Source organism: Tateyamaria sp. LSS28, from assembly GCF_059611725.1.
Genome location: NZ_JCAPFI010000002.1, coordinates 702,672 through 758,889, shown reverse-complemented (window position 1 = coordinate 758,889; position 56,218 = coordinate 702,672). Strand labels below are relative to the sequence as shown.

57 protein-coding genes (2 of these 57 only partly in view) are annotated in these 56,218 nt (G+C 59.8%); 26 read left to right on the top strand and 31 right to left on the bottom strand.

Annotation, left to right across the window (positions count from 1 at the left end):
• Nucleotides 1–113, bottom strand: the 5' portion of a protein-coding gene (locus AC53L6_RS08295; RefSeq protein WP_299208490.1) for an EamA family transporter. 226 nt of this gene lie to the left of the window's left edge; 113 of the gene's 339 nt are visible here — the first part of the coding sequence; its start codon is at nt 111–113; its stop codon lies off the left edge, out of view.
• A gap of 107 nt (nt 114–220) precedes the next feature.
• Nucleotides 221–640, bottom strand: coding sequence for a hypothetical protein (locus AC53L6_RS08290; RefSeq protein ID WP_496907504.1), 420 nt, complete (start codon nt 638–640; stop codon nt 221–223).
• A gap of 221 nt (nt 641–861) precedes the next feature.
• Here AC53L6_RS08290 and AC53L6_RS08285 point away from each other — a divergent pair, with 221 nt between their 5' ends.
• The 4 genes from AC53L6_RS08285 (at nt 862) to AC53L6_RS08270 (ending at nt 2,691) form a co-directional block, all read left to right on the top strand.
• Nucleotides 862–1,068, top strand: a complete 207-nt coding sequence (locus AC53L6_RS08285) for a cold-shock protein (RefSeq protein WP_299208486.1) — start codon at nt 862–864, stop codon at nt 1,066–1,068.
• A 121-nt stretch (nt 1,069–1,189) separates the two neighbouring features.
• Nucleotides 1,190–1,507, top strand: a complete 318-nt coding sequence (locus AC53L6_RS08280; RefSeq protein ID WP_496907503.1) for an antibiotic biosynthesis monooxygenase family protein — start codon at nt 1,190–1,192, stop codon at nt 1,505–1,507.
• A gap of 593 nt (nt 1,508–2,100) precedes the next feature.
• Nucleotides 2,101–2,382: a hypothetical protein gene (locus AC53L6_RS08275; protein ID WP_496907502.1), complete on the top strand. Its 282-nt coding sequence runs from the start codon at nt 2,101–2,103 to the stop codon at nt 2,380–2,382.
• Nucleotides 2,383–2,448: 66 nt separating this feature from the next.
• Complete coding sequence (locus AC53L6_RS08270; protein ID WP_496907501.1) at nt 2,449–2,691, top strand: hypothetical protein; 243 nt, start codon at nt 2,449–2,451, stop codon at nt 2,689–2,691.
• Between the two features lie 12 nt (nt 2,692–2,703).
• Here AC53L6_RS08270 and uvrB read toward each other — a convergent pair whose 3' ends face one another.
• Both uvrB and AC53L6_RS08260 read right to left on the bottom strand, forming a co-directional pair.
• Complete coding sequence (gene uvrB / locus AC53L6_RS08265; RefSeq protein WP_496907500.1) at nt 2,704–4,908, bottom strand: excinuclease ABC subunit UvrB; 2,205 nt, start codon at nt 4,906–4,908, stop codon at nt 2,704–2,706.
• Between the two features lie 159 nt (nt 4,909–5,067).
• Nucleotides 5,068–6,219 carry an adenylate/guanylate cyclase domain-containing protein gene (locus tag AC53L6_RS08260; RefSeq protein ID WP_496907499.1) on the bottom strand — a complete coding sequence of 384 codons (1,152 nt, stop codon included), beginning with the start codon at nt 6,217–6,219 and terminating at the stop codon, nt 5,068–5,070.
• 396 nt (nt 6,220–6,615) lie between these two features.
• On the opposite strand from AC53L6_RS08260, the gene AC53L6_RS08255 reads away from it, so the two are divergent.
• Nucleotides 6,616–6,927 carry an ETC complex I subunit gene (locus AC53L6_RS08255; protein WP_496907550.1) on the top strand — a complete coding sequence of 104 codons (312 nt, stop codon included), beginning with the start codon at nt 6,616–6,618 and terminating at the stop codon, nt 6,925–6,927.
• Nucleotides 6,928–6,970: 43 nt separating this feature from the next.
• Here the strand turns inward: AC53L6_RS08255 and AC53L6_RS08250 are convergent, their stop codons facing one another.
• The 10 genes from AC53L6_RS08250 to AC53L6_RS08205 form a co-directional block, all read right to left on the bottom strand.
• Entirely contained in the window at nt 6,971–7,234 is a 264-nt protein-coding gene (locus tag AC53L6_RS08250; protein WP_299745836.1) for a hypothetical protein, read from the bottom strand.
• A gap of 119 nt (nt 7,235–7,353) precedes the next feature.
• Nucleotides 7,354–7,554, bottom strand: coding sequence for a dodecin family protein (locus AC53L6_RS08245; protein WP_299208470.1), 201 nt, complete (start codon nt 7,552–7,554; stop codon nt 7,354–7,356).
• Nucleotides 7,555–7,686: 132 nt separating this feature from the next.
• Nucleotides 7,687–8,679, bottom strand: coding sequence for an ABC transporter substrate-binding protein (locus tag AC53L6_RS08240; protein ID WP_299601999.1), 993 nt, complete (start codon nt 8,677–8,679; stop codon nt 7,687–7,689).
• A 27-nt stretch (nt 8,680–8,706) separates the two neighbouring features.
• Nucleotides 8,707–9,546, bottom strand: coding sequence for an ABC transporter permease (locus tag AC53L6_RS08235; RefSeq protein ID WP_496907498.1), 840 nt, complete (start codon nt 9,544–9,546; stop codon nt 8,707–8,709).
• On the bottom strand, nt 9,543–10,475 hold the full coding sequence (locus AC53L6_RS08230; RefSeq protein ID WP_496907497.1) for an ABC transporter permease: 933 nt from the start codon (nt 10,473–10,475) through the stop codon (nt 9,543–9,545). Before AC53L6_RS08230 ends, AC53L6_RS08235 begins: the two co-directional genes overlap by 4 nt.
• A 69-nt stretch (nt 10,476–10,544) precedes the next feature.
• Nucleotides 10,545–11,327 carry an ABC transporter ATP-binding protein gene (locus AC53L6_RS08225; RefSeq protein WP_496907496.1) on the bottom strand — a complete coding sequence of 261 codons (783 nt, stop codon included), beginning with the start codon at nt 11,325–11,327 and terminating at the stop codon, nt 10,545–10,547.
• Nucleotides 11,324–11,968 (bottom strand): DUF2268 domain-containing putative Zn-dependent protease, encoded by a 645-nt coding sequence (locus AC53L6_RS08220; RefSeq protein WP_496907495.1) that lies wholly within the window; start codon nt 11,966–11,968, stop codon nt 11,324–11,326. Before AC53L6_RS08220 ends, AC53L6_RS08225 begins: the two co-directional genes overlap by 4 nt.
• On the bottom strand, nt 11,968–13,428 hold the full coding sequence (hydA, locus tag AC53L6_RS08215) for a dihydropyrimidinase (RefSeq protein WP_496907494.1): 1,461 nt from the start codon (nt 13,426–13,428) through the stop codon (nt 11,968–11,970). The genes AC53L6_RS08220 and hydA overlap by 1 nt, the downstream gene beginning before the upstream one ends.
• A gap of 67 nt (nt 13,429–13,495) precedes the next feature.
• Complete coding sequence (locus AC53L6_RS08210) at nt 13,496–13,816, bottom strand: hypothetical protein (RefSeq protein ID WP_496907493.1); 321 nt, start codon at nt 13,814–13,816, stop codon at nt 13,496–13,498.
• Complete coding sequence (locus AC53L6_RS08205; RefSeq protein ID WP_496907549.1) at nt 13,813–15,063, bottom strand: Zn-dependent hydrolase; 1,251 nt, start codon at nt 15,061–15,063, stop codon at nt 13,813–13,815. The genes AC53L6_RS08210 and AC53L6_RS08205 overlap by 4 nt, the downstream gene beginning before the upstream one ends.
• 159 nt (nt 15,064–15,222) lie before the next feature.
• Here AC53L6_RS08205 and AC53L6_RS08200 point away from each other — a divergent pair, with 159 nt between their 5' ends.
• Nucleotides 15,223–15,834 (top strand): TetR family transcriptional regulator C-terminal domain-containing protein, encoded by a 612-nt coding sequence (locus tag AC53L6_RS08200; RefSeq protein WP_496907492.1) that lies wholly within the window; start codon nt 15,223–15,225, stop codon nt 15,832–15,834.
• 45 nt (nt 15,835–15,879) lie between these two features.
• Here AC53L6_RS08200 and preA read toward each other — a convergent pair whose 3' ends face one another.
• Nucleotides 15,880–17,184 carry an NAD-dependent dihydropyrimidine dehydrogenase subunit PreA gene (preA, locus tag AC53L6_RS08195; RefSeq protein ID WP_496907491.1) on the bottom strand — a complete coding sequence of 435 codons (1,305 nt, stop codon included), beginning with the start codon at nt 17,182–17,184 and terminating at the stop codon, nt 15,880–15,882.
• A 15-nt stretch (nt 17,185–17,199) separates the two neighbouring features.
• A complete protein-coding gene (locus AC53L6_RS08190) occupies nt 17,200–18,522 on the bottom strand; it encodes an NAD(P)-dependent oxidoreductase (protein ID WP_496907490.1) in 1,323 nt (440 codons plus the stop codon).
• Between the two features lie 292 nt (nt 18,523–18,814).
• Here AC53L6_RS08190 and AC53L6_RS08185 point away from each other — a divergent pair, with 292 nt between their 5' ends.
• Entirely contained in the window at nt 18,815–19,021 is a 207-nt protein-coding gene (locus AC53L6_RS08185) for a cold-shock protein (protein WP_189367848.1), read from the top strand.
• Between the two features lie 208 nt (nt 19,022–19,229).
• Here the strand turns inward: AC53L6_RS08185 and AC53L6_RS08180 are convergent, their stop codons facing one another.
• Both AC53L6_RS08180 and AC53L6_RS08175 read right to left on the bottom strand, forming a co-directional pair.
• Nucleotides 19,230–19,844 (bottom strand): SOS response-associated peptidase, encoded by a 615-nt coding sequence (locus AC53L6_RS08180; protein WP_496907489.1) that lies wholly within the window; start codon nt 19,842–19,844, stop codon nt 19,230–19,232.
• A gap of 2 nt (nt 19,845–19,846) precedes the next feature.
• Complete coding sequence (locus AC53L6_RS08175) at nt 19,847–20,482, bottom strand: arylesterase (protein ID WP_496907488.1); 636 nt, start codon at nt 20,480–20,482, stop codon at nt 19,847–19,849.
• Between the two features lie 50 nt (nt 20,483–20,532).
• On the opposite strand from AC53L6_RS08175, the gene AC53L6_RS08170 reads away from it, so the two are divergent.
• From AC53L6_RS08170 to AC53L6_RS08155, 4 genes are all read left to right on the top strand, one after another.
• Nucleotides 20,533–21,225: an ABC transporter ATP-binding protein gene (locus AC53L6_RS08170; protein WP_496907487.1), complete on the top strand. Its 693-nt coding sequence runs from the start codon at nt 20,533–20,535 to the stop codon at nt 21,223–21,225.
• The gene (locus tag AC53L6_RS08165; RefSeq protein ID WP_496907486.1) at nt 21,222–23,750 is read left to right on the top strand and encodes an ABC transporter permease; all 2,529 of its coding nucleotides are present in this window, start codon (nt 21,222–21,224) and stop codon (nt 23,748–23,750) included. Before AC53L6_RS08170 ends, AC53L6_RS08165 begins: the two co-directional genes overlap by 4 nt.
• 67 nt (nt 23,751–23,817) lie before the next feature.
• Nucleotides 23,818–24,687 (top strand): inositol monophosphatase family protein, encoded by an 870-nt coding sequence (locus AC53L6_RS08160; protein ID WP_299208435.1) that lies wholly within the window; start codon nt 23,818–23,820, stop codon nt 24,685–24,687.
• Nucleotides 24,684–25,223: a gamma-glutamylcyclotransferase family protein gene (locus AC53L6_RS08155; RefSeq protein ID WP_496907485.1), complete on the top strand. Its 540-nt coding sequence runs from the start codon at nt 24,684–24,686 to the stop codon at nt 25,221–25,223. The genes AC53L6_RS08160 and AC53L6_RS08155 overlap by 4 nt, the downstream gene beginning before the upstream one ends.
• On the opposite strand, the gene AC53L6_RS08150 is transcribed toward AC53L6_RS08155, so the two are convergent.
• From AC53L6_RS08150 to AC53L6_RS08140, 3 genes are all read right to left on the bottom strand, one after another.
• Entirely contained in the window at nt 25,203–26,594 is a 1,392-nt protein-coding gene (locus AC53L6_RS08150; RefSeq protein ID WP_299208433.1) for an MATE family efflux transporter, read from the bottom strand. The two genes, AC53L6_RS08155 and AC53L6_RS08150, sit on opposite strands and share 21 nt — an antisense overlap.
• 72 nt (nt 26,595–26,666) lie before the next feature.
• A complete protein-coding gene (gene gltX, locus AC53L6_RS08145) occupies nt 26,667–27,992 on the bottom strand; it encodes a glutamate--tRNA ligase (RefSeq protein ID WP_496907484.1) in 1,326 nt (441 codons plus the stop codon).
• Nucleotides 27,993–28,023: 31 nt separating this feature from the next.
• The gene (locus tag AC53L6_RS08140; RefSeq protein WP_496907483.1) at nt 28,024–28,479 is read right to left on the bottom strand and encodes a DUF1801 domain-containing protein; all 456 of its coding nucleotides are present in this window, start codon (nt 28,477–28,479) and stop codon (nt 28,024–28,026) included.
• Nucleotides 28,480–28,579: 100 nt separating this feature from the next.
• On the opposite strand from AC53L6_RS08140, the gene AC53L6_RS08135 reads away from it, so the two are divergent.
• Nucleotides 28,580–29,509, top strand: a complete 930-nt coding sequence (locus AC53L6_RS08135) for an MBL fold metallo-hydrolase (protein WP_299208430.1) — start codon at nt 28,580–28,582, stop codon at nt 29,507–29,509.
• A gap of 67 nt (nt 29,510–29,576) precedes the next feature.
• Here AC53L6_RS08135 and AC53L6_RS08130 read toward each other — a convergent pair whose 3' ends face one another.
• The 3 genes from AC53L6_RS08130 to AC53L6_RS08120 form a co-directional block, all read right to left on the bottom strand.
• Nucleotides 29,577–30,386, bottom strand: a complete 810-nt coding sequence (locus tag AC53L6_RS08130; protein ID WP_496907482.1) for a CE1 family esterase — start codon at nt 30,384–30,386, stop codon at nt 29,577–29,579.
• 83 nt (nt 30,387–30,469) lie between these two features.
• On the bottom strand, nt 30,470–31,501 hold the full coding sequence (locus AC53L6_RS08125; RefSeq protein WP_496907481.1) for a Hint domain-containing protein: 1,032 nt from the start codon (nt 31,499–31,501) through the stop codon (nt 30,470–30,472).
• 101 nt (nt 31,502–31,602) lie between these two features.
• Nucleotides 31,603–33,261 (bottom strand): NAD+ synthase, encoded by a 1,659-nt coding sequence (locus AC53L6_RS08120; protein ID WP_496907480.1) that lies wholly within the window; start codon nt 33,259–33,261, stop codon nt 31,603–31,605.
• A gap of 222 nt (nt 33,262–33,483) precedes the next feature.
• Between AC53L6_RS08120 and AC53L6_RS08115 the strand changes: the two genes are divergently transcribed.
• Together AC53L6_RS08115 and AC53L6_RS08110 are read left to right on the top strand one after the other, a co-directional pair.
• A complete protein-coding gene (locus AC53L6_RS08115) occupies nt 33,484–34,878 on the top strand; it encodes an MORN repeat-containing protein (RefSeq protein WP_496907479.1) in 1,395 nt (464 codons plus the stop codon).
• On the top strand, nt 34,865–35,563 hold the full coding sequence (locus AC53L6_RS08110) for a hypothetical protein (RefSeq protein ID WP_496907478.1): 699 nt from the start codon (nt 34,865–34,867) through the stop codon (nt 35,561–35,563). Before AC53L6_RS08115 ends, AC53L6_RS08110 begins: the two co-directional genes overlap by 14 nt.
• A gap of 10 nt (nt 35,564–35,573) precedes the next feature.
• On the opposite strand, the gene AC53L6_RS08105 is transcribed toward AC53L6_RS08110, so the two are convergent.
• Genes AC53L6_RS08105 through AC53L6_RS08090 form a run of 4 tightly spaced genes read right to left on the bottom strand, consistent with a single transcriptional unit; the run spans nt 35,574 to nt 40,635 of the window.
• Nucleotides 35,574–37,757, bottom strand: a complete 2,184-nt coding sequence (locus AC53L6_RS08105; protein WP_496907477.1) for a S8/S53 family peptidase — start codon at nt 37,755–37,757, stop codon at nt 35,574–35,576.
• On the bottom strand, nt 37,754–38,737 hold the full coding sequence (locus AC53L6_RS08100; RefSeq protein WP_299208423.1) for a phosphatase PAP2 family protein: 984 nt from the start codon (nt 38,735–38,737) through the stop codon (nt 37,754–37,756). Before AC53L6_RS08100 ends, AC53L6_RS08105 begins: the two co-directional genes overlap by 4 nt.
• Nucleotides 38,677–38,946 (bottom strand): hypothetical protein, encoded by a 270-nt coding sequence (locus AC53L6_RS08095; protein WP_496907476.1) that lies wholly within the window; start codon nt 38,944–38,946, stop codon nt 38,677–38,679. Before AC53L6_RS08095 ends, AC53L6_RS08100 begins: the two co-directional genes overlap by 61 nt.
• Before the next feature lie 48 nt (nt 38,947–38,994).
• On the bottom strand, nt 38,995–40,635 hold the full coding sequence (locus tag AC53L6_RS08090; RefSeq protein WP_299208421.1) for a hypothetical protein: 1,641 nt from the start codon (nt 40,633–40,635) through the stop codon (nt 38,995–38,997).
• 158 nt (nt 40,636–40,793) lie between these two features.
• Here AC53L6_RS08090 and AC53L6_RS08085 point away from each other — a divergent pair, with 158 nt between their 5' ends.
• Nucleotides 40,794–41,003 carry a hypothetical protein gene (locus AC53L6_RS08085; RefSeq protein ID WP_299208420.1) on the top strand — a complete coding sequence of 70 codons (210 nt, stop codon included), beginning with the start codon at nt 40,794–40,796 and terminating at the stop codon, nt 41,001–41,003.
• Between the two features lie 266 nt (nt 41,004–41,269).
• On the opposite strand, the gene AC53L6_RS08080 is transcribed toward AC53L6_RS08085, so the two are convergent.
• Nucleotides 41,270–42,796: a cryptochrome/photolyase family protein gene (locus tag AC53L6_RS08080; RefSeq protein WP_496907475.1), complete on the bottom strand. Its 1,527-nt coding sequence runs from the start codon at nt 42,794–42,796 to the stop codon at nt 41,270–41,272.
• Nucleotides 42,793–43,455, bottom strand: a complete 663-nt coding sequence (locus AC53L6_RS08075; RefSeq protein WP_496907474.1) for an SDR family NAD(P)-dependent oxidoreductase — start codon at nt 43,453–43,455, stop codon at nt 42,793–42,795. The genes AC53L6_RS08080 and AC53L6_RS08075 overlap by 4 nt, the downstream gene beginning before the upstream one ends.
• A gap of 295 nt (nt 43,456–43,750) precedes the next feature.
• On the opposite strand from AC53L6_RS08075, the gene AC53L6_RS08070 reads away from it, so the two are divergent.
• Together AC53L6_RS08070 and AC53L6_RS08065 are read left to right on the top strand one after the other, a co-directional pair.
• Nucleotides 43,751–45,322 (top strand): 2-isopropylmalate synthase, encoded by a 1,572-nt coding sequence (locus AC53L6_RS08070; RefSeq protein ID WP_496907473.1) that lies wholly within the window; start codon nt 43,751–43,753, stop codon nt 45,320–45,322.
• A 95-nt stretch (nt 45,323–45,417) separates the two neighbouring features.
• Nucleotides 45,418–47,190 carry an FAD-dependent monooxygenase gene (locus AC53L6_RS08065; protein WP_496907472.1) on the top strand — a complete coding sequence of 591 codons (1,773 nt, stop codon included), beginning with the start codon at nt 45,418–45,420 and terminating at the stop codon, nt 47,188–47,190.
• Here the strand turns inward: AC53L6_RS08065 and AC53L6_RS08060 are convergent.
• Nucleotides 47,187–47,780, bottom strand: coding sequence for a YceI family protein (locus AC53L6_RS08060; protein WP_299704471.1), 594 nt, complete (start codon nt 47,778–47,780; stop codon nt 47,187–47,189). The two genes, AC53L6_RS08065 and AC53L6_RS08060, sit on opposite strands and share 4 nt — an antisense overlap.
• Before the next feature lie 257 nt (nt 47,781–48,037).
• Here AC53L6_RS08060 and AC53L6_RS08055 point away from each other — a divergent pair, with 257 nt between their 5' ends.
• The 9 genes from AC53L6_RS08055 to AC53L6_RS08015 form a co-directional block, all read left to right on the top strand.
• Nucleotides 48,038–49,084: a rod shape-determining protein gene (locus AC53L6_RS08055; RefSeq protein ID WP_076629964.1), complete on the top strand. Its 1,047-nt coding sequence runs from the start codon at nt 48,038–48,040 to the stop codon at nt 49,082–49,084.
• A 146-nt stretch (nt 49,085–49,230) separates the two neighbouring features.
• Nucleotides 49,231–50,121 (top strand): rod shape-determining protein MreC, encoded by an 891-nt coding sequence (mreC, locus tag AC53L6_RS08050; RefSeq protein WP_299771665.1) that lies wholly within the window; start codon nt 49,231–49,233, stop codon nt 50,119–50,121.
• On the top strand, nt 50,118–50,657 hold the full coding sequence (locus tag AC53L6_RS08045; protein WP_496907471.1) for a rod shape-determining protein MreD: 540 nt from the start codon (nt 50,118–50,120) through the stop codon (nt 50,655–50,657). The genes mreC and AC53L6_RS08045 overlap by 4 nt, the downstream gene beginning before the upstream one ends.
• On the top strand, nt 50,654–52,597 hold the full coding sequence (mrdA, locus tag AC53L6_RS08040) for a penicillin-binding protein 2 (protein WP_496907470.1): 1,944 nt from the start codon (nt 50,654–50,656) through the stop codon (nt 52,595–52,597). Before AC53L6_RS08045 ends, mrdA begins: the two co-directional genes overlap by 4 nt.
• Nucleotides 52,594–53,742, top strand: coding sequence for a rod shape-determining protein RodA (gene rodA / locus AC53L6_RS08035; RefSeq protein WP_299771669.1), 1,149 nt, complete (start codon nt 52,594–52,596; stop codon nt 53,740–53,742). Before mrdA ends, rodA begins: the two co-directional genes overlap by 4 nt.
• A 35-nt stretch (nt 53,743–53,777) precedes the next feature.
• Entirely contained in the window at nt 53,778–54,218 is a 441-nt protein-coding gene (locus AC53L6_RS08030) for a hypothetical protein (protein ID WP_496907469.1), read from the top strand.
• Between the two features lie 106 nt (nt 54,219–54,324).
• Entirely contained in the window at nt 54,325–54,735 is a 411-nt protein-coding gene (locus tag AC53L6_RS08025; protein WP_299208400.1) for a VOC family protein, read from the top strand.
• A complete protein-coding gene (locus tag AC53L6_RS08020) occupies nt 54,732–55,664 on the top strand; it encodes a 2-hydroxyacid dehydrogenase (RefSeq protein WP_496907468.1) in 933 nt (310 codons plus the stop codon). The genes AC53L6_RS08025 and AC53L6_RS08020 overlap by 4 nt, the downstream gene beginning before the upstream one ends.
• A gap of 196 nt (nt 55,665–55,860) precedes the next feature.
• Nucleotides 55,861–56,218 carry the 5' portion of a hypothetical protein gene (locus AC53L6_RS08015; protein ID WP_496907467.1) on the top strand. Its footprint extends 59 nt past the window's final position, so only the first 358 of its 417 coding nucleotides appear in the window; the start codon lies at nt 55,861–55,863; its stop codon lies off the right edge, out of view.

Sequence of the window (56,218 nt, the reverse complement as noted above, 5' to 3'; positions counted from 1 at the left end):
ACCGACCACACGGGTTGGTTCCCGTCGGCGGCCAGTTTCAGCACGTAGTCGCCTGCGATGACAACCAGTGCTGTCACGAAAGTAAAAGCAAATCCAAAAACAATATGGTCCATTTGAAAGCCCTTGAATGAGGGCCTCGCGATGGTCTGCGGGGCTATGAAAATATGAAGCTATCTTAGCACGTCGAAGGACTGCGCCGTAGTCGGGTATTCCTGACGTGTCAGGCGACGGGCGCAGTGGCGCAGGCGCGGAACTTCTGCACTTCGGGTGCCGCGCCCGTTAGCGAGACGGTGACGGCGGCGGTTTGAGTGAAAGCGGTGGCGGTTGCGTTGAATTCGAGCCCGTCCAGCACGTTGCGAAAGCCGACATCGGTGACAATGAGTGTATTCGCTTCTGTGCTGTGGCGCGTTGTCGAGATCGTGTTAGGCCGGGCGCCATCAAAGCGCATGGAGAAGGCGGCTGCGTCGGGCCAGCCGTCGGGGCTCGTGACCGCGATGGCATAGAGGCGGGTGGCGTGGTCGTAGGTGACCGCGATGTCAACCGTCGGTTCGGTGTGTGAGAGAGTGCAGATGGGGGTTGGTGTGAACTCCCATGCGAGGGCTGGTGTGGTGAGAAAGATAAGAGGAAAAATAATACGCATGGCATGATGGTAGCGCAGTTTTGGGCCTGGTACACACCTGGACACGTCGGTCAGGTACAATCGAAAATGCTTGTGCTTTGGCTCCGAAGCTGTCAGGGCGGGCGCGCATAGCTATTCTACTCGATGTTCTGTTTTTCCTCACGGCACGCAGTCTCTCGATCATGACGACTACGCCGGACCGCTGCATCCTGTGAGCGGTATCAATTGAAGGAAGATATCACATGGCCACTGGCACAGTGAAATGGTTCAACACCACCAAAGGTTTCGGTTTCATCGCTCCTGATGGCGGCGACAAGGACGTGTTCGTCCACATCTCGTCCGTCGAGCGTTCCGGTCTGACCGGTCTGGCAGACAACCAGAAGGTCACTTTTGACCTGGAATCCGGCCGTGACGGCCGCGAGAGCGCAGTGAACATCGCTCTGGTGTAAGGGGCTGGTGGGATAAAGCCCCACCCTACCCGTTTGAGATTTGGCGCGGCGTCCGAAAGGGGGCCGCGTTTTTTTTGTGCGGCACCAATTTCTGCTATGATGGATGTGTAGGAGAAGACAGATGCTCAAAATTGATCCCGCCGCCAATTGCCAGACCGTCATCACCACGTTCGAATGTTCCCCTGGCACCTGTGCCGACCTGCTGGACAAGCTACAGGGGGCATACGCTGACTTCATCTCGCACCAGCCGGGGTTCATTGCAGCCGGATTGCATGTGAACGACGCGCAGACGCGGATCGCCAATTACTCGCAGTGGGCGCGGCGCGAGGATTTTCAGGCGATGCTGCGGACGGACGAGATGCGGGACCGCAACCGCGAGATAGCGGGGCTGTGCACGCGGTTTGAACCGGTGATGTATGAGGTGGCGGGGGTGTTTTGAGAGCGGTTAGTCTGAGGAGATGAGGAGCGGTCTACCTGACGGGCGCTTTGACCGGTTTGGGGTGCGCGATTGCCTCAGAGCATGGATGTCGGTGTAATGCGCGTGTTTTCGCCAAGAGCGCTTTCCGGTGGGAAGTCGGCCTCTGCCTAGAGATGCCGCTAGGCCAGATTGATCGCCTTGTGCACCAGCCGTGGCGTGCCTTTCTAGTCCATTGGGATGTGCGGTTGAAGGTGGTGGAACCGGATTGTTGTTGTGCTGTATTTTTGAAGATGAACCGAGGAATAAAGCAGGTGATTTTCTCCTACCGGTTCCGCGTCTTGGTCGGCTAGTTGATGGGTAGGTTACCCAAGTTGCGGTCGCTAAGAGATGTGTTGCGTTTGCAGCAAAGTACCGCGCGTCCCTTTGGTTTTGGTAAAAAAGTTTGTGAGATTCTGTTTCATCGTGTAGGTTCTCGAAGAGGCAGTTCGTATCTTAATGAGTCGAAAAGACCGAAGCGGACTTTAACAGGCGGGCAACCAAATTATGAAACTCGAGTTGACTCTATACAAGGCGTCGCTTAGTGCGGCGCTGCTTACGTTTTTTTGGAGCAAAGCATGAATACGACGGAGACTTTGAGGGTACTGATTTACCCTAAGGCAGACATCTACATAGGTCAGTGCCTTGAGCACGACCTGTGCGTGCGCGGTCGGACCGTGCAAGATGTGCGCCGTCGTATTAGTCACACTGTGCTCGCCTACCAGCAGGATGGGTACGATTTTTTCGCACTTCCAGCTGCTCCAAAAGGATTCTTTGAGCAATGGGATGGTGCAAGCGAACCACCGTTCAAGGTGGAAAGTGAACCGTTGATGCTGAACTTCGAGCTGCGTGCCGCCTGAATCGGTTGCGGCAACTATGATCGTGGTTTAAACGGGCTCCAGTAATATGTTACTGGAGAATACTTTTTGACGCTTCAAGAATTTCTGCAAGATTGTGAGCACAAAGGTGCCTCGGTAAAGCATGCGTTTCGACGCAATGAACTGACGGATGAAGTATTTGAAACATTTCGAATTCTTCCACCTCAAGGTGTCTACGGACAACCCTACTATTTTACAGACAACAAGCTGACGGATATGCTTGACGACGACGAAGTAGCAGCTGCTAAACGTGTTTTGGGCTTGTATGTTCGCGCTGCAAATATTTCCTAATTTCTTACGTTACTACCGCTTCCGCCGCTTCACATTCCCACCGCGTTGACCAGCCCGCCCCGCCGTTGACCGACCCGACGCCTTGTGCGCGTCGTCCACGGCCTTCTCAACCGCGTATTGCCGTGCGAGCGGATCGTCGGCCACGACGAGGTCCACCGTTTCCAGCCGTTTCACCTCGTCCCGCAGCCGTGCGGCTTCTTCGAACTCCAGGTTCTCGGCTGCTTTGCGCATATCGGCGCGCAACCCGTCCAGAACCGCTTGGAGGTTGCCGCCCGCCATCTGGTTGTCGATCTGGGCGGTGACGCGGTTCATGTCCGTGTCGCCTTTGTAGAGGCCCGCCAGCACATCCTCGACGTTTTTCTTCACCGTCTCGGGCGTGATGCCGTGTTCTTTGTTATAGGCTTCCTGCTTGGCGCGGCGGCGGTTGGTTTCGGCCAGTGCGCGCTCCATCGAACCCGTGACCTTATCGGCGTACATGATCACGCGGCCGTCGGCGTTCCTTGCCGCCCGGCCGATGGTTTGGACCAGCGACGTCTCGGACCGCAGGAACCCTTCCTTGTCCGCATCTAAAATCGCGACCAAGCCGCATTCGGGGATGTCGAGCCCTTCGCGCAGCAGGTTGATGCCGATCAGCACGTCGAAGGCGCCAAGCCGCAGGTCGCGCAGGATTTCGATCCGTTCCAGCGTGTCAATGTCGGAGTGCATGTAGCGCACCCGAATGCCCTGTTCGTGCATGTATTCCGTCAGGTCTTCGGCCATGCGTTTCGTCAGCGTGGTGCAGAGCGTGCGCATGCCTTGCTTGGCGACCTTTTGCACCTCGTCCAGCAGATCGTCGACCTGCATTTCCACGGGGCGGATTTCGACAGGGGGGTCCAGCAGGCCGGTGGGGCGGATGACCTGTTCGGTGAAGACGCCACCCGTCTGTTCGATCTCCCATGCCGCGGGGGTGGCCGAGACGAAGACGGATTGGGGGCGCATGGCGTCCCATTCCTCGAACTTCAGCGGGCGGTTGTCCATGCAGGAGGGCAGCCGGAAGCCGTGTTCTGCCAGCGTGAATTTGCGCCGGTAGTCGCCTTTGTACATGCCGCCGATCTGGGGGACCGAGACGTGGCTTTCATCCGCAAAGACGATGGCGTTGTCGGGGATGAATTCGAAAAGCGTGGGGGGCGGTTCACCCGGCGCGCGGCCCGTGAGGTAGCGCGAGTAGTTTTCGATGCCGTTGCAGACGCCCGTTGCTTCCAGCATCTCAAGGTCGAAGTTGGTGCGTTGTTCGAGCCGCTGCGCTTCGAGCAGCTTGCCCTCGCCCACCAGTTGATCGAGCCGGACCTTGAGTTCTTTTTTGATGCCGATGATGGCTTGGTTCATCGTTGGCTTCGGGGTCACGTAGTGCGAGTTGGCGTAGACCCGGATGTGGTCGAGCGTGTCGCATTTTTCGCCAGTGAGCGGGTCGAATTCGGTGATCGATTCCAGTTCCTCACCGAAGAAGGACAGTTTCCACGCCCGGTCTTCGAGGTGGGCCGGGAAGATTTCGAGGCTGTCGCCCCGCACCCGGAAGCTGCCGCGTTGGAAGGCGTGGTCGTTGCGTTTGTATTGTTGCGCCACCAGATCCGCGATAACCTGTCGCTGGTCGTATTCCTTGCCGACCTTGAGGTCCTGCGTCATCGCCCCGTAGGTCTCAACGCTGCCGATGCCGTAGATGCACGAGACGGACGCCACGATGATCACGTCGTCGCGTTCCAGCAGCGCCCGCGTGGCCGAGTGGCGCATGCGGTCGATCTGTTCGTTGATCTGGCTTTCTTTTTCTATGTAGGTGTCGGACCGCGCGACATAGGCTTCGGGCTGGTAGTAGTCGTAGTAGGACACGAAGTATTCGACGGCGTTGTCGGGGAAGAACCCTTTGAACTCGCCATAGAGCTGGGCCGCGAGGGTCTTGTTCGGCGCTAGAATAATGGCCGGGCGCTGCGTTTCCTCGATCACCTTGGCCATGGTGTAGGTTTTACCGGTGCCCGTTGCGCCCAAGAGCACTTGATCGCGGTCGCCGCCCATGACGCCTGCGCTCAATTCCTTGATCGCCGTGGGCTGGTCGCCTGCGGGCTGGAATTCTGTGTTCATCACCAGTTGCTTGCCGCCTTCGAGTTTCAGACGGGTGCGGACATCCTCGGCCGGGTTGGCGAGATAGGTGACGGGTTCGGAGGAATCGGTGTGTGCGTAGGCCATGCACGTTTATCTGTTGTGCAGGTGTCCTGATGCAAGGGGCGCTGCTGCCAGTTCGTGACAGGAGTGGACGCTCAAGCCGCAATAATCGGCTGTGTTCCTACGCTGTGGCAGACCCACTTGCTGAAATGGGTGAATACGGGTGAGCGCAGGACGTGACAGTCAGGTTCCAATCGGCGCATGTAGCGCCATTGGCGTATCCATCCCTTTCAACACTTCAGTGCCGACATGGCGTGTGGCTACCCCGGCGATGCGGGCCACCGGGGCAGAGATCAGCACCGGTTCGTCCAAGCGTCCGCAAAACGCCTCGACCCGGCTGGCGATATTCACCGACTGGCCCAATACAGTAAAATCGATCCGCTCGCGCGCACCCACATTGCCATAAAGCAACGCTCCATAATGGATGCCTGTGCCAAAGGGCACTGGCAAATCGGCAAGTTTGGCGATGCCAAGGGCCGCATGGGCGGCACTGATCGCTTGACGGCAAGCCTTCACCTGCCCCGCGTCAGTCCCATCCGAGGGAAAGAGCGCCAGCACACCGTCACCCAGAAATTTCAGAATTTCGCCTTCGTTATTGTCGATGGCATCCGACATGACTTCGAAATAGCGGTTGGCGACGTCGAGGGCGTGCTCGGCTGATTGGGTCGTATTCAGCGCGGTCCACCCGCGAATGTCTGAAAACAGAATGGCCGCTTCAGTCTGTTCGATATCACCCCGTGTGATCTGGCCGTCCAGTACGCGCTGCCCCGTCCGGGGGCCGAGGTAGCTTTGGGCAATGGCGGTCGCGAGATGGAAATTGCCGTGCGCCTCGGCAATCGGGGCAATGGCCGTCGCAAGCGTATCAATCAGAACGATATCATCCTCGGCAAACCCCTCCGGGTCTTCGGACACCAGCATCAAGATGCCCCCGGCCCCCTCAACGAAATCAAGCGGAACACCATAATAGTCGGTCCCCCCGCGACGCTGCAATTCGTGCAACACGACGTGATCCTCTGGCCCGAGTGGTTCCCGAAGGCCGCGCCGGAACGGTTTTCGGGTCTGCCCGATATATTCCATCGGACTGCCCACATAGGAGGATCGCGTCTCCAGCCCTTGCGGCGCTGTGAACTGGACGATGGGACCACCACCATGTTCCCAAAGAAAACTGAGCGCAGCAGTCAAAGGATGTGTTGTCCGCATCCCAAGCCGCACGCGCATCAACGCCATCCCTTCATCCCGCAACCGCAGGCCAAGACCGTCAACAAGGACCTGAAGACCTTTCATGCGACCATGGGTCAGGATCCAGTTGAGATGCGGTTCAGCGTTCCAAGCCATTGTGCAAAGGTGGAGCAGTCAATGGATAACGCAAGGTCTGGCGTCACTCGTCACAATTGCCAGCACTGTCACAATTGTGACGGTTCAATCGGTGTCGGCGGTAAGCCAAGTCGGATTCAAATTTGCAGGCCGTCCGCCTTCAACTTCGCCTCCCGACGCTGCAAAATGCCCGTCTGAACTTTGAGCGATCTGTTATCGGCCGTCGTATTCGCGAGCGTTTTTTACTTGCGTCCCAGTCGCTTTTCGACGGCAGCGCGGGCAATGTCCGCAGCGGTCTGGGCCGCGCCGCCATTCTATGCAAATGTCACCTCGGACCTGCGTGGTGAGGCGAAATCACACCTTGCCCTGTGGCGTTCGATTGACGATATGTGTGCTGTCGATTGCCGGAGAACCAAAATGCGCGCACGCATCTACCAGCCAGCCAAGACGGCTATGTCGTCTGGTACAGCCAAGACCAAGCACTGGGTGCTGGAATTTCCACCGACGTCTGCCCGGTCAGTGGATCCGCTGATGGGCTGGGCGTCGTCTTCGGACACACAGGCGCAGGTGAGTATGTCATTTGACACGAAAGAGGCTGCACTGGACTACGCCAAGGAACATGGCATCGACGCTCAGGTCCAGGAGCCCAACAAGCGCAAGGCAAATATCCGTCCCGGCGGATATGGCGAAAACTTCGCGACCAACCGGCGCGGGACTTGGACGCACTAGCGTTTGCTCAATAGCATCACGCTCGAACGATCCGAGGCATGGACTAGAGCAGATACGCCCAAACAAACACCACGGGCAGCGCGCATGTAAACGCGATCATGAACAGCTTTGCCGCGTGACTGACCTTGCCAAACCAGCCGTCGCCAAGCGCATCTTCGCCATAGTTCATCGCGGCCGACATCACGATGTATCCTTGGCGCTCCCGCTCCATCTTGGCCCGATTGATTGACGTCAGTGCCGCATGATATCGGGCGTCCTGACGTGCTTGTTCATCAAGGTTCGGTTGCAGGTTTTCCATATGTGTCATGTGATGCGCGCTCCGTTTGTTGGGTGACGAGATGGAGCACACACTGATCAAGTCCACATTGTGCGACAAAAAAGGCCAACCCGTAGGCTGGCCGTTTTTGTTGCGCGTGAAACCCCGTGTCATTGCAGGATGAATGTCACCTTCAGGTTCACCCGGTATTCAGCGATCTTGCCGTCCTGGACAATGGCTTTCTGGTCCTGAACCCACGCGCCCTCGACATTTTTCAGCGTCTCGCAGGCGCGTTTCACACCCTGCTCTACCGCGTCATCAAAGCTGGTGTTGGAACTGGCGATGATTTCGGTCACTCGTGCGACTGACATTGTCTTCTCCCTTTTCCTGTGCTGACCCGTTCAGGCTAGCGCACAGGCAGAGCACCGGGATTGACATATCGCATGACGGACCACCGTCAGCGAAACCGGGCCACCCGAGATGGGGTGGCCCGGATACTGTTCTTAGGACCCGCCAAGCGCCTTGTCGGTGATCTGATGCGTCCACGCACCCTCGGGTGCTGCGGAAATCACAGGGTCCGACCCGCCCGACAGCAGCGACTGCACGGTGCGCTCGTAATCTGCTGGCAAAAGCGCACCATTCGAGCCCGCAGTCAGCTTGGCCACTTCACCCATCATACGCTTTTGATGCTTTTCGGTCTGGGCCCCGGTCTCATCATATTCCAACACGATCTCGGCGGCCTCGTCCGGGTTCTCTTCTGCGTATTTCCAGCCTTTCATCGAGGCACGGACAAAACGGACCATCTTGTCTTCAAAAGCGGGGTCAGTGAGGTTCTCCTCAAGCACATAGAGCCCGTCTTCGAGCGTTGCGACGCCATTATCTTCGTATTTGAACACGGTCAGATCGTCGGGCGACAGTCCTGCGTCGATCACCTGCCAATACTCGTTGTAGGTCATGGTGGACACACACGCCGCCTGCCCGTTCAGGATCGGGTCGACGTTAAAGCCCTGTTTCAGCACTTCGACGCCCGCATCCGATCCGTCGGTCGGGATTTCAAGTTGGCTCATCCAGGACAGGAACGGGAATTCGTTGCCAAAGAACCAGACACCCAGTGTCTTGCCGGGGAAATCTTCGGTGGTCTCGACCCCTGCATCCTTGCGACAGGTCAGCATCATGCCGGACGACTTGAACGGTTGCGCGATGTTCACCATCGGCAAACCCTTTTCACGGGCAGCCAGGGCGGCTGGCATCCACTCCACCGTCACATCGGCGCCGCCACCGGCCAGCACCTGCGTGGGCGCGATGTCAGGACCGCCAGGCTTGACGGTGACGTTCAGGTCTTCTTCGCCATAGAACCCTTTTTCCAGGGCCACATAGTAGCCAGCGAACTGGGCTTGCGTGACCCACTTCAGTTGCAGCGTGACGTCATCTGCCGCCATGGCTGCACCGGCGACGAGCGATAGTGCTGCGGCTCCGAATGTTGCTTTGATCTTCATGATACCCTCCAAGGTGATTGCAGTTTTTTATCCGCGTTGTGACGGGTGCCAGAAGGTCACCCGCTTTTCGATCCAGGCCACGATGCCGTAGAATGCCGTGCCCGCCAAGGCAGCAACGGCGATTTCAGCCCAGACAAGGTCGATGCTCAAGCTTCCCACGCCGGTCGAGATGCGAAAACCCATGCCGCGCGTGGGTGAGCCGAAATATTCGGCAACGATGGCCCCGATCAGCGCCAAGGTCGTAGCGATTTTCAGACCATTGAAGATGAACGGCATGGCCGCTGGCAGGCGCAGCCGGAACAAGGTTTGCCAATAGCCAGCAGCATAGGTCCGCATCAGATCGCGCTGCATGGCCGAGGCTTCGTTCAGTCCCTGCACCGTGTTCACAAGGATCGGGAAGAAGACCATGACCACCACAACCGCCGCCTTGGACTGCCAGTCAAAGCCGAACCAGTTCACCATGATGGGCGCGATGCCAACAATGGGTAGAGCCGCCACGAAGTTGCCGATGGGCAGCAGGCCACGGGTGAGGAAGGCCGAGCGGTCGATGGCGACGGCCGCGACAAAGGCCGCGATGGCCCCAATCGCAAAGCCGCGCAGCGCACCTTTGACCACGGTTTGATGGAAGTCGACCCAGAGGATGTCGGTAGAAGCTGCAAACGTCTGTGCCACGGTCGAGGGCGCGGGCAGGATCACGGGCGAGATGCCAAAGCCACGCACCAGCGCCTCCCATATGACCAACAGCGTCAAGCCAAAGATCACCGGGATCGCGATCCGCACTGCCCGGTTGCTGCCGCGCTGCGCCAGCCAAGTATTCAGCGCCCAGCCGGCCAGCCAGGCCAGTAGTGCAAGGATCAGCCAACTCATGTTGCCATTCCCATGCGTTTCAGCGTGATGCGCTGGATCATATCAAGCAGCGTTACCAGCGCCCCGGCGAGCACAGCGGCGGCAAACAGCGCCGACCAGATGGCCAACGGTGTGCCAAACTGGTCGCCGATCAGGATGCGTGCACCGAGGCCACTGATAGCCCCCGTGGGCAGCTCACCCACAATTGTGCCAACCAATGCCGCCGCAATACCTACCTTGAGAGAGGTGAACAGATACGGCACCGAAGCCGGTAGGCGCAGGCGTAGAAAACTCTGTAACCCGCTGGCATTGTACGTGCGAAGCAGATCCAACTGCGACGTTTCCGGCGCCCGCAGCCCCTTCACCATGCCCACCAACACCGGGAAAAAACACAAGTACGCCGAGATGATGGCCTTGGGCACGCCACGCTCCTCAATCCCAACCTGAGATGAAAGCACGATAATCATGGGGGCCAACGCCACGATGGGAATGGTTTGGCTGATGATAGCCCATGGCATTAGGCTCAGCTGTGCCGTTCGGGAATAGACAATGGCCACCGCCCCCAAGATGCCCAGAAGCGTCCCAAGGGCAAACCCCCACAACGTTGATTGCAGGGTGATCCAGCCATGATAAATCAAACCGCGCTTGGACCATGGCCGGCCCTTGGCAACCATGGCACCGGTTGTCTTCCACAACTCCTGCCCCACCTGCGCCGGTGTTGGAAGGCGCGGACGTTCAAGCGCGTAACCCAATCCGACATGGTCAGAATTGTTCAGCATCAACCGCCAGACTGACACCTCGCGCCGTGGCACGGACCCCTCAGGCACAACCACCTCGCCTGCCCGCTCAGCCTGATCCAAGGCCACGCGCACATTCATGGGCGCCACGGCAAAATACCAGATGCCTACGATCACGGCCAAAACGGTCAGGACAGGCAGCACGGACCGCATCACACCATCCCCTGCTTCATCTTGCCAGATAAACTTCCCCCGGAGGGTCGTTTTGCCAAGGGTCCCAGATCAGTCATAGGCGTGCCCTGCCCGCAGCCCATCCCGCACACGGTGCGCAATCTCAAGAAACTCGGATGTTTCGCGGATATCCAAGGGGCGCTCCTTTGGCAGCGTACTCTCGATCACATCCGTGATCCGTCCCGGGCGCGGCGACATCACGACGATCTTGGTCGACAGGTACACAGCCTCGGGGATCGAGTGGGTGACAAAGGCGATGGTTTTTTCCGTCCGGGCCCACAGCTGCAAAAGCTGCTCGTTCAGGTGATCCCGCACGATCTCGTCCAACGCGCCAAAGGGTTCGTCCATCAACAGGATGTCCGCATCGAATGCCAGCGCCCGCGCAATCGACGCGCGCTGCTGCATACCGCCGGACAGTTGCCATGGAAATTTCTTCTCGAACCCCGACAGCTCGACCAACTCCAAAGTCCGAGCAACCCGCTCGGCCTGTTCCGCCTTCGAGTAGCCCATGATCTCCAGCGGCAGCGAGATATTCCGCGCAATGGTTCGCCACGGATACAGCCCCGCCGCCTGAAAAACGTAACCATAGGCGCGCGCCTTGCGTGCTTCCTCGGGCGTGGTGCCATTCACAGTGATGGAGCCACCGGTGGGCTGTTCAAGGTCAGCCATGCAACGCAAGAATGTGGTCTTGCCACAGCCCGACGGACCGATGAAGGAAACAAAGTCCCCCTTGTCGATATCCAGAGAAACACCTTTGAGCGCATGCACAGGGCCGTCATTGGTTTGAAACGTCAAATCCAGCGATTTGGCTTGAATTACGTATTGTGTTGTCACTGTAGGGCCAGTCTTGCCGAAGTCTTGAAGTCAGAAGCGGATCGTTGGGTCAGCGCGACAATATCCTCTGCCGCCCGGTCTGCGTGATATGCAACGATTTGGTACCCGAGGCGATATCCAGCCCAAACCGGGTATTGCCCAGCACCAAAAAACCAGTCCGCATGATTGTACGTCTGGTCCCATGCTTCCAGGACGTCAGACGACAGTTCCGCCGCCTCGTCAAGCGATTGCTCCCACGGCTCGGGAGGTGATGCATACACCTCGCGCACAAAGACGCCTGCCAGACCTTCGCTTATCAAAGCAGCGCCCAGTGTCGTACCATATCCCGGGCCACGCCAGCGCAGGACGTGATTGATTTCGTGCGCCAGCGTACGCTCTAGGGGTTCGCCAAGATTGCCTTCGAAGGCTTCGGCTTCTGGATCAAAGGACAGATAGACCAACCAACCATTGGGCGCATATCCGACATGGCCTCGTTCCCGAATGACCCTTGGGCTGTCCTGCACAACAATATCCAGCTGATCGACGTGAGCATGCATTGACACCCGCTGATGCGTACGCGCGATGGCCTCTTCGATCGAGCCACGCCAAGGCTGCAACCGTCCGCGTGCATCTGCAACATGGGTGGTCCAGGCTGATGTCATCAAATCCCCGCCGGAATATTCAGTGGATCGCGCTCGATCATCTTGGGTGCGGTCAGCGCCTTCCACTTCGACAGCGCCACTGAAGCGCTCGGGAACGCAGGGCGCGGCACAAACTTGCCGCGTCCCGGCGCGGGTTGCGAGTTTTGCCCCCAGGCCCAGATCACCTCACCCCGGCTGAGGGTGTAACGCGATTGCGCCTTCACCTCGAACCCTTCGAACACATTGTAGTCCAGCACCGAATGGTGGTTTGTGGGGCTGATCGTCTTGGTGATCTTGGGATCCCAGACGACAATATCTGCGTCAGCACCTTCTACAATCGCTCCCTTCTTGGGATAGATATTCAGGATTTTCGCCACGTTGGTGGACGTCGTCGCAACAAATTCATTGGGTGTCAGGCGCCCTGTTTCCACCCCTTCGGTCCAAAGAACGGCCAACCGCTCCTCTAGCCCGTTCGACCCATTCGGAATGATCCGGAAGTCATCACGACCTGCACGCTTCTGTTCTGTGTTGAACGCCGCATGGTCTGTTGCCACGACCTGCAAGGATCCGGCCTGTAGACCAGCCCATAGCGAGTCCTGATGATCTTTTGACCGGAATGGCGGTGACATCACCCGCCGCGCAGCGTGGTCCCAATCCTTGTTGAAGTATTCACTCTCATCCAGCGTCAGAAACTGGATCAGAGGCTCGCCATAGACCCGCATCCCCTTCTGACGCGCGCGCCGGATAGCTTCATGCGCCTGCTCGCAGGACACGTGCACGATGTAGAGCGGAACACCCGCCGTATCGGCAATCGTGATGGCGCGGTTGGCCGCTTCACCCTCGAACTCCGGCGGCCGGGAATAGGCGTGGCCTTCAGGCCCCGTGATCCCCTGATCGAAATATTTCTGCTGCATCTCGGCCACCAGATCGCCGTTCTCGGCATGGACCATCGGCAGCGCGCCCAGCTCTGCACAGCGCTTGAAGGACGCGAACATCTCGTCATCCTCGATCATCAAGGCACCCTTGTAGGCCATGAAGTGCTTGAAGGAATTCACGCCCATGTCGACGGCATCTTTCATCTCGTTGAAGATGCTCTCGTCCCAGCCGGTGATGGCCATGTGATAGCCAACATCAGAACAGATCTGCGGCGCGGACTTGCGATGCCACTCGTTGATCGCGTTCTTGATGGACCCGTCGGCGCCAGGCAGGCAAAAATCGACGATCATCGTGGTGCCACCCACGGCGGCGGCCCACGTGCCAGACTCAAAGGTCTCGGCTGCGGTGGTGCCCATAAACGGCATTTCCAGATGGGTGTGCGGGTCTATCCCGCCGGGGATGACATAGGCACCTTCAGCGTCGATATACTCGTCACCCACCAAATCCTCGCCAATCTGCTTGATGGTCTCACCTTCAACCAGCACATCGGCCTTCCAGGTCCGGTCCGCCGTACAGACCATCCCGCCCTTGATCACCTTGGTCATGTCATCTCTCCTCTGTCAGCCGTTTCTTCTGACTGAAAATACCACGGGGTCTGGGGCAGCGCCCCAATCAAACAGATGCAAAACACCCCAACGCCAGCCCATGCACCCCAATGTCCAAAGGCCCGAAATCACTCTCCACGCACAACGAAAAGTACCCGGCGCGCGGTAAGTATACCACGCGATAGGCGCCGTCGCTGCGTGTCACGGTCCAGCAGCGCTGCGTGATGCCACCGCTGAAATTCACCGTCGTCTCGAACGGCTGCACCAAAGCGTCTTCAAAGGCCTGCACAAGCGTTCGCTCCGCCTCCGTCCCGCGCGGCGCATCCAGCGATTCCGCGGCCACCAGATCGGCGATGCGATCGGCAAGACTGAGGTCCGGGTCTATCACCCGACGATCTCCGCCGTTTCCACAACGGCATGCATCAGAACGTCGGCACCGGCTGATGCCCACTCTTTGGATATCTCTTCCGCTTCGTTGTGGCTGAGGCCATCCACGCAAGGGCACATGACCATGGCGGTGGGCGCAACCTGGTTGATCCAGCACGCATCATGCCCGGCCCCTGAAATGATATTCTGATGACTATAGCCCAACCGTTCCGCCGCTGACCGCACTGCGGTCACACAACCATCGTCAAAGGCCACGGGATCGAAGCCGCCGACCTTCTCAAAACTGATGGTCAATCCCATCTCGTCAACAATCTTCTGACCCTCGACACGCAGTCGTGCCTCCATGTCCTCGATCACACTCAACTCCGGCGACCGGAAATCGACGGTAAAGACCACCTTGCCCGGGATTACGTTGCGCGAATTCGGATAGACATCGATGTGGCCTGCGGCCCCGACGGCATGGGGGGCATGAGACCACGCGATCTCGTCCACCTTTTCAAGCACCCGCGCCATGCCGAGGCCCGCATTCTTGCGCATCGGCATGGGGGTTGAACCGGTGTGGCTGTCTTTCCCTTCGATGGTCACTTGGGTCCACGAAAGGCCCTGCCCGTGGGTGACGACACCAATATCCTTGCCTTCGGCCTCAAGGATCGGCCCCTGTTCGATGTGCAGTTCAAAGAAGGCATGCATCTTGCGCGCGCCCACCTCTTCGTCGCCACGCCAGCCGATACGCTTCAATTCGTCGCCAAACTTCTTGCCCTCCGCATCCTCGCGGTCATAGGCCCAGTCTTGCGTATGAATGCCGGCGAACACGCCGGACGACAGCATCGCGGGGGCGTAGCGTGTGCCTTCCTCATTGGTGAAGTTGGTCACAACGATCGGGTGCTTCGTTTTCACATCCAGATCGTTGAGCGTCCGAATAATCTCCAACCCGCCCAACACACCAAGCACCCCGTCATATTTGCCACCGGTGGGCTGTGTGTCGAGGTGGCTGCCCACATAAACCGGCAGCGCATCGGGGTCTGCGCCCTCACGCCGCGCAAACATGTTGCCCATCTGGTCCAGACCCATGGTACAGCCCGCCGCCTCGCACCACTCTTGGAACAAAGCCCGTCCTTCGGCATCTTCATCTGTCAGGGTCTGGCGGTTGTTGCCACCCGCCACGCCGGGACCAATCTTGGCCATCTCCATCAGGCTATCCCACAGCCGATCTCCGTTGATCCGAAGATTTTCGCCCGGTGCCGCCATGTGATGTCCCCTTTTGCCGATGGTCATCCACTTTTTGACCAATTGGTAAAGCTACGATTGCCAGCCAATGCTTTTCTGTCAAGAACTGCTTTGAACAGAATTGCCCAAGCGACATGCATCTGCCTAGACTTGCGGCAGACCTAGACACTAGGATCACCCATGCCCGACGGTATGTCGAAAAAACCCAGCCGCATTCAGATGCGCAACCGCAGCCTGATCCTCGATGCTGCACTGGATGTCTTTTCGGCGCATGGCTATCGCGGCGCAACACTCGACCAGATTGCCGACGCGGCGGGTTTGTCCAAGCCCAACATCCTCTATTACTTCTCTGGCAAAGAAGAGATTCATGTCACTCTTCTAAATCAATTGATGGAGACATGGCTCGATCCGCTCGTCGAGATGGATGCCGCAGGCGATCCGATGACCGAATTGCTGGACTACGTACGACGCAAGCTGGACATGGCCCGTGATCTGCCTCGCGAAAGCCGCCTGTTCGCAGGTGAAATTCTACAGGGCGCCCCACGCATGCTTCCTCATTTGCGGGCCGATCTAAAACCGCTGTTTAACGAGAAATGCGCCGTTATTCAGACGTGGATGGATGAAGGCAAACTTGCACAGGCCGATCCACGGCACCTTGTTTTTTCGATATGGGCCACAACACAGCACTATGCCGATTTCGACAGCCAGGTGCGCGTGCTGCTAGATGACGAACCGCATGACAGCGCGGCGCGCTTCCTGGATCAGATGTATCGCAGCCTGCTCACGCCCTGAAAACTCTGCGCGTTCCCAATGCGAGCAAGCTTAGTATCCGGTGTCCTACTCCGCTGCCGTTGCCGATGGATTGTTCGGATGCGTCGTCCAGTTCGCGTAGTCCGGCTCAACCACCTTACCTGTACGAGGGTCAGTAAGACCCGGCTCCATAGCCTCCATCGTAATGCAGTTCTCTACCGGGCAGACGTTGACGCACAGGTTGCAAGCTACGCATTCATCATCAATCACTTCGAAGACGCGGTCTTCGGACATCGATATTGCCTGGTGGGACGTGTCCTCGCACGCGGCATAGCAACGGCCACAAGAGATGCAGAGGTCTTGGTTGATCCTCGCCTTGCTCACGTAGTTCAGGTTCAGATACTGCCAGTCCGTCACGTTTGGCACAGCGCGGCCAACAAGCTCATCCACCGACGCGAAGCCCTTTTCGTCCATGTAGTCAGACAGGCCCGAAATCATCTCTTGCACGATCTTGAAACCGTAAGTCATGGCCGCCGTGCAGACCTGAACATTGCCAGCGCCAAGGGCAAGAAACTCCGCCGCGTCCTTCCAGGTGGTCACCCCTCCAATGCCGCTGATAGGCACATCACGCAGCGAAGGATCACGCGCGATCTCGGCCACCATATTCAGGGCGATAGGTTTCACCGCGGGCCCACAATACCCGCCATGCGCACCTTTGCCGTCAATCGTGGGCTCGGGCGAAAACAGGTCCAGATCTACAGATGTGATCGAGTTGATCGTGTTGATCAGCGACACGGCGTCGGCGCCGCCCGATTTGGCGGCAGAAGCTGGCTTGCGAACATCGGTAATGTTTGGTGTCAGCTTGACGATAACGGGCATGCGCGTGTGCTTCTTCACCCATCGCGTCACCATCTCGATGTATTCAGGCACTTGGCCAACAGCGCTGCCCATACCACGTTCGGACATCCCATGCGGGCAGCCGAAATTCAGCTCGACACCGTCGGCACCTGTGTCTTCGACCAATGGCAAGATACGGGCCCACGGGTCTTCCTCACACGGAACCATCAGCGACACGACCATCGCCCGATCAGGGTAGTCACGTTTGACCGCCTTGATCTCTTGCAGGTTTACCTCAAGAGGTCGGTCCGTGATCAACTCGATATTGTTCAGGCCCAAAAGCCGTCGATCAGCACCGTAGATCGCGCCATAGCGCGGCCCATTGACGTTGACGACAGGTGGCCCGGCTTCGCCCAGCGTCTTCCAGACAACGCCGCCCCACCCGGCTTCGAAAGCACGGCGCACGTTGTATTCCTTGTCCGTGGGCGGCGCCGAGGCCAGCCAGAACGGGTTGGGTGACTTGATCCCGATGAAATTGCTTTGAAGGTTTGCCATCTGTCTCTCCTCCGCTCAGCCTATCAGGCTGGCATGAATGTCCATCGCCGCATCGCGCCCTTCAGCCACGGCGGTCACAGTCAGGTCATCGCCACCCGAGGCACAATCACCTCCGGCCCAAACGCCAGCAACCGACGTACGACCAGCGCCTGTCACTGCAATCTTGCCCTTTTCAAGATCAGGCAGTCCATCGCCAACAAGCTTTTGACCAATGGCACGCAGTACCTGATCCGCCGGAATACGGATGGTTTCACCGGTGCCGGTCATGTCGTCGGTCACGTATTCGAATTCGATCTCTTGCACCGCACCGTTGCCGTACAGCGCCTTGGGCACAACGTTCGTCATGATCCGAACGCCCTTGGACGCTGCAAGGTCCTGCTCAAAGACACTCGCATTCATCCGATCCCGTCCACGTCGATAGGCCAGCGTCACATTCAAAGCACCCAACAGTTTGGACTGCACGGCCGCATCCACGGCCGTCATACCACCGCCGATCACCACAACATCGCGACCAACCGGCAGCGTGCCCAGATCAGATGCCTGCCGCAGATTGGCGATAAAATCGACGGCGTCCGACACACCTGCCTTATCGCCCCCCTCCACATCCAATGCGTTCACGCCACCCAGACCCATCCCAAGAAAGACGGCGTCAAACTCTGATTTCAACTGATCAATGCTCACATCCGCGCCCAGCGCTTTGCCGTGCTCAAGTGTGATGCCCCCAATCTGAAGCAGCCAATCCACTTCGGCCTGCGCAAAGTCCTCGGGCGTCTTGTAGGCAGCGATCCCGTATTCGTTCAGCCCGCCGGCCTTGGCCCGTGAATCATAGACGGTCACGTCATGACCCAGCATGGCCAACCTGTGGGCACAGGACAGACCCGCAGGTCCCGCCCCCACCACGGCCACCGTCTTGCCGGTGACCGCAGCACGGGAGAACGGATGAATACCCTGCTCTTGCAAATGATCCGTAGCGTAACGCTGAAGCTCACCGATCTTGACAGGCTTACCTTCGGCCAACTCGCGCACACAGGCTTCCTCGCACAGCGTTTCGGTTGGGCACACACGGGCGCACATCCCGCCCATGATGTTCTGGCTCAGGATCGTCTTGGCGGCTGCATCCGGCGTTCCGGTCGCGATCTGGCGGATGAACAGCGGAATATCGATGTCAGTCGGGCATGCCGTGATGCAAGGCGCATCATGGCAGAAGTAACAGCGATCCGCTGCAACAAGGGCTTCATGCGGATCAAGGGCTGGATGCAGGTCCGAAAAATTCTCGGAATATGCGGCATCATCCAAACGGCCCGCCGCCACACCCGGTGAGAAAGGAGATTGCGTCATGTCCGCTCCATCGCAACATTTGTTCGCTTGAAACGGTCTCACAGGTTCAAAATTTTATCAACTGGTAAAAAAGTGAGCGCTACCGACAATGCACACGTTTGCACAAAGAAGCGGCACTTTGCCGGAATCCGAAAAGCCTTGGGGAAGGTCTTGCAATGCCGCCAAACGGTGCCATATGTCGCCTTGCTACATCATCTATCGACCCACTGCTCCTTTCGGCTCAGTCACTCGATCTATTGACAACGCCAAGGCTGCCGCATGTTGCGGGCAGCACAACACAGGAGTACCGACGATGGCCAACGGCACCGTCAAGTGGTTCAACACAACCAAAGGCTACGGCTTTATCGCACCCGAAGATGGCGGCAAAGACATCTTTGTTCACATCTCGGCAGTCGAGCGTTCGGGCCTCACCGGTCTGGCAGACAACCAGAAGGTCACATTCGACCTGGAATCCGGTCGTGATGGCCGCGAAAGCGCAGTAAACATCGCTCTGGCCTGATCGGTCTGAGGATACACCAGTTTCGGGCGGTGCATCTCACGATGCGCCGCTTTTTTTGTTCGTATTCGGAGGGCGTTAGGCACGGACAAGTCCCGGAAAAAGATACCAAGCCCGTCAACCTACTTCTTCTGACAAGAAATACGGCGGGGAGTCGCGGCAGCGACGGGGCAGAGCCCCCAAAAAATCGTGTCGCGCAGCGGCAATTGGATCACGGCCCGTCCCAATCCACACCGACCGCCTCTTCGATATACAAGCGCCCATCGGGCCACGGCTGCATCAACGCTTTTGCGGCGTCCAGATCATCACTCATCCACGTGTGAACATCTTCAAGCTCCAGCAACACGCCCATCCGGTGGTGGATCGGTGCGACGTCGCCATTCGGCTCACAGGTCACGGCGGCCACCTGCGGCACTTGCAAACCACCCGGCGCCGTCCAAACATCTGTGATCGCGGCGAAATACAGAAAACCGCCCTCCTTGGGTGCAATCCGCCACGCGGTCTTGCGCCGCTTCTCACCTGTCCACTCATACCAGCCATTGACCGGGATCACGGCGCGACCAACACCATCAAAGGCTGACTTGTCGAACACCGTCTCGGACCGCGCGTTGATGATCTGCTCCATCACCGGACGGCCCCGTGCATTCACCCGTCCCACAGGCACAATGCCCCACCGCATACGTTTCAAAGCACCATCAAATACAATGATCTCCTGACTGGGCGAGACGTTGTGACGGGCAGGCTCATTGTCAACCGTCCCCGCGGGGACACCGAGGGCCGTCGCCAAATCCGACACGGGGTCCGTGAAAAAGAACCGCCCGGGCATCCCTATTCAACCCGCGCAATCAAAGCTTGCACGCTTGGCGCCAAACCCTCGACAATCCGCGCGACACCTTCCGCATTGGGGTGAATGCCATCCGGTTGCATGAAGTTTTGGACATCCGACGGAGCCGTGTCAGGGCCACCGAGTCCCGCGAAAAAGCTTTCGGCGTACAGAGTGTCGAATGACTGCGCGATGTCCGGGTACATCGCATCGAACGCCTGTTTGTAATCTGGGCCATAGTTTCCTGGGGCCTCCATACCCACAACCAACACCTCGACATCGGCATCGCGTGCCGCCTGCACAATGCCTTCAAGATTGGCGCGGCTCACTTCCGGTGCGATCCCTCTCAAAAGGTCATTGCCACCAAGCGTCACAATCATCGCGTCCACTTCGGGTGTCAGTGTCCAGGCCATCCGGCTCAAGCCACCTTGGGTCGTATCGCCGGATACACCTGCATTGATGATGTCCACATCATGGCCCGCATCCTCCAACCACGCCTCAAGCTGAGGCACGAACCCCTGTTCGACAGGAAGGCCGTAGCCCTGGGTCAGGCTGTCGCCCAACGCCGCTATGGTCACCGGCTCAGCCCATGCCGCTCCAGCCCATAGACTGAAGACAATTGCACCTGTCACCTTGCCCATGTTGATCCGATCTCCATATGACCCCGTAGACGATATAAAGGCCGCCGAGCATGCCCGATCCAGCCCTGTCACTTAAAAATGCAGCACTCAGCCTCGATGGCAATGCCGGGCGGGTGGATATCCTGCACGGCATCACACTGGACATCGCAAAAGGCGAGACCGTCGGACTGGTGGGTCCATCAGGGTCGGGCAAGTCCTCCTTGCTCATGGTGATGGGTGGATTGGAGCGGGCGACGGGCGGCACAATCACCGCGCTCGGCCAAGACCTGACCAACATGAACGAAGACGCGCTCGCCCGCTTTCGCCGCGGCCATATGGGGGTCGTGTTTCAAAGCTTTCATTTGATCCCGACCATGACCGCTCTCGAAAATGTGGCGACGCCACTGGAGCTGGCAGGCGCGCGCGATGCGTTCGACAGGGCCGAAGCCGAGCTTAAGGCGGTTGGCCTCGCCCACCGCAGCGGTCACTACCCAAGCCAGATGTCGGGGGGAGAGCAGCAGCGGGTGGCGCTGGCCCGCGCCCTCGTAACACGGCCCGAGATTCTGCTTGCGGATGAACCCACCGGAAACCTCGATGGCGCCAATGGGCAGGCAATCATGGATCTCCTCTTTGCCCTGCGCGACCGGCATGGGGCGACGCTGGTGCTTGTCACCCACGCGCCCGAGCTTGCTGCCCGCTGCGACCGCGTGATCCGACTGGCCGATGGCCGGATCGAAGGACCGGTGAAGGCTGCCGCTGAATGAGCATCGCAACATCTGCCCGCTTTGCCCGCCGCGAATTGCGCGGAGGTCTGCGCGGTTTTCGCATCTTTCTGGCGTGTCTTGCCCTTGGTGTCGCTGCCATCGCGGCGGTCGGCTCGGTCCGCTCGGCCATTGAGGCCGGTCTGGAGCGGGAAGGTGCAGCACTGCTGGGTGGCGATGCCGAACTGGATTTCACCTATCGCTTTGCCACTGACGCTGAACGCGCATGGATGGACGAGGTCGCTGACACCGTATCGGAGATTGCTGATTTCCGGTCCATGGCCGTGGTTGATCGAAATGGGGAAACGGAGCGCGGGCTGGCGCAGATCAAGGCGGTCGATGGCGCCTATCCCCTTGTCGGCGCAGTGGAGTTGACCCCCCATATGCAACTGCCGGACGCGCTTGCGGGCGTAGATGGCCTACCGGGTGCGGTGATGGAAAATGCCCTGATCGACCGACTGAGCTTGGTCATCGGCGATACATTCCGTCTGGGCACCCAAGACTTCGTGCTGATGGCGACGCTCGCGCGCGAACCCGACAGCGCAGCAGGTGGTTTTGGCCTTGGGCCACGCACCATCGTGCTGCGTAGCGCGCTTGAGAATGCCCAACTCCTCGCTCCGGGCACATTGTTCAATTCCAAGTACCGGCTGGACCTGCCCGACGGCACGGGCCTTGCCACGTTGGAAGCACAGGCACGTAATCAGTTCGAAGCCACTGGCATGCGGTGGACAGACGCACGCAACGGCGCGCCCGGTGTGGCCGAGTTCGTTGACCGCTTGGGCGCGTTCCTTGTTCTGGTCGGCCTCTCCGGTCTCGCTGTGGGTGGGGTCGGTGTATCGGCGGCTGTGCGTGCCTACCTCGCTGGTAAAACCTCTGTCATTGCGACCTTGCGGACGCTGGGGGCCGAGCGTCGGGTCATCTTTCAAACCTACTTCTTGCAAATTGGCGTGCTGTCCCTGTTGGGCATCATCATTGGCCTTGCTTTGGGCGCGATCGTCCCTGTCGCTCTGGCGCCGATCATTGAGGCCCGCCTTCCCATCCCGGCCAGTTTCACGATCTATCCAACCCCACTTTTCGAAGCAGCGATCTACGGGCTGTTGACCGCCTTTGTGTTCACCCTGTGGCCGCTGGCCCGGGCCGAGGATGTGCGGGCCGCCACCCTGTTCAGGGATGCACTGGACAAGGCGCGGCTGCTTCCCCGTCCAAACTATCTGCTCTGGATCGGCCTTGGACTTTGCGCGCTGATTGGCATCGCCGGTGTGTTTTCCGGGACATGGAGGCTGACATTGTGGACGGCAGGCGGCATCGCATTTGCACTGTGCCTGCTCGCTCTTGCTGCGACACTGATCCGCTGGCTGTCACGCAAGATCGCACCGCGGGCCAAGGGGCGCCCGGCCCTGCGGTGGGCGCTCGGAGCTATCTCGGGCACGCGCGAAGGGGCGGCATCAGTGGTCTTGTCCCTTGGCCTAGGCCTGTCGGTCCTTGCAGCCGTGGGGCAGATCGATGGCAACCTGCGCAACGCGATCACGGGCAACCTGCCCGACGTGGCGCCCAGCTATTTCTTCGTCGACATCCAGCGCGACCAGATGCAGGGCTACACTGAGCGGCTGGAAAATGACCCAGCCGTCAGCCGCATCGAAAGTGCCCCGATGCTGCGCGGGATCATCACGCAAATCAACGGTCAGCGCGCGGCAGACGTGGCGGGCGATCACTGGGTTCTGTCGGGCGATCGGGGCGTCACCTATTCCGAAGAACCTTCGGAAAACACGCGGATCACCGATGGTGAATGGTGGCCCGAAGGGTATTCAGGCACACCACAGATCAGCTTTGCCGCGGAAGAGGCGGAAGAAATGGGGCTGTCCATCGGTGACAGTATGACCATCAACATTCTGGGCCGCGACATCACCGGCACCGTCACGTCGTTCCGCGAGGTCGACTTTTCCACCGCAGGCATTGGCTTTATCCTGTCGATGAACCCATCCGCCTTGCAGGGCGCACCGCACACTTTCATCTCGACCGTCTATGCCCAGGATCAGGCGGAAACCCAGATTCTACGCGACATTGCAAACGCCTATCCGAACGTGACAGCCATCCGGGTAAGGGACGCCATCGACCGGGTAAGCGAGGTCCTCTCGGGCCTCGCCGCGGCAACGTCCTATGGCGCGGCGGCAACGCTTCTGACCGGCTTTCTGGTCCTGATCGGTGCAGCGGCGGCGGGCACGCAGGCCCGCACCTATGAAGCGGCAGTTCTCAAGACACTAGGCGCGACACGCCAACGCATTCTGCTCAGTTTTGCAACTCGGGCGGCGCTTTTGGGGCTGGGCGCAGGCGCGGTGGCATTGGCCGCAGGGATCGCGGGTGGTTGGGCAGTCAGCACCTACGTTATGGAAACGGATTTCGCGGTGATCTGGCCGTCGGCCTTCGCGATCGTGATCGGCGGGGTTTCGGCCACACTGATTGCGGGTCTTGCCTTTGCCTGGGGTCCACTCGCGGCACGGCCTGCCCAGGTGTTGCGCGGACGAGAATAAGTCGCGTTGCGGCACTGCGACCAAGCGTGGCACACCCGCGTCAAGTATTGGAATCGAGGATGTTGTCATGACCGATCAGTTGCCCATGCCCGTGACCGCCCCCCTGTCGCAGGCCCAGAAAACACAGATCATCAATCTGATCCGGCGTGCCGCCCGAGCAGAGATCATGCCGCGCTTCCGTCGGCTCGATGCAGGCGAGATTGACACCAAACGGGACGAAACTGATCTTGTGACCCAGGCCGACATCGCCGCCGAAGCCATGATCACCAGGGGTCTGCAAATGGCGTTCCCTCACGCGTTGGTGATCGGCGAGGAGGCGGTGTCGCGCAAACCCGATCTGCTTGACGGTGTCGGCGAGGCCGAGCTGTGCTTTATCATCGACCCAGTGGACGGCACCTGGAACTTTGCCAAGAACATGCCGCTCTTCGGCACGATGGTGGCCGTTTGCCGATTTGGCCAACCCGTATTCGGTTTGATCTATGACCCCGTGGGAGACGATCTGATCATGGCCGACAACACCTCGCCCGCTGTCTGGCAAACACAAACCGGGCGCTTGCGCGGTATCGAGACGGCGCAGCCCAAACCGCTGGACCAACTTGCAGGCTATGCGCATATCCGCCTGATGCCGCCAGCAGATCGGGCGCTGATGTGGACCAAGGTGGGCGCACTCGCCTTTATCGGCAGCTTGCGCTGTTCAGCCCATGAATATCGCCTTCTTGCAACAGGGGCGGTGGATTTTGTCCTATCCGGCCACCTCAACAGCTGGGACCATGCCGCAGGCGCTTTGATCTGCCAGCAAGCAGACGGCAAAGCGGCCATGCTTGACGGATCGGACTATAACGCGACCGTCAAGACGGGGTATCTGCTTGCCGCCTCGTCACCGGAAGTGTGGGGCGTTGTGGCAGCACATTTTGCCGACTTGATGTCTGACACATGACACCCTGGTTTTTTGGCTATGGCAGCCTCGTCAACCGTGCCACCCATAACTACCCACAAGCGCAGCACGCGACACTCAAGGGCTGGCGCCGTGTCTGGGTGCGGACGGCGCTGCGTGACGTTGTTTTTCTGTCCGCGCGTCCGGCAGAAGGCCACAGCATCAAAGGGTTGATCGCTTCTGTTCCCGGCGCAGATTGGGCGGCGCTGGATCTGCGTGAAACCGGTTATGACCGGGTCGACGCGACCCATGCCGTGCAGCATCAGGCCGGAGCGAGCGACATCGCCGTATACCAGGTGCCGACCGATACCCAACGCGAGGGCGGAGATCATCACATCCTGCTGAGCTACCTGGACGTTGTGGTGCAAGGCTTCCACCGCGAATTCGGAGAAGCAGGGGCGGAGCATTTCTTTGCCACCACCGATGGCTGGAACACTTCTGTGTATGACGACAGGACCGCACCGCTCTATCCGCGCGCGCAACAGCTTACAAAAGCAGAACGCGCTCTGACAGACAGACTACTTGCGCAGGTTCAATAGGGACAGAAGCCGCCCCTCGCGCTCAAAGCTGTCGCGTGTCACCGCACCACCATCCGCCGCGATCACGCGCAGGGCCAAGACCCATGCGATGCTGCCAAAGACGACGCCTGCCAGCGCCTGCCCGATCAACACGCCAGGGGCACCGAACAAGTGCGCGCCAAGCCATACCAGTGGAATCATGGCAACGGTGTTGCGACCCCAATTCATCCATGTCGAATAGAACGGGTGTCCGAGATTGTTGAACGCGGCATTGGCCACGAAAAGCACTCCGTTGAAAAAGAACAGCAGCGCGAGCGGTCCGCAAAACAGGAACACCAGATCTCGGGTTACGCCGGTCGCATCGAAAAGATCGGAAATCGGACCCCGCAAAACGAATAGGGCGCCAGCGATCACGAAAATCACAAGCCCGGCAAAAATCAGCGCGGCATTGAAACCGGACCGGACCCGGTCGTGTCGCCCGGCCCCAAAGTTCTGGCCAAGGATGGGGCCAACCGCCCCCGACAAGGCAAAAATCACGGCAAAGGAAAGCGGCATCAACCGCCCCACGATGGCCATGCCGGCCACAGCTTCCAACCCGTACTGCGCCATTGATCGCGTTACGATGGCCTGACCGACGGGCGTTGCAAACTGTGTCAGGATCGCCGGGAAACCAATGGTGACCAAGGGGCGCAGGTCGCCGACCATCCCGCGCAGATCGGGGCGCGGCAGACCACCATGATAACGCAGGATCGGTAGCAATGCCGCTGTTCCGATGGCAACGCGCGCCGCGACCGATGCAAGTGCCGCTCCGGTCAGGTCCAGCCCCAGCCCGAAAATCAGGATCGGATCCAAAACGGCGTTCACGCCGCCGCCCCAAATGGTTGCCATCATGGCCCGCCGCGCATCTCCATAGGCCCGCAGAATGCCACTGCCCATCATACCCACCACAAGAAACGGCAGGGACGGAACAATGATCTGAAGATACCCTTGCGCAAGGAGGGCAGTTTCACCTTCTGCGCCGATCCAAGCCACGAAAGTTGGAATGTTCCACCAGACAAATGCCGAAAACAGCACGCCAAAGCCGATACCATAAGCCAGCCCATGCGCGCTGCGGGTCCGCGCACGGGCTTCGTCTCCCGCCCCGAGATCGCGTGCGACAAGCGCACCGACAGCAATGGCCATCCCAATGGAAAACGAAGTGGTAAAGAACAGGATCGACCCGGCATAGCCAACCGCCGCCGCCAACTCGGCCTTGCCCAGCATCGAGATGAAAACCATGTCGATAAAGTCGACCAGAAACACCGCCATCAATCCGATGGTCGAAGTCAGCGACATCACCGTCACATGGCGCAGAAGCGACCCGGACAGGAACTTCGCCTGCGCCTCAGCCACGGGTGGCCCTCTTCATCTTGCCAAGTAAACTTCCCCCGGAGGGCCGCTGTCCAAAAGCGCCCTCCACCGGGGTCATGCGCGGGCCTTCACAACCTGCAGAAGCGGCATGAGCGATCCCATGTCGGGCCCGTGCCGCTGCCCGGTCAAGGCCAGACGCAACGGCATGAACAGGCCACGCCCCTTGCGGCCAGTCGCAGCTTTGACCGCACCGGTCCATGCGCCCCATGTGTCACCGTCAAAGGGGCCTTGGGGCAGCAAGGTCATCGCCTGGGCCACGAAATCCTTGTCTTCATCTTCGATCACCGGATCCGCCCCATCACGGCACAGTGCCCACCACGTGGCAATATCTGCGCGCGTCGCAATGTTCTCCCGGATCACGGACCAAAACGCCTCTTGCTGATCGGCAGGTACACCCGCAGCATCCAGATCGCCCTGTACCGCCTCGACCGAAAGGCTCTGCAAGTAGCGGCTGGTCAGCGGGTCAATATCGGCAACGTCGAACTTCGTCGGCGCAGTACCAAACTGACTGACATCAAACCCGTCGATCAGGCTTTCCATGTCCGTGCGCAACTCAACCGTATCAGATGACCCCAGGCGGGCCAAAAGGCTCAGCACGGCCATGGGTTCGACGCCATTGGCACGCAAATCGCGCAGAGCCAACGTGCCCAAACGCTTCGACAGCGCCTCGCCCTGCGGGCCGGTCAACAGCGAATGGTGGGCAAAGCGCGGTGCAGTGCCGCCCAGCGCCTCGATGATCTGGATTTGCGTGGCCGTGTTGGTCACGTGGTCCGATCCACGCACTACATCCGTCACGCCCATTTCTGTGTCATCCACGACCGAAGCGATGGTGTATAAGACCTGCCCGTCACCACGGATCAGAACCGGGTCAGAGACACTGGCCGCATCAATGCTGACATCGCCGATGATACCATCGGTCCATTCGATGCGTTCGTGATCCAGCTTGAAGCGCCAAACGCCTTGACCACGCTCGGCACGCAAGGCGGCCTTTTCATCTTCACTTAAGGCCAGCGCCGCCCGGTCATAGACCGGCGGCTTGCCCATGTTCAGCTGTTTCTTGCGTTTCAGATCCAGTTCGGTCGGCGTCTCGAACGCCTCATAGAACCGCCCGATCTCGCGCAGCTTGTCAGCGGCGGCGGCATAGCGGTCCAGTCGCTCCGATTGCCGCTCAATCCGGTCCCAATGCAGGCCCAGCCACTCCATGTCCTGTTTGATGCCATCGACATATTCTTCTTTCGACCGCTCCGGGTCGGTGTCGTCGATACGCAGGATGAACGTTCCACCCGCCTTGCGGGCAATCAGGTAGTTCATCAATGCCGTCCGCAGGTTGCCGATATGCAGGTAACCGGTGGGGGATGGGGCAAAACGGGTGGTGGTCATGGCGATCTCCGGGCTCTTGTGGCTTGCCTTGTCACAGGGGCCCCGTGTTGTCCAGTTCCGCCCGTGGCCGCACCGGCCAGCGGGTCGCAAGATCGCGTAGCCCTGCGGCAATCAACTCAGCCAAAACGTCCAGGTCGACGCGTTCCAATCGCGTGATGTACAAACAGGACTTGCCTTTGGTGTGCGGGCCGAGCCGTTCGAGGATGGGTCCGAAATCCTTGTAACCCGGCATGATGTAAATGCTGAGCTTGGCCTTGCGTGGTGCAAATCCCGTGGCCATCCACGTTCCTGACCGGCCCGACGCATACGTGTAATCATAGGCCCCGTAACCAACGATCCCGCCGGTCCACACTTGCGGCTCAAAGCCGGTGACACGGCGAAACAGATCGTCCAATTGCTGGGCCTCAGCCCGTCGGGCCTCGGTAGGGATCTCAGCCACCCACCCGGGGAAATCGACATTCAGGACCTTTGTCTTTGCCTCAGCCATGGCACCTCTCGCAAAAATGAACAGGCCACTCTGCGTTGTGACGCGTGACAATGCAGGACACGCGCTATGTTAAGGATGTCTGACAGGAAGGATAACAGCCATGTCCCAATCCCCCAAACTCAACCGCCGTACTGCCCTGATGGGCGCAGCAGCTCTGCCCCTTGCAGCAGCCACAGCCACGCAATCGCGTGCTGCAGCCCCCATGCTGGGCGTGGCACAAGCCCCGTTTCGCCGCGTGAAAGTCGGTAGTTTCGAAGTGACCACATTGCTCGCCGGCACCCGTTCAGTCGAAGGGCCGCACCAGATCTTTGGTCTGAACGTTGATGAGGAAACATTCAACGGCGTCTCGGCCGAAGCCGGACTGTCTACGGCCGCAGCGCAATTCTTTTTCACGCCGACCCTGGTCAACAACGGGTCCGAACTGGTCTTGTTCGACACCGGCCTTTCCGGCGCAGGCACCGTCGCCGCGATCGAGGCGGCAGGTTACACCGCCGACCAGATCGACAAGGTGGTCATCACACACATGCACGGTGACCATATCGGCGGCCTTTCGACAGACGGCACACCGACCTTCGCCAATGCAGCCTACATGACGGGCGCGGTCGAATTCGACGCGTGGTCTGGCACCGGAAACGAAAATTTCGATGGCAAGGTCGCACCGCTCGCTGAGCAGATGACCATGCTGGATGATGGTGGCTCGGCTGCGTCCGGCATCACGGCGATGGCCGCCTTTGGGCACACGCCAGGGCACATGGTCTATATGGTCGAAGATGGAGGCACACAGCTGGTCATCGGTGCAGACTTTGCCAACCACTATGTCTGGTCGCTGGCGCATCCGGACTGGGAAGTCCGGTTCGACATGGACAAAGAGGCAGCAGCAGCTACACGCAAGCAGCTTTTGGACATGATGGCGACGGACCGAACGGCGTTCATCGGCTATCACATGCCATGGCCCGGCATCGGCTATGTGGTCAGCAATGGCGAAGGTGGTTACCGTTACGAGGCACACAGCTACCAGCTGATGCTTTGATCCGCGGGGCGGAGGACACCTCCGCCTTACAGATTTTGCCAGTTAGAGGCGGACCAGCAGGTCCGCCTTACACTTTTCCGGCAACACTCAGGCGATCCCAAGCATAGCTCAGAAAACTCCGCCGAAAGGAATGACCGCCAGGAAAAGTGCAGAACTCCAGCACATTTCCATCCACATTGGACTGACGCTCACATGTCAGATCGTTCAGGGCGTCCCTGGTTTCTATCACGCCGAAATCGCCATCGGCACGGTACATGCCAAGAACCTCGGCCACGTCACCCTGCTTTGTTTCCGCGATCTCACGCCCGGACAAGGGGACAGTCCGATCTTCGGTGCCGTGGATGTGGATCACGCTCGCCGGTGCAGCGCAGCTTTCAGGTGGACCTTGCCAGAACGTACCCGACACTGGTGCAAAACCCGCAAACAGATCAGGGCGGTTGCAGGCCAGCTCCCACGTCACCATGCCCCCCGCAGAGAACCCGGACATCATGATGCGTTGCGGATCGACGGCAAAACGCGCTGTCGCGTCTGCCACCACCTCCTCGAAATAAGCCATCTCAGCCGCGCCCGTGCTGTCCATGGCGCTGGGAACACCCGGGATGTCCCAATCCGGTCCCGCCGACTTCACCGCGATCAGGGCGAGCCCCATCTCAGAAACCATGCGGCGCATGTTCATGTTGCGCATGACACCCTGCGCCGACCCACGATAGCCGTGAGCAAAGATGATGGCGCCCACGGGCGTTGTCTTGTCTTGGTTCTCGGGCATAGCGATGCGGTAATACCGGTCGCCCACAAAGCAATCCGTATCGGGACCGCAGGCAAACACAGGGGATGCACCCACCAACGTCACAAACAGGACCAAAAGCCGATAAAACAAAGCACATACTCCGAACGGTGACTGTCATTGCCACAATGGCAAGCCGGACCGATTGCACAATTCACATGCGCGTGTTGGCAAGTTCAGGCCGCATAGAAAAAGCTGGGAGGCTGGGCAGTCGCATCACACGGGTGCAAACCAAGCCATTGGCGTATCAGGGGCGCATCACGCTTCCGTAGAGCGTGACGGGCCATGACCTGCGCCCGACGCGCGGGAAAGCGGCCGCCAAAATCATCCTCAAACTGTTTATATGCCGATTTGGACATCACCCCACGCATATCATCCCCCAGAAGCAGGCTTTCACTGTGCAAACCGTCGGCACAGATCACTTCGTGCGCTTCGAAGAGCAGATGGTGATAGGTGACCAGCTTGCGGCTGTCTCGGCGCACGCGCTGTCCATCCACAAGGTGACCGGCTGCGACAAAGACCTCTGGCACACCGAAATGCGCCTCGCATCGCGGATCACTGATCAGAACGCGGTGCTGCGGCGACACCACGACCGGCGACCGCGCGTCCAAGACACCTGTATCCAGCGTAACCGGCGCGGCGCGCCCCAACCCTGGCACGGTCGATCTTGCCACCCACAGAACGGGTTCCACATTGCCATCCTTGGTCGGCACCAGATCGCCAGGCACGATCTGTTCCACGGGCTTCGGGCCGTTTACCGTGTCAATCAGTGTCCCACTGGCAAAGCACGCAAATCCATAGTCTCCATCGACACGATCATAGGTGTAGAAACCGGGTGATTGTCCCCCACTGAAATTGTCGAAGTACCACTGTTCAAGGTCAAAGTTGGGCGACCAAACCACCTGTACGGTTTCACCTTGCGGGTTTGTCCCCTCAAAAACCACCGCGCCCTTGTTTTCATAGAGCGTATCGCTTCGAATCACGGTCGCATCTTCAAGCGTCGTACCTCCGTTGCCACCAAATGACAGGGAATAGGTTTCACCCACTTCAAAAAGACGCGGGTCGTCATCATCCGCATGAGATGTGATGACGAGATTCTTTGTGGACGTCGGCGGATAATCGAACGTGCTTGTGTCGCCGCCAGCGTTCACGTTGCTGCCGGTTGAAGCGGCAAACTCATTGTCCTCGGCATGGAATGTAAACGACATCGCGCGCGATCCTCTCGCGCGCACCAAAACCCATTTGGTGCTTCGGTTGCGTTAAACCTGGCACCCACTCAAATCGAATTCTGCCAACAATTCGCGCAAAATCAGCTGGGATCGCGCCAGCGGTTCACGATGGGATAGCGACGATCCAGCCAGAACGCCCGCTTTGTCAGGCGTGCGCCGGGCGCGGATTGGAAGCGTTTGTATTCGCTGAGGTAAATCAACCGCTCCACCTTGCGTGCAACATCCGCCTCGAAACCTGCCGCCACGCAGTCCGCAATCGATCCGTCCTGATCCACCAGAATGTCCAACAGCCGATCCAGATCTGGGTAATCCGGCAGGCTGTCGCTGTCCTTCTGATCCTCGCGCAGCTCCGCGCTGGGTGGTTTGGTGATGATGCGATCCGGGATCACCTCGCCCGCGTTGCCTATCATCCAGTCCCGGTGGTTGGTATTGCGCCAGCGGCACGTCTCGAACACGCGGGTCTTGTAAAGATCCTTGATCGGATTGTAGCCGCCCGCCATGTCGCCATAGATCGTGGCATAGCCGACAGCCACCTCGGATTTGTTGCCAGTGGTCAACAGCATCTCGCCGAACTTGTTGGATAGGGCCATAAGCAGCAGGCCCCGAATGCGGCTCTGGATGTTTTCTTCGGTCAGCCCCTCGTCAAGACCCTCAAACAAGGGGGCAAGGGTCGACGTCACAGCTGCGCGTGTGTCGGCAATTGGTACATAGTCATAGTGGCAACCCAACGCCTTGGCGCAGGCTTCCGCATCCTCAAGGCTATGAGGCGACGTGTATTCCGAAGGCAGCATCACGCACCGCACATTCTCCGGCCCCAAGGCATCAGCGGCAATGGTGGCCACGAGCGCTGAATCCACACCACCAGACAAGCCCAGCAAAACCTTCTTGAACCCGGTCTTGCCGCAATAGTCCCGCAGGGATGTGACCATGACGCGGTAATCCTGCTCCCACTCATCCGGGTGGGTGGCAATTTCACCGGTCTGAACACGCCAGCCTTCCGGACCGCGCTCAAGGTCAACATGCGCAACCATCTCGTCATACACAGGTAGTTGCACCGCCAGCGCACCACCGGGGTTCAGCGCAAAACTGCCGCCGTCGAACACCTGATCATCCTGACCACCCACCATGTTGAGGTAGATGAGCGGCAAACCCGTTTCGACCACACGCGACACCATGTGGTTCAGGCGGGTTTCGTACTTGCTGCGGTAGTAGGGCGACCCATTCGGCACCAGTAGAAACTCGGCACCCGTCTCCTGCAGGGTCTCAGCCACTTCGGGGTGCCAGGCATCCTCGCAGATCGGGCTGCCCACCCGCGTGTTGCCAACGGAATAGGGGCCACCCAAAGGTCCAGCATCAAAGACGCGCACTTCATCAAAGACCGTCTCATTCGGCAGGTTGTGCTTGAGCAAACGGCTGACGATCTTGCCCCCGCGACAGATGAGATAGGCGTTGTATAACTCCGTCCCTTCGGTCCACGGACAGCCAATGGCCAAGGCCGGTCCATCAGCACAGTCTGTCGCCAAGGCCTCGACCGCCGCCATCGCCGCCGTGTGAAAGACAGGCTTCATCACAAGGTCCTGCGCATTGTAGCCCGCTATGAACATCTCCGGTAAAGCGACCAGATCGGCACCTGCGTCGCGGCCCGCCTCCCATGCGGCACGGGCCTTGGCCGCATTGCCGGGAATGTCCCCGACAATCGGGTTCAACTGTCCCAGTGTGATACGGAATGTGTCGGCCATCTTGGCGCTCCTTCAACGTCTTGGCTGATGTAGCAGAAAGCAGGACAGAGGGAACCCACCCGCGACATAGCGGCCAAGCGGCCAAGAAAATTCGCAGAATTTTCTCTCTGCACGCGAAGCACGGGCGCAGAGCCTTAAGCCCATTGCCCCTTGCGCCCCCCTGTCTTACCCTCACGGCGCTTGCCTCTCACGGGGCAAGCCAACGAATCTGAGAGGTGAGCCATGTCCACGCCCGTACGCGGTCTGATCTTCTGCCTGTGTCTTTTGCCCGGCGCCGCGCTGGCCCAGTCAGGCACGGTATTGACCAAGCAATACGATGATGGTGGCGTGTACGAGGGCACATTCCGCGGCGGCCTCCAGCATGGTCAAGGCACCTACCGGCTGCCCAACGGATATGAGTATTCCGGTGAGTGGGTGGACGGAGAGATCAAGGGCGAAGGCACCGCTCGTTTCCCCAACGGCTCGATCTACGAAGGCACATTTGCCAAGGGCAAACCCGAAGGCTTCGGCAAGATCACCTTTGCGGATGGCGGCACCTATGAGGGCGAATGGCAAACTGGCGCGATTGTTGGCGAGGGCGTGGCCCTTTACGCCAATGGCGTCCGGTACGAGGGCCAGTTCCGCAACGCCAAACACCACGGCAAGGGCGTCATGCAATCGCCCGGTGGCTACGAGTACAAAGGCGACTGGATCGACGGGATCAAGCAGGGGATGGGCGTGATCACCTACCCGGATGGGTCCGTCTATGATGGCCAGATCGAAGCGGGCAAACGTCAGGGCGAGGGCAAGCTGACCACGCCCGATGGTCTGGTCTATGTCGGTCTGTGGGCCGATGGGCAGATTGACGGTGTCGGAACGCTGACCCAGCCCAACGGTGATGTCTACGAAGGCGACCTTGTGTCGGGCAAACGCGCCGGCAAGGGGCGCGTGACCTATGCCAATGGCGATGTCTACGATGGTCAGTTCAACGATGACCGCCGCCATGGTCAGGGCACATTCATCGGCAATGACGGCTACACCTATATCGGCCAATGGGCCGAGGGGCAGATCGAAGGCACAGGGCGCGTCACTTACCCGGATGGCTCCGTCTACGAAGGCCAGTTTGCCGACGATCTGCCGCAGGGCAAGGGCAAGATCAGCTATACAGACGGCTCGGTGTTCGAGGGGGATTGGATCGCGGGGGTGATCGAAGGTCAGGGCAAGATTACCTATGCCAATGGCATCACGTATGAAGGCGGGTTCAAGAACGCGCGCAACCACGGCACCGGCGTGATGACCTATGCCGACGGCTACCGCTATGAAGGCGAATGGGTGGACGGCAAGCGGCAGGGCACAGGCACGGCCACGTATCCTGATGGCACTGTCTATACCGGCCAGTTTCAGGATGGTCAGCGCCACGGCACGGGCAAGATTGTGATGGCCTCGGGGTTCACTTACGAGGGTGCGTGGCAACAGGGCGAAATCAACGGTCAGGGCGTTGCCACCTATGCCAGCGGCGATGTGTACGAAGGGATGTTCAAGAACGGCAAGCGGCAGGGCACGGGCACCATGCGGTACGCCACTGGCGAAGAGGCAACAGGTGAATGGGAAAGTGGTGCGCTGAATGAAGACAGCTAAGGCTGGCTGCATCGCCCTTTGCCTGCTTGGCGCTCCTGCGGCGGCAGACTGGACTTTCGTTGACACGTGGACCGACCCAATCAACGGGTTTGACACCAAGGCGGCTGTATCAACCGCCGACGACGGCACCACTTTGCATCTCTATCGAAACCCGGCCGGACGGGTTTACGCACTTTTCACCCTACCCGACGACAAAGGTGACATCGCCGATGAAGGACAAGTGGCGACACTCACCCCCGAAGGGTTCGACACCAAGGTGATCGAAGCCCGCACGGAACAGGGCCGGGTGGTTGAATTTGCGGCCAGCACGGGACGCGCCTTGCGCAATCGGCTTTGGCATGGCGAGGGGACAGCGCCTGCGTTCGGTACGCTGCACGACATGATCGAAGCGCCCAGCATCAGTGCAACATTCACGCTGAAGGACGGCGGTGAACATGCCGCAACATGGTCCATGGCCGCCTCCGGTACGCCCATTGCCCAAGCCATAGGCATCACCATCGAAGGCGCCTCGGCCGGGGATGAGTGGGAAGACGCAGCCGCCCAGGCACTGCTGGCCGCCATGACCACATGCCAGTTCCCGAAACTGGATGTGACCTGCGTGCAGAAAGTCACGACCTGTTCCGACAAGATCAGTCAGGACCGCGACATCGACGGCTTCGACAGCTGCGTTGCAGCCGAGGATTAGCGCACAGCCACTAGACCTCTGCCTGATGGGGTGCTGATCGCGCTTGCACCAACTGCTCAATCCGCGCGCGCTCATCATCGGCGCCTGACATGCGTGGCTCGCGCAGCACAAACAGACCTAGACGATCAGGCCCTTTGGGATCACCTGTGCCGGTCTTCAAATCCAGCTTCTCCAGATAATCAGCGACCGTCTTCATCTCGCCATCGGGCGTGTCCAGAAAGGCATCCGCCAAGGCACGCGCAACCTGAGGGGCCGCCGAAGACGTCCCGCTTTGTGCGATATACGTGCCACTGCGCGTACCCGCGCCAACGATACCGGGCTGCGTGAACGACCGCTCGGAGGCAGCTGAAAGCTGCACCTGCGCACCTGCAGGGACTGTATCTCCGTCTTTGGATCGCAGCGAACCCGCACAGCTATAGCGCGCAGCGCGGAGCGTGGTTTCGTCATATCCGCCAATACGCAGCACATGCGTCCCGGTTGCCATGCCACTCATAGTGCCAAACCGGCGCACCAGCGCGCCTGGGCTGTCCGTTTCCGCCAGTCGCCCATCGTCGGTATAAAGCGCGTTCTTGGGATCAATGAAATAGCTCTGACGTGCACCAGACTGAGCGCCGCCAAAGTCTTCATCCCGCTGGATCCAGAACTGCAGCCCACCAGCGAGGGATTGCCCGTCAGGGCCTTCCGTATACCCCGGCAATGGTCCCGCCATTGTCTTGGTCACGCGGACCATCCAACGACCCGCGGGCGCTGGCACCTGATCCACCAAAACGTCTGTAGGCGCCAAGGCAACCACATGCCGCCATCGCCCATCGCGATAGTGCTGGGTTGAAAGCTGCCCAACGGGCTGATCCCCTTTGGTGATTGGGGAATGTGCAACCTTATCTGCACTGGGAAACCCATAGTGCCCCGCATCCATCAGCCCGTGCGCTGGCGGCACAAGCTCCACCTTCAGATCATCCGGGGTCAGACCGTCCGGGAACCAGATTTCAAGAAAACTCGACGTGCGGTCATCAGGGGGCAGGAACCAGTCCAATGTCGTCACGCCATCAGCCTGTGCAAAGTGCTGTTCCGTCATCACCGCATGGATGCTTTGCATGAACATGTTGCCCGAGGGCAGAACAACAGCCGTCGGATGATGCGCACGGCGGGCGGCGATCATCTCGTCAAAGGCGGCTTCGATCACGCCGTTGCCATCATGCGGGCCTGACGAATGACCATAGCTGAGGTTCACGATCAATGGCACCCGCGCACCCGGTTTCGCGTAAGCCGCTGCAAGACGCTCGGCACGGTCAAAGATGTAGTGCATGGCCGAAAGCACGAACATGTCCTTGCCAAAGCCCGACGTCTCCGCGCTCGCCATGGCGGGCAGGTCCACCGCTATGATATGGACACGGTCCTGCTTGGCCTCACCGTTACCAGGTGTCTGCCCCGCAAGACTGTCAAGAACATGGGCCCCATGCGAAAACGCCTGATCCAGCGGATTGCGGACATTCGGGTCGCCCCCGCCTGCCAGACCTGCGGCATGATAGATCGCCCCCTCGTCACCCTTGTAATGTTGATAGAGCGCATCAATGGCCGCCTTGTCATATTCCCGACCAAACAACATCGGATGTCCGGCCTGCGTTGCAGATTGGGACCAGCAATAATCGATGCGGGTGCCCCGCCCTGCCGCATCGGTGAAGTTGCGATGGGCAAACGGAATTCCGTCATCGATGATCGCAACAATAACAATGCCTTCAGGATCACTGTCAGGGTCTGGCTCAGCACTGTCCGCCCAGTCGCAGAACACAGTTTGCTCGCGCACAGGGTAGTTCACATGACTGACAATCCGCGGTCCGGGTGACAGGCTGGTGAGGGTCGAAATAGCCGTTTGCCCCACACACGCATTGAACCCCTGCAAGCGCGCAGCAGGCGTTCCGCCACCTGCCTCGTCACTTTCAAAAAACAGTGCTGGCGCAAAGCGCGATTTGAACCCCCGTGCGGTCCACAGGACAGGGGTCAGAACCTCGCCCTTGTCCGTGCTCCAACGACCGGGAATGTCGCACATCTCAACCGGCTCAGACGCTTCAAAGACACACGTCAGCGCATCCGATGCGCGGTCCAGGCCCGGGTGCTTGTACCCCTTGCCTGTCCCATACACCCACGCCTCGTACGGGCTATCCGCGCACTCCACATGCGCTGCAGCGGGGGTCATGCCGACGCGCGCAGGTGGTTAATGTCGTCCAGCGCGCGGCTCCAAAGCCATGCGAACTTGCTGTCCGCTGATGGCGGCGCAACAGTCGCGCGCTCCACGCTGACACCTGCAATCGGCGTGGTCGACGCAGGGTCGAACAAAGCCTTCGCATCGCGCAGGATAAAATCCGCGCCCTGCGCCGCCGTGTCATTTGGATCAAAAGAAAACTTCAGCAGCTCTGCGTCAGCGTTCTGGCCCAAAGCGGCAATGATGCGACCAACATTGATACCAATCGTGAAACCCGCGGCGCTGTCGATAGGATAATGCACACCCGCAACGGTCCGGTTCACGGCAATACGGTGCCCTGTGGCATGGATCATGTCCCGGCGCTCAGCCACATGGCTGATACCCGGGTCTGCCGCCTCGAGCAAAGCCACCAGCACGGTTGAAATGGCCGCGGCTTGGGTCGCATGACCACTTGGCAGGCTGCCATGGGACGGTGTCGGGATCAGCGGAACCAGGCGACTGTCCAACTCATCCGGCCGGCGGCAGGCAAGGGCATGCTTGGCCGGCATCGAACACAGGCCCGCCAGATGCTGAACGAACTGCAGCAATTCGGTCAGATGCTTCGAACGGGCGGCTGGCAAGGCGATGATGGGCGCAAAAAACTCGGTGACGCCACCGGTCTGGGCGACGATCTCTGCACCGCGGTCGCCCCGCTGATCCAGATAGTAGCGGACCAGATTGACCTGCGTGGCCAACGTTTCGGCAGAGGCTGGCACAAAACTGGCAAAGTCTGTCCCCGCCCAAGACAACGACAAACGGCCTGCATCCGGCTCTGGGGTATAGACCGATCTAAATCCTTCCAGGAACTCCATGGTCAGCAACATCGACCGCACATCCTGCCCGTAGCGGCCCATGTGATCGGTTGCGTTCGGCGTCAATGTCCCGCCACCAAACACAGGGAAATCATCAGTCCCGGCAAGATGAACAACGGCCATGGTACTGGCTTGTACTGCCCCGCCCGCCGCATAGACGCCTGTTTGCCCAGCATGGCCTGCGTGCCCAGCGTGTCCAGCATGGCCTGCGTGACCCGCATGTCCGGCGTGCCCGGCGTGTCCGGCATGCCCTGCATGACCGGCGTGCCCAGCATGACCTGCGTGACCTGCGTGACCTGCGTGACCTGCGTGACCTGCGTGGAATGGTCCAAATAACGACATTTCCCTCTCCCTTTTTGTTCCAAATGACTTTGTAAAAACTAAAAACCTGCCGCTTTCAGCGCCGTAACCATGCGATTGCCAACGTCAAAACCCGCAGCCGGATGCGATCTGCGATATTCGTCCAGATCAAAATACGGAAGCTGGCGGCGCAAACGTTCGCCAGTCTGCATAACCTGCTCGTGCTGACCCAAATGATGGTGAGCACACAGCTTCGTTCGCAGCGTCGATACGTGGCGCGCGTTCATCTCAAGCGACAAGTCTGCCAGTTCGACAGCGCGCTGATAGTCACCCGCCGATACATGGGCAAACGCCGCAAAAGAATGAAAAAGATACCCCAACGGGTCTATGGGCGACAGGCGATGCGCCTTCTCGACATACTCGACGGCCTTTTCAGAGCTGTCCCGGAAGGCATGCATGACACCACTGAACAACCATGACATCGAGTCATTTGGGTTGACTTCAAGCGCCTTAGCGAACCGTTTTTCAGCCACGCCCTGACTGTTATTCAACGCAGAGTGAACAACACCATCAACGGCAAGACACAGCGAGTTGTCGGGATCAATGTCCAGCGCACGCTGGGTAAGCTCGGACGCCTGCAACGCGTCAGATTTCGGGTCCGAACTCCACCCATTCCAGATCGACATGATGTACCAGTCGCCCAGCCAAGCCAACGGCTCGGGGGCATAGGGCGCGCGTGCCACTGATTCTTCGATCAGTTGGCGTGCACGGGCGAAATTGGCCAGCTTCAATTCGTGCATCATACCGACGCCAGCCAAAAGCAGGCGGTGATCTTCAAGATCAACGATGTGCCGACCCCGCGCATACCGCACTGTATCGGACGCAATCATGCGGCCAACCGCGGTGGTCAGTTCGGCAATCGCATCGCTTTCTGACGACAGGAACTCTGTCACCGGCGCTCCAAACGATCGGGTCCACAGAATGCGCCCGGTTGATGTGTCAATGAAGTCCGCATTCAACGTCACATGCATGTCCTGGGCGCGCAGTGACCCGGTCAGGCAGTAATGCGCCCCAAGCGTGTCATGCACTGTCTGCATGTCGATTTGCTGCTGGCTTAGCTGACGCGCTGACATATGCGAAATCACCGACATCAAGCTGGATTTTGAAAGCGACCGGCAAACCTCTTCGGCCACAAAATCGCCCATGGCATTCAGGCTGGGGTCACCAGACACAAGCCGAAAGGGGACCACGGCAACCGTTGGCAGTATAGACGGCGGCGGTGGCTGATGCGACGTGCTGAACAAGCCATAGATCTGGCTGGGGTTCTGGCGGATGTTATGAAGCCACTCCTCGAACCCTTGTTCGCGAATGTCCAACCCCTCAAGAAAGGTCGCGCCGCCCGGTCGACCCAGAAAGCGCACGTGCTGAAGGTTCAGGGCCAGCTCCGAATGGGTCGTGGTCAGGAACCGGTCGAAATCCTCGCCCAAATGAGATTTGATGTCCGACACGGCGCGCCGCAAACTCTGTCGACCGCTGTCAAAGGTTGACCTACCCCACAGGGTGTCTTGCAGGAAACTGCGCGTGCGACGTCCGAACGGGGCCGTCGCAAGCAAAGCGAACAATGCCTTGTGTTTGGTTCCAGTAATCTCATAGCCATCGGCGCCCGCTTTGCGGACGACGCATGGCCCGAACAGATTGATCTCCAGCACTTTTCTGCCCACGGATATGCCCCCAGCACCACGCACCAACTCTAGCGGAACTCTGGGAAACGAAAAAGCGACTTCACGCTTTATTCACGCGCCGCGCAGCCCAGAACCTGACATATTTGTGTCAGAACACCGGGCCGCTCCGGCGGCTTTCAACGTATGGGAGAAACGCGATGACGATCAAACCCGACTTCGCACCGGAGGCGAATGCCCCGCATGAACCGCTGACGGCACGTGATGTCATCGACTTCCACCTGCGCTGGGACGAATTTCGCCCCGTGGCCAAGTCGATCCATGGACTTCTCGACCTGTCTCAGGATCAAGCCGAAACGCTCTACTGGCTTATTGAGCTGTCAGATCGCGTACACAAGGACGACCTCTAAAGCGTTGCGTAGCCACATTCTGCGACGCAATTCAGGCGACTGCAGTGGCTGCGCGACAAACCAGTTTCATTAAGGCAATTCTACGCGGCCAAGCCTGAATGGCGTCCCAGAAGCGGCCGTTGCAATTCATTTTAACACAGTTTCGGGCCACCGGTTTCCCAAGTGGCCCGAAATGGCCGGAACCCACCTGCGTATTTTATGGGGGGAAGCGTACAGTATCCGGCCATCTTTCCACCCTTGAACAGCTGAGCAGAACGCGACTGCGTTCAAACGATCTCACCTGCTGACATCCGATCCAGAAACTCGTCCGCCTCGCGGAGCACCGTGTCGCGCCGCATCGCGTCCATACGGTCCCATGTCCGGTACATGTTTCCCATGCGCGCATTGTTCGAAAAGCGATCTCGGTGCCTGTCCAGAAAATGCCAATAAAGCAGGTTGAACGGACACGCTCCGTCGCCCGTCTTGACGCTCACCTTGTAATGGCACCCTTTGCAATAATCGGACATCCGATTGATGTACGCCCCCGACGATACGTACGGCTTGGACGCGATCACACCGCCATCGGCAAACAGTGACATGCCAACCACATTCGGCGCCTCAACCCATTCGAACGCATCGGCATAAACCGCCAGATACCATTCCGACACCTCCGCCGGATCCAACCCCGCCAACAGCGCAAAGTTCCCCGTCACCATCAGCCGCTGGATATGGTGGGCATAGGCCTCGGCTCCGGTCTGCTCCACCGCCTTCGACACGCAGCGCATTCTCGTCTCAGCGCCCCAATAGAAGTCCGGCAACTTGCGCTGATGGTTCAGCCCATTGCGACGCGGATAATCCGGCCCCTCCAGAAAATAGATGCCGCGCACATATTCCCGCCACCCAATGATCTGGCGAATGAACCCCTCGGCCGCGTTTATGGGCGCATGCCCATCCTTCCACGCCTGCTCCACCGCCTGACAGACCTCCAACGGGCCCAGTAACCCGATGTTAATGTAAGGCGACACCAGGGCGTGATAGAGGAACCGATTGTCCGCCAGCATCGCATCCTGAAAGTCCCCAAACCGGGGCAAGGCATAGGTCACAAAATGCGCAAGCGCCCGCCGCGCCTGTTCCTGATCGGTGGCAAACCAGAACGGGCGCACATCGCCGAAATGATTGCCAAACCGGCTCTCGACCAGGTCCAGCACTTCCTCGACCACGTCATCCGGCGCGAACTGCATGGGCCCGCTGAACGCCACCTCATCCGGCGCAGGCTTGCGGTTGTCGTGATCGTAATTCCACTTGTCCCCCGCAGGCTTGTCACCTTCCATAAGCAAGCCCGTCTTGCGCCGCATCTCGCGATAGAAATACTCCATCCGCAGCGCCTTGCGCCCCTCGGCCCAATCCTCGAACTCCTTGTGCGAGGCAATGAACCGATCATCTTCCAGCAGCGTGACCTTCAGCGGACAGCCCTCAAGCGCCGCAATCAACCGATACTCCCCGGGCCGCGTCGCAATCACCTCGGACGCGCCATGCTGCTCGGCTCGCCGCAACAGCTCGCCCGGGATCGACTGGCTATTTTCGGTATCATCCAGCTCGGAATAGGCGACAGTCCAACCATCCTCCCGCAATCGCGTCGCGAACTTGCGCATGGCGGCAAGGATCAAGACGATCTTCTTGGGATGGTGGGGCACATAAGACCCCTCCTCCGCCACCTCGGCCATCACCACAACGTCCGACGATTTGTCGGCAGCCTTCAACGCAGCCACGCCATCAGTCAGTTGATCGCCCAATACCAAAATCAACCGGCTCACCACGGCACCTCCGCCCCCGAATAGTCGAAAAACTTGCCTGTCTGCGCAGGCCCCAACCCATCCATGACAGTGATCAGTTCATCCGCCGCCCGCGCCGGGGGAACAGACGGATGACGCCCCAGATATTTCTCGGTAAAGGCTGTCGCCACCGTACCGGGATGCAACGCCACGACCGCGGCTTGTTTATGCGTCCGCGCCAATTCAATCGATGCCGTCCGCACAATCTGGTTCATCCCCGCCTTTGCGCTGCGATAGCTGATCCAGCCGCCAATCCTGTTGTCGCCAATCGAACCGACTCGCGCCGACAAGACAGCAAGTACACCCGGGCCATTCCGATTCAGCAGCGTGTGCGCATGTGCCAAAACCAATGCCGGGCCAACCGCATTCAACGCAAACTGATCCAACATCGCCTGCGGATCGAGACCCTTAACCGATTTCTCCGGCGCCGCTCCGTCAATCTCCAAGGCCCCGGTCGCCACAACAACGCGCGTGTACGGCCCGCGTCCGGACAAATGCCGCTCAACCGCCCCCGCATCCGTCACATCAAACCCGTCCACCGATCGCGACAGCCGGTCTACCTCGGCTCCCCGCGCCTCGAACCCGGCCGCCAAAGCTGACCCAAGGCCGCCAGACGCACCCAATATCAAAACCTTATCCATGGAGGCACGAGCTAGCAGCCAAACCCGATCCATCAACTTCATCTTGCCAAATAAACTTTCCCCGAAGGGTCGATCCGCAACAGGCCCAACATCCGGAAATCCCCACTTCCCATTCACCAAAAGCGCGGTATAACTACGCTCATGTCACACGCTACGCATATCCCGACTGCACGCCGTCCCGGCGCGTCGCTGCGTGGCCTCCTGCTCCTAATCCGCCTCTGAGCGTGCCCAACGGCGCGACCGCTCAGAGGATGCCTCTCGCGCCAAGGCTTTAGGACAGAAAAAGAGAATTCAAATGACCCAAGACAAGACATCTCAGGATCGCGTTGTCATCTTTGACACAACCCTGCGCGACGGCGAACAATCCCCCGGCGCCACCATGACCCATGCCGAAAAGCTGGAAATCGCCAGCCTTCTGGACGAAATGGGCGTCGACATCATCGAAGCAGGCTTTCCCATCGCCTCCGAAGGCGACTTCAACGCGGTGAGCGAAATCGCAAAAAACGCGCAAAACGCGGTCATCTGCGGCCTTGCACGCGCGCAACTGGGTGATATCGACCGCTGTTGGGAGGCGGTGAAACACGCCAAACAACAGCGCATCCACACCTTCATCGGCACCTCGCCCCTGCACCGCGCCATTCCGAACCTGACCAAGGACGAAATGGCCGAGCGGATCGAACAGACCGTGACCCATGCCCGCAACCTCTGCGACAACGTGCAATGGTCGCCCATGGACGCCACGCGGACCGAACTCGATTACCTCTACCGCGTGGTCGAAATCGCAATCAAAGCAGGCGCCACCACGATCAACATCCCCGACACTGTGGGCTACACCGCCCCCCGCGAAAGCGCGGACTTGATCCGCAAACTGATCGAAAACGTGCCCGGCGCGGACGAGATAGTGTTCGCTACACACTGCCACAACGATCTGGGCATGGCGACGGCGAACAGCCTCGCTGCAGTCGAAGCAGGCGCGCGCCAGATCGAATGCACAATCAACGGCCTGGGTGAGCGCGCAGGCAACACCGCGCTGGAAGAGGTCGTGATGGCCCTCAAGGTCCGCAACGACATCATGCCCTTCCAGACCGGCATCGACTCGACCAAGATCATGAACATCTCGCGCCGCGTCGCCGCGGTCTCGGGCTTCCCCGTCCAATTCAACAAGGCCATCGTCGGCAAGAACGCCTTTGCCCACGAATCCGGCATCCACCAGGACGGCATGCTCAAGAACGCCGAAACCTTCGAGATCATGCGCCCCGAAGACGTGGGCCTGTCCGAAACGAACCTCGTCATGGGCAAGCATTCAGGCCGCGCCGCCCTGCGCGACAAGCTCGAACAGCTGGGTTTTGAAGTGGGCGACAACCAACTCAAGGACGTCTTCGTCCGTTTCAAGGCGCTGGCCGACCGCAAGAAAGAAATCTTCGACGACGACCTGATCGCGCTTATGCGTACCTCCTCCGACCCCGAAGACGAACGGCTGAAGATCGAAAAGCTGGCCGTCCGCTGTGGGACCGAAGGGCCGCAAGTGGCCGATCTGGTCATGGAGATCGACGGTGAACGGCACATGACCACCCAAACAGGCGACGGCCCGGTCGATGCGACGTTCAACGCGGTCAAGGCGCTCTTCCCGCACGAGGCAAAGCTGCAGCTTTACCAGGTCCACGCCGTGACCGAAGGCACGGACGCGCAAGCCACGGTGTCCGTCCGCATGGAAGAAGCCGGTCGCATCGTGACCGGCCAGTCCGCCGACACCGACACGGTCGTGGCCAGCGCTAAGGCCTATGTCCACGCACTCAACCGGCTGCTGGTCCGGCGCGAAAAGGGCGGCAAAGACAAGGCAGAGATCAGCTACAAAGATGTGAGCTGAACAGAGGCGGGCGACACGCCCGCCTTACTTCTTCCTCAGTGCCAAACCCGTAAGGCGGACGTGTCGTCCGCCTTGCTTTGCTCTATATTGTCGGCATGCAATACCACCTCAACGGCTTCCGCCCCGGCGATCCCAATCACCACCCAGCCGCCGACACCACCAAAGCCGACACCGACGTCCTGATCGTCGGCACCGGACCTGCGGGCCTCACCCTCGCCGCCTACCTCGCGCAATTTCCCCACATCCGCACCCGCATCGTTGAACAGCGCGACGGTCCGCTGATCATGGGGCAAGCCGACGGCATCGCCTGCCGCACGATGGAGATGTTCGAGGCGTTCGGCTTTGCGCACCTGGTCAACCGCGAAGCCTACCACGTCAACGAAACCACCTTCTGGAACCCCGACGCGAGCGGAAACATCACTCGCACAGGCCGCATCGACGATGTCGAAGAGGGCCTCTCCGAACAGCCCCACGTGATCCTCAGCCAGGCGCGGGTGCACGACTTCTACCTCGACCTGATGCGCAATGCCCCGACCCGCCTCGAACCCGAATACGGCACCCAAGTCACGGGTCTGACCATCCCTGACGAAGGCCCTGTTGCGGTCGAAACGAACCACGGCACGATCAATGCCCGCTATGTCATCGGCTGTGACGGCGCCCGCAGTGCCGTGCGCCGGGCACTCAACATACCGCTCAAGGGCGAAGCCGAAAACGCCGCCTGGGGCGTCATGGACATCCTCGCCACCACCGACTTCCCCGACATCCGGCTCAAAACGGCCATCCAATCCAAGGACCAAGGCAGCCTCCTGATCATCCCGCGCGAAGGCGGGTATATGGTCCGCTTCTACATCGAACTGGCGAAACTCAACCCCAATGAACGGGTGGCAGACCGGGACCTGACACCAGATGACCTGATCGCGGCGGCAAAACGCATCCTCGCGCCCTACACGCTCGACGTAAAAGACATCGTCTGGTGGTCTGCCTATGAAATCGGGCAGCGCGTGACCGACCAGTTCGCCGACACGGGCCCCGATGACAACACACCGCCAAGAGTGTTCATCGCGGGCGACGCCTGCCACACACACAGCCCCAAGGCAGGGCAAGGCATGAACGTGTCGATGCAGGACGCATTCAACCTCGGTTGGAAACTGCAATCGGTGCTGGAGGGACGGGCCTCACCCGACCTCCTGCACACCTACTCAGCCGAACGGCAGGCCATCGCACAGGAGCTGATCGACTTCGACCGCGACTTTGCCCGCGCCTTCGCCGCGCGGGGGCAAGACCCGCAAACCTTCCAAAACCACTTCCAGAAACACGCGCGCTACACCGCCGGGGTCGAAACGCGCTACGCCCCGGGCCACCTCACGGGCCCAAACGATCACCAGGCACTGGCCACAGGATTCACGATTGGAAAAAGGTTTCACTCGGCACCAGTCATCCGCTGGGCCGACGCCAAACCCATACAGCTTGGCCACACAGTCATGGCTGACGGACGCTGGCGGCTGTTTCACTTTGCAGGCGACACCGACCATACGGATGCGCTGACAAAGATCATCGCCAGCCATACGCCAGAAAACCACGACCCTGACAGCATCATCGATATGCGCACCATCGTCCAAACCGGACACAGAGAAACCCATACGGACATTGCACGCTTCCCGACCAAGGGCGCGCTGAACCTGCGCGACATGGAAAAGCTGTTTTGCCCCGATCCCGATGCCGACATCTTCGATATGCGCGGGATCGACCGCAAGACCGGGGCGCTCGTCCTCGTGCGCCCCGATCAGTACGTGTCACATGTCCTGCCACCGGGGCAGCAGGACGCACTCGTTAATTGGCTCACTCAAATCTTCGGCGACAAGACTTAGCCGCTCGTTCCATCCGCATCGAACATCAGGCGCAGGGTCACGGGCACGGCCCGAACGATGTTGGGCAAACTCGCAAGTTCCATCAACTTGTCCACGGCGGGATCAATTTCGGCATCAGCGGTGGACAGGAACATCATGCTGTCAGTCGTGACCATCACCTTGTCCTCTGTCAGGCGCATCACGAACATGTCGCCATACATCGGCACCTCGACACCCAACAGATCAAGGGTGCCCTCAACCTCCATCACCGCGCTGTCACCCACGGCCACGGCCTCCATCGCGGCCATGTCGATCTGGGCCGAAACCGCGGCGCGCGGCGCATTCTTGAACACATGCTCGACCATACGTTCGTTGCGGATGTCGATATTCGTTTCGACCGACGACAAATCGATGCCAAGTGTCACGCTGCCATCTTCGGCCACGCCACCATCGATGGATGAAAAGCTGTGCACCTCGCCGGTGTCGTTGAACTTGATCGACCCAAACGCCAGCTGCGATGCGCTGCCATCCAGCGTCCAGCTGTCGGCCTGTGCAGCCGTTGTGGCCAGCGCCAGTCCAAGGCCAAGTGCTGCGGTACGAAGTGAAAACATGTGTTCCTCCCGAAGTGATTACGATCCGGACAAACATGTCCGGTTCAAATGACAACACGGCACACCACAACTTTATTCACGCCCCCCGGGAAAAAATGTGGCGACATCAAAACAGCTTGGCAGGACCTTGCCGATTGCTCCTTGTTTTCGGCCCTTTCGTCCTAATGCCCACGCCCTTATAAAGCGGTCGGTCCGCGCCTCGTCCTGAGTCGCGGACCCAACATCATTGGGGCCACGCAAAGGCAGGGTGCACGGGCATGTCAGTATTCGGAAATCTGGGTGGGCTCTTTTCGTCCGACATGGCGATTGACCTCGGTACCGCCAACACGCTGGTCTATGTCAAAGGGCGCGGCGTGATCCTGTCGGAACCCTCGGTCGTGGCCTACCACGTCAAGGACGGGGTCAAGAAGGTGCTCGCCGTGGGCGAAGACGCCAAGCTGATGCTGGGCCGGACACCCGGCAGCATCGAAGCCATCCGTCCCATGCGCGAAGGCGTGATTGCCGACTTCGACACCGCCGAAGAGATGATCAAGCACTTCATTCGCAAGGTGCACAAACGCTCGACCTTCTCCAAACCGAAAATCATCGTCTGCGTTCCACACGGTGCAACGCCCGTTGAAAAACGCGCTATTCGACAGTCCGTGCTGTCCGCCGGTGCACGTCGCGCGGGCCTGATTGCCGAACCCATCGCAGCGGCCATCGGTGCGGGCATGCCTATCACTGACCCCACGGGCAACATGGTTGTCGACATCGGCGGTGGTACGACCGAAGTGGCCGTTCTGTCGCTGGGCGACATCGTTTATGCCCGCTCGGTCCGTGTCGGTGGTGACCGCATGGACGAGGCGATCATTTCCTACCTACGCCGCCAGCAGAACCTTCTGGTCGGTGAAACCACCGCCGAGCGGATCAAGACCAGCATCGGCACCGCCCGCATGCCCGACGATGGGCGCGGTACCTCCATGCAGATCCGGGGCCGTGACCTGCTGAATGGTGTGCCCAAGGAAATCGAAGTGACCCAAGCGCAGATTGCCGAGGCTCTGGCCGAACCAGTTCAGCAGATCTGCGAAGCTGTCATGACCGCGCTTGAAACCACGCCGCCCGACCTTGCGGCCGACATCGTGGACCGGGGCGTGATGCTGACCGGCGGCGGCGCGCTTCTGGGCGATCTCGACCTCGCGCTGCGCGAACAGACGGGCCTTGCAGTGTCCATCGCTGACGAAAGCTTGAACTGCGTGGCGCTTGGCACCGGCAAGGCGCTGGAATACGAAAAACAACTCCGCCACGCCATCGACTACGACAGCTAAGCGGCGTTAAGATTCTGGCAACCATCTAACGCCCTGTTTTAATGATCAAAAAGATTTGTCCCAGCATGGGACACCAGGTCTCTTGCCCTGTCGGGGCAAATATCGGACCATCCATGAAACGGACCAGATCTTGAGGTGACACCGCCTTGGCCAAGGACCGCGCACAGGTAGATTACGGCGGCCCGCTGCGGCGGCTGGTTTTGGCTGTGCTGGTGCTGGTTTTGGCCGGCACATTTTTGGTCTGGCGCATCGACAGCCCCCGCGTCGAACGGTTCCGGGCACAAGTGACGGACCGGGTTGTCCCCAACATGGACTGGGCGATGGCACCCGTCACGGGCACGATCAACCTGTTCCGCGATTTCCAAAGCTACCGCCGCATCGCCGAGCAGAACACCGAACTGCGCCGCGAACTGCGCCAGATGCAGGCCTGGAAAGAGGCGGCCCTCCAGCTCGAACAGGAAAACGCGCGGCTTCTGGACCTCAACAATGTCCGGCTCGACCCTCGCCTGACCTACATCACCGGTGTCGTTCTGGCCGACAGTGGCTCACCGTTCCGCCAGTCCGTGCTGCTGAACGTGGGCGCGCGCGATGGTATTGTCGAAGGCTGGGCGACCATGGACGGTATTGGCCTTGTAGGCCGCATCTCGGGCGTGGCCCAGAACACGAGCCGTGTGATCATGGTCACCGACGCCTCCAGCCGCGTGCCCGCGATCATCCAGCCCTCCGGGCAGAACGCCATCGTGGCCGGCGACAACTCGGCAGCGCCCCCGATCGACTTTCTGGAAAATCCCGACCTTGTGCGCCCCGGCGACCGTGTGATCAGCAGTGGCGACGGCGGCGTGTTCCCGGCGGGGCTCCTGATCGGACAGGTCGCGGCCGATCCGGGTGGACGGCTCAGGGTCAGGTTGGCCGCAGATTACGAGCGCCTGGAATTCCTGCGCGTGCTGCGCCATTACGGCAACGAACCTGTCAATGACGACAGCAATGTACTCGCCCCCGGCGGTGCAGCACTGCTGGAAACCGAGGTGGCGGAATGAACGAAGGTGCAGCGTCTCATCTCTGGGCCATGCGGATCTGGTTCATCTTGCTGGTCACAACAATCCTGTTCTTCCACCTGCTGCCCCTGCAAACCGCAACAGGCGGGCTGATCTGGCCTGACTTTCTACTGACCTTTGCAATTGCATGGTCCGTCCGGCGCCCTGAATACGTGCCAGCCGCGCTGCTTGCGGGGACATTTCTGATGGCCGACTTGCTGCTGCAACGCCCGCCCGGGCTCTGGGCCCTTCTGGCCCTCATCGCCTGCGAGCAGATGAAGACACAATCCCGAAGCCTGCGGGATGCAAGCCTTGCCACCGAATTGGTGTCAGCCGTGCTGTGGATCGTGGGCATCGGCATCGCCTACCGGCTGGCACTGGCGGTCTTTCTGGTCGAAGTGCCACAACTGGGCCCGGCACTCATACAGATCGTGGTCACAGCCATCGCATACCCGGTTGTCGTGGTCGTCACACATGTTCTGATGGGCGTGCGCAAACCAACACCCGGCGACATTGACGGCAAAGGGGTACGCTCATGAAACGCCCCCGTATCGATACAGAGGCAAACCACCGTCTGGTCACACGCCGCGCCGCCATCCTCGGTGGGGTGCAGCTGGCATTTGTCGGCGCACTTGGTGCCCGGATGCAGTTCCTGCAAGTCGATCAGGCCGACCAGTTCCGCCTGCTGGCCGAAGAAAACCGGATCAACATCCGGCTGATCCCTCCATCGCGCGGCGAAATCTTTGACCGCAACGGCGTGCCCTTGGCTCGCAATGTCCCAAGCTACCGTATCGTCATCGTGCGCGAAGATGCAGGTGAGGTCGAAGACGTGGTGCAAAGCCTGGGCAAGCTCGTCTCGCTTGACCCGGACGAAGTAGCGCGCGCCATGGCGGAGATGAAACGCTCGGCCCCTTTCCTGCCGATCACCTTTGCCGATGAGGTCAGCTGGGAAGACCTGAGCCGCGTCAGCGTCAACGCCCCGGCCCTGCCCGGTGTGACGCCAGAGGTGGGCCTGAGCCGCGTGTACCCGCTGGGATCGGACTATGCCCACGTGCTGGGCTATGTGGGGCCAGTCAGCGACTACGATCTGGAGCGGATCGAGGACCCGGACCAGTTGCTGCGCATCCCCCGGTTCCAGATCGGCAAGGTCGGCGTCGAAGCCAAGATCGAAGAGAACCTGCGCGGCAAGGCCGGTGCACGCCGGGTCGAAGTCAACGCGGCAGGCCGCGTCATGCGCGAACTGGACCGGCGGGAGGGCATCCCAGGGTCGGACATGCAGCTGACCATTGACGCCAAGCTGCAAAGCTATGTGCAGGCACGTCTGAGCACTGAAAGCGCCAGCGCCATCGTGATGGATGTGCAGTCCGGCGACCTGCTGGCCATCGCCTCGGCCCCCACTTTTGACCCGAACCTGTTTGTGCGCGGCATTTCCAGCCGGGATTACAAGTCACTGACGGAAAACAAGTACCGCCCCCTTGCCTCGAAATCCGTGCAGGGCACCTACCCGCCCGGTTCGACCTTCAAGATGATCACGGCCATGGCCGCGCTTGAGGAAGGGTTGATCGGCCCCGACGAAACCGTCTACTGCCCCGGCCATCTGGAAGTGGCGGGCCGCCGTTTTCACTGCTGGAAGCGGGCGGGGCATGGTTGGGTCGATCTGCAAAACTCACTCAAGCAATCCTGCGATGTCTACTACTACGATCTGGCCCTGAAGGTCGGGATCGAAAAGATCAGCGCCATGGCCAACCGCTTTGGGCTGGGCGAACGCCACGACGTACCCATGTCCGCCGTGGCGAAGGGGCTGACGCCTACCAAGGATTGGAAGAGCCGGGTGCACGGTCAGGATTGGGTCATCGGCGACACGGTCAACGCGTCCATCGGGCAAGGTTTCATGCTGGCCTCGCCGCTGCAGCTTGCCGTGATGACGGCGCGCCTTGCGTCTGGCAACTCTGTGACCCCCCGCCTGATCAAAACGGTGGATGGGATCGAACAACCATCGGGTGCCGGGACCAATATGGGGATGAACGAAAACAACCTGCGCAAGATGCGCCGGGCCATGTTCGCCACTGTGAATGACCGGCGCGGTACGGCCTATGGCAGTCGGATCATCGAAGACGCCATGCGCATGGCAGGCAAGACCGGGACCAGCCAGGTGCGCAACATCACCGCCGCCGAACGGCGCGCGGGCGTGGTCCGCAACGAAGACCTGCCATGGGAACGGCGCGACCACGCGCTGTTCGTGAATTTCGCGCCCTATGACGACCCCAAGTATGCCGTAGCCGTCGTGGTGGAACATGGCGGCGGCGGGTCCAAGGCCGCAGCCCCCATTGCCCGGGATGTGACGTTGCAGGCGCTCTATGGAGGTGAACCTCCACTTGAGGCTTACCCGACCAAGGACCGTGGCCGGATCGAGACCCAGCAACAGGTGCTGCGTGGTATGCAGCCTGTCGCCAATATCGCGGGAAGCGATCAGGCATGAGTTATCTTGAATATACGGTCAAACATGTCCCCGCGGGGCCGCGCAAGATCCTGTTCCTGAACTGGCCCCTCGCCCTGCTTCTGGCTGCTGTGGCCGGGGTTGGGTTCCTGATGCTCTACTCTGTCGCAGGTGGGTCATTCAGCCCGTGGGCCGAGCCGCAGATGAAACGCTTCGTCATGGGTTTCGCGCTGATGCTGGTCGTGGCGATGGTGCCCATATGGTTCTGGCGCAACATGGCTGGTGTCGCGTTTGCCGGGACGTTGCTGTTGCTTTTGGGCGTCGAATTGTTCGGGTCAGTCGGCAAGGGTGCGCAGCGATGGATTGATCTGGGTTTCATGCGGCTGCAGCCCTCGGAACTGGCCAAGGTCACGCTGGTGATGATCCTGGCCGCCTATTACGACTGGTTGCCCAGCCACAAGAAATCGCGCCCGTTCTGGGTGCTCATCCCCGTTGTACTTATCCTGCTGCCTGTGGCCATGGTGCTGCGTCAACCTGATCTAGGCACGTCGATCCTGCTGCTGGCAGCGGGGGGCGGGATGATGTTTGTCGCGGGAGTCCACTGGGCCTATTTCGCGGCCGTGATCGGTGCGGGCGTGGGCCTGATCACAGCCGTCTTCCAGTTCCGTGGCACCGAATGGCAGTTGCTGAAGGACTATCAATACCGCCGCATCGATACATTCCTTGATCCGGCTTCGGACCCGTTGGGGGCGGGCTACCACATCACACAATCCAAGATCGCGCTAGGATCAGGCGGCTGGACGGGCCGGGGGTTCATGCAAGGCACGCAGTCGCGGCTTAACTTCCTACCAGAAAAGCACACAGACTTCATCTTTACCACGCTGGCCGAGGAATTCGGGTTCATCGGGGCGTTTTCGCTGCTGGTACTTTATGCCCTGATCATCCTGTTCTGCGTGGCCTCGGCACTCGCAAACAAGGACCGGTTTTCGTCGCTGCTGACCCTTGGCATCGCGCTGAACTTTTTCCTCTTCTTCGCGGTCAATATGTCGATGGTCATGGGCCTTGCCCCGGTTGTGGGTGTGCCGCTGCCACTGGTCAGCTATGGCGGGTCGGCGATGTTGGTTCTGATGCTTGCCTTTGGCCTGGCGCAAAGTGCGCATGTGCATCGGCCGCGACACGGGCACTGATCGTGGGTCATCTTGATCCATTTTGCACGCGGAAAGTGCTGTCTTTGGACCTGGAACACTCCGCAGGATGGCAGTTGAAGCGGTACGCCATTCTGGCCGATGACCGCGCCTTCTCGGAAGAGGTTGCAGCCGCAGCGACCGCCACCGCATTCGATCGCCTGCCACAAGCTGGCACCTTGGTCGATGCGGATGGCAACCATGGCGTCGGCTTTCAGCTGATCCATTTTGCCGAAACCGCAGTCGTGTCCCCTGTGTTCTATTGGCAATGGGGCAGCGTTCTGGCGCATATTGATCAGCTGCGCGCTCCTTGGGATACACCCACCCACTTTGACACGGGCAAGACGGAGGTCTTTGGCTGCGTTTGGGAGATGGACATCGTGACCTTTGAAGTGGGCGCATGGACGGCCACGATACTGTCTGATCACGGCGCGCCGGAGGACATGCTGGACGCCTACATGAAGAAGACAGCCACCTGAGCCGATCCATCGCATATCCGTGTGAACAACATCACAAGACGCGGTTTTGCATTTGTCGCCCGCAACGCTACACCGATCCCCAGATGACTTAGATGCGGAGGTGCCCATGGCCCTGTTTCACCTTGCCTTCAACGTGACTGATCTGGACGCGACCCGCGCGTTCTACGGCGACCTGCTGGGCTGTGCCGAGGGGCGCAGCACCGACACCTGGGTGGATTTCGATTTCTTCGGTCACCAGCTCAGTTGCCATCTGGGCAAGCCGTTCGATAGCGCCCCAACCGGCAAGGTGGGGAACCACGATGTGCCCATGCCGCATTTCGGGGCCGTCCTGTCCATGTCCGACTGGCGTGCGCTGGCGGACAAGTTGCAAACCGAGGGCATGGATTTCATCCTGTCCCCGCAGATACGGTTCGAAGGGCAGCCGGGCGAGCAGAGTACGATGTTCTTCACCGATCCCTCGGGCAATCCGATCGAAATCAAGGGCATGGCCGATATGGATGAGGCCTTTGCCACATGAGTGTGAGTGTCCTGTTTGCCGCCACCGAAGACCGTTGGACGGAATACGAAGCACCCTTGCGCAAGGAGATCGCCGCCGTAGGTGTAGATGCCCACATCGCAACCGACATCCCCGCCGATAAGGTCGACTACATCGTCTATGCCCCCAATTCCGAGGTAAAGGATTTCACTCCGTTCACCCGTGCCAAGGCGGTGCTGAACCTCTGGGCAGGGGTCGAGGCCATCGTGGGCAATCCGACCCTGCACCTGCCGCTCGCCCGCATGGTTGATCCTGCGCTGACCCAAGGGATGATCGAGTGGGCCACCGGGCATATCCTGCGCCTGCATCTGGGCATGGATGCGCACATCAATGCTGCCCCAGGCACATGGGAACCAAAGGCCCCGCCCCTGTCCTTTGACACGCGGGTGACAGTGCTGGGACTGGGTGAGTTGGGGGCTGCCTGTGCCACGACCCTTGGTGCGCTCGGCTTTGCCGTGACGGGGTGGAGCCGGTCACAGAAGGACATCCCAGGCATCACCTGCCTCTCCGGCGTGGATGGGTTAGAGGATGCGCTGCGTGTCGCGGATTATTGCGTGCTGCTGCTGCCCAAGACCCCGGCAACCGAGAACACACTGAACGCCCGCACGCTGGCATTGATGCCGGAAGGTGCGCGTATCTTGAATCCGGGACGCGGGCCGTTGATCGATGATGAAGCACTGCTGGCGGCCTTGGACACAGGCCATATCGACCACGCGACGCTGGACGTGTTTCGCGTCGAACCCTTGCCCGCCGAACACCGGTACTGGACCCACCCGCGCGTCACGGTGACACCGCATGTGGCCTCGGAAACCCGCGCGGCTTATTCCAGCAAGACCGTTGCCGAGAACGTCCGCCGGGGTGAGGCCGGGGAACCGTTCTTGTACCTTGTGGACAGGTCAGCAGGCTACTGAACCGTCTCTGCGGTTGGCCAAACCGGATTGCACATACTACCCCGTCAAAGTAGCTTCCGATCCGGTTCTTCGCGCAGTGCCGGTAACGCGCTGCTCATTCCAAATTTAACCCGCTTTCATTTGATTGCGGAATTCTTTTCACCCCGCTCCTTCATCCTCGTTGGGAGAGATACCAACGCATAGAAGGGCGAAAACCATGTTTGATAGTTTCAACTTTCCGAACCACCCAAATGCAGACGACGCACCACCGATCCCCCTTGGGCAATCGGACTATCGGGACCGCGTTATCCCAAATGTCTGGGCAATTCACGGCCGCGGCGAAAAAGAAAGCGCATTGGATTGTGAAACGGCCGTCGCACTGGCCTGTTTTGTCGGTCCTGTCTTTGAAGCAGCCGAAGACTGGTCAGACCTGATCCACGCGTTGGAAACGCGCGGGTTCCACCTTGTATTCGAGGCGGATGAGTTGACATTGGTTCAAGAGGAAACCGGGGTCAGCCTGTGTACTTGTGCGTCTCTTGGTTACGGGTTTTCCGTTCTGAAGGCGCGCTTGGGGA

Excerpts from the sequence above, each read along its gene's own strand:
- AC53L6_RS08185 (WP_189367848.1), top strand. The coding sequence starts at position 18,815 with ATGGCCAACGGCACCGTCAAGTGGTTCAACACAACCAAAGGCTACGGC.
- AC53L6_RS08135 (WP_299208430.1), top strand. The coding sequence starts at position 28,580 with ATGTCCCAATCCCCCAAACTCAACCGCCGTACTGCCCTGATGGGCGCA.
- AC53L6_RS08075 (WP_496907474.1), bottom strand. The coding sequence starts at position 43,455 with ATGGATAAGGTTTTGATATTGGGTGCGTCTGGCGGCCTTGGGTCAGCT.
- AC53L6_RS08170 (WP_496907487.1), top strand. The coding sequence starts at position 20,533 with ATGCCCGATCCAGCCCTGTCACTTAAAAATGCAGCACTCAGCCTCGAT.
- AC53L6_RS08025 (WP_299208400.1), top strand. The coding sequence starts at position 54,325 with ATGGCCCTGTTTCACCTTGCCTTCAACGTGACTGATCTGGACGCGACC.
- AC53L6_RS08175 (WP_496907488.1), bottom strand. The coding sequence starts at position 20,482 with ATGGGCAAGGTGACAGGTGCAATTGTCTTCAGTCTATGGGCTGGAGCG.
- AC53L6_RS08115 (WP_496907479.1), top strand. The coding sequence starts at position 33,484 with ATGTCCACGCCCGTACGCGGTCTGATCTTCTGCCTGTGTCTTTTGCCC.
- AC53L6_RS08245 (WP_299208470.1), bottom strand. The coding sequence starts at position 7,554 with ATGTCAGTCGCACGAGTGACCGAAATCATCGCCAGTTCCAACACCAGC.
- AC53L6_RS08205 (WP_496907549.1), bottom strand. The coding sequence starts at position 15,063 with ATGGCGGCACCGGGCGAAAATCTTCGGATCAACGGAGATCGGCTGTGG.
- AC53L6_RS08105 (WP_496907477.1), bottom strand. The coding sequence starts at position 37,757 with ATGACCCCCGCTGCAGCGCATGTGGAGTGCGCGGATAGCCCGTACGAG.
- AC53L6_RS08275 (WP_496907502.1), top strand. The coding sequence starts at position 2,101 with ATGAATACGACGGAGACTTTGAGGGTACTGATTTACCCTAAGGCAGAC.
- AC53L6_RS08125 (WP_496907481.1), bottom strand. The coding sequence starts at position 31,501 with ATGTCGTTTACATTCCATGCCGAGGACAATGAGTTTGCCGCTTCAACC.
- AC53L6_RS08110 (WP_496907478.1), top strand. The coding sequence starts at position 34,865 with ATGAAGACAGCTAAGGCTGGCTGCATCGCCCTTTGCCTGCTTGGCGCT.
- rodA (WP_299771669.1), top strand. The coding sequence starts at position 52,594 with ATGAGTTATCTTGAATATACGGTCAAACATGTCCCCGCGGGGCCGCGC.
- AC53L6_RS08070 (WP_496907473.1), top strand. The coding sequence starts at position 43,751 with ATGACCCAAGACAAGACATCTCAGGATCGCGTTGTCATCTTTGACACA.
- AC53L6_RS08220 (WP_496907495.1), bottom strand. The coding sequence starts at position 11,968 with ATGACATCAGCCTGGACCACCCATGTTGCAGATGCACGCGGACGGTTG.
- AC53L6_RS08065 (WP_496907472.1), top strand. The coding sequence starts at position 45,418 with ATGCAATACCACCTCAACGGCTTCCGCCCCGGCGATCCCAATCACCAC.
- AC53L6_RS08060 (WP_299704471.1), bottom strand. The coding sequence starts at position 47,780 with ATGTTTTCACTTCGTACCGCAGCACTTGGCCTTGGACTGGCGCTGGCC.
- AC53L6_RS08255 (WP_496907550.1), top strand. The coding sequence starts at position 6,616 with ATGCGCGCACGCATCTACCAGCCAGCCAAGACGGCTATGTCGTCTGGT.
- AC53L6_RS08285 (WP_299208486.1), top strand. The coding sequence starts at position 862 with ATGGCCACTGGCACAGTGAAATGGTTCAACACCACCAAAGGTTTCGGT.
- AC53L6_RS08180 (WP_496907489.1), bottom strand. The coding sequence starts at position 19,844 with ATGCCCGGGCGGTTCTTTTTCACGGACCCCGTGTCGGATTTGGCGACG.
- AC53L6_RS08250 (WP_299745836.1), bottom strand. The coding sequence starts at position 7,234 with ATGACACATATGGAAAACCTGCAACCGAACCTTGATGAACAAGCACGT.
- AC53L6_RS08200 (WP_496907492.1), top strand. The coding sequence starts at position 15,223 with ATGCCCGACGGTATGTCGAAAAAACCCAGCCGCATTCAGATGCGCAAC.
- AC53L6_RS08235 (WP_496907498.1), bottom strand. The coding sequence starts at position 9,546 with ATGAGTTGGCTGATCCTTGCACTACTGGCCTGGCTGGCCGGCTGGGCG.
- uvrB (WP_496907500.1), bottom strand. The coding sequence starts at position 4,908 with ATGGCCTACGCACACACCGATTCCTCCGAACCCGTCACCTATCTCGCC.
- AC53L6_RS08280 (WP_496907503.1), top strand. The coding sequence starts at position 1,190 with ATGCTCAAAATTGATCCCGCCGCCAATTGCCAGACCGTCATCACCACG.
- AC53L6_RS08165 (WP_496907486.1), top strand. The coding sequence starts at position 21,222 with ATGAGCATCGCAACATCTGCCCGCTTTGCCCGCCGCGAATTGCGCGGA.
- AC53L6_RS08140 (WP_496907483.1), bottom strand. The coding sequence starts at position 28,479 with ATGGCTGAGGCAAAGACAAAGGTCCTGAATGTCGATTTCCCCGGGTGG.
- preA (WP_496907491.1), bottom strand. The coding sequence starts at position 17,184 with ATGGCAAACCTTCAAAGCAATTTCATCGGGATCAAGTCACCCAACCCG.
- AC53L6_RS08230 (WP_496907497.1), bottom strand. The coding sequence starts at position 10,475 with ATGCGGTCCGTGCTGCCTGTCCTGACCGTTTTGGCCGTGATCGTAGGC.
- AC53L6_RS08190 (WP_496907490.1), bottom strand. The coding sequence starts at position 18,522 with ATGACGCAATCTCCTTTCTCACCGGGTGTGGCGGCGGGCCGTTTGGAT.
- AC53L6_RS08155 (WP_496907485.1), top strand. The coding sequence starts at position 24,684 with ATGACACCCTGGTTTTTTGGCTATGGCAGCCTCGTCAACCGTGCCACC.
- AC53L6_RS08260 (WP_496907499.1), bottom strand. The coding sequence starts at position 6,219 with ATGGCTTGGAACGCTGAACCGCATCTCAACTGGATCCTGACCCATGGT.
- AC53L6_RS08020 (WP_496907468.1), top strand. The coding sequence starts at position 54,732 with ATGAGTGTGAGTGTCCTGTTTGCCGCCACCGAAGACCGTTGGACGGAA.
- gltX (WP_496907484.1), bottom strand. The coding sequence starts at position 27,992 with ATGACCACCACCCGTTTTGCCCCATCCCCCACCGGTTACCTGCATATC.
- mrdA (WP_496907470.1), top strand. The coding sequence starts at position 50,654 with ATGAAACGCCCCCGTATCGATACAGAGGCAAACCACCGTCTGGTCACA.
- AC53L6_RS08240 (WP_299601999.1), bottom strand. The coding sequence starts at position 8,679 with ATGAAGATCAAAGCAACATTCGGAGCCGCAGCACTATCGCTCGTCGCC.
- AC53L6_RS08160 (WP_299208435.1), top strand. The coding sequence starts at position 23,818 with ATGACCGATCAGTTGCCCATGCCCGTGACCGCCCCCCTGTCGCAGGCC.
- AC53L6_RS08100 (WP_299208423.1), bottom strand. The coding sequence starts at position 38,737 with ATGGCCGTTGTTCATCTTGCCGGGACTGATGATTTCCCTGTGTTTGGT.
- AC53L6_RS08120 (WP_496907480.1), bottom strand. The coding sequence starts at position 33,261 with ATGGCCGACACATTCCGTATCACACTGGGACAGTTGAACCCGATTGTC.
- hydA (WP_496907494.1), bottom strand. The coding sequence starts at position 13,428 with ATGACCAAGGTGATCAAGGGCGGGATGGTCTGTACGGCGGACCGGACC.
- AC53L6_RS08045 (WP_496907471.1), top strand. The coding sequence starts at position 50,118 with ATGAACGAAGGTGCAGCGTCTCATCTCTGGGCCATGCGGATCTGGTTC.
- AC53L6_RS08290 (WP_496907504.1), bottom strand. The coding sequence starts at position 640 with ATGCGTATTATTTTTCCTCTTATCTTTCTCACCACACCAGCCCTCGCA.
- AC53L6_RS08085 (WP_299208420.1), top strand. The coding sequence starts at position 40,794 with ATGACGATCAAACCCGACTTCGCACCGGAGGCGAATGCCCCGCATGAA.
- AC53L6_RS08055 (WP_076629964.1), top strand. The coding sequence starts at position 48,038 with ATGTCAGTATTCGGAAATCTGGGTGGGCTCTTTTCGTCCGACATGGCG.